The sequence below is a fragment of the Streptomyces sp. NBRC 109706 genome (genome assembly GCF_000974485.1).
Taxonomy (GTDB): Bacteria; Actinomycetota; Actinomycetes; order Streptomycetales; family Streptomycetaceae; genus Streptomyces.
Genome location: NZ_BBOM01000005.1, coordinates 57,672 through 114,774, shown reverse-complemented (window position 1 = coordinate 114,774; position 57,103 = coordinate 57,672). Strand labels below are relative to the sequence as shown.

47 protein-coding genes (2 of these 47 only partly in view) are annotated in these 57,103 nt (G+C 73.0%); 25 read left to right on the top strand and 22 right to left on the bottom strand.

The features are described 5' to 3' along the window. Positions 1-166, bottom strand: the 5' end (the start) of a protein-coding gene (locus tag AOM46_RS05495; protein WP_062206613.1) for a hypothetical protein. It extends 425 nt beyond the left edge of the window; only the first 166 of its 591 coding nucleotides appear in the window; its start codon is at positions 164-166; the stop codon falls past the left edge of the window. A 102-nt stretch (positions 167-268) separates the two neighbouring features. On the opposite strand from AOM46_RS05495, the gene AOM46_RS05490 reads away from it, so the two are divergent. Continuing rightward, positions 269-760: a MarR family winged helix-turn-helix transcriptional regulator gene (locus tag AOM46_RS05490; RefSeq protein ID WP_062206611.1), complete on the top strand. Its 492-nt coding sequence runs from the start codon at positions 269-271 to the stop codon at positions 758-760. Between the two features lie 90 nt (positions 761-850). On the opposite strand, the gene AOM46_RS05485 is transcribed toward AOM46_RS05490, so the two are convergent. After that, on the bottom strand, positions 851-1,504 hold the full coding sequence (locus AOM46_RS05485) for a response regulator transcription factor (protein ID WP_062206609.1): 654 nt from the start codon (positions 1,502-1,504) through the stop codon (positions 851-853). Beyond that, the gene (locus tag AOM46_RS05480) at positions 1,495-2,607 is read right to left on the bottom strand and encodes a sensor histidine kinase (RefSeq protein ID WP_062206607.1); all 1,113 of its coding nucleotides are present in this window, start codon (positions 2,605-2,607) and stop codon (positions 1,495-1,497) included. Before AOM46_RS05480 ends, AOM46_RS05485 begins: the two co-directional genes overlap by 10 nt. 194 nt (positions 2,608-2,801) lie before the next feature. On the opposite strand from AOM46_RS05480, the gene AOM46_RS05475 reads away from it, so the two are divergent. Next, a complete protein-coding gene (locus tag AOM46_RS05475; RefSeq protein WP_062206606.1) occupies positions 2,802-3,416 on the top strand; it encodes a DedA family protein in 615 nt (204 codons plus the stop codon). A 106-nt stretch (positions 3,417-3,522) separates the two neighbouring features. Here the strand turns inward: AOM46_RS05475 and AOM46_RS05470 are convergent, their stop codons facing one another. Further along, positions 3,523-4,527 carry an arabinan endo-1,5-alpha-L-arabinosidase gene (locus AOM46_RS05470; protein ID WP_370592644.1) on the bottom strand — a complete coding sequence of 335 codons (1,005 nt, stop codon included), beginning with the start codon at positions 4,525-4,527 and terminating at the stop codon, positions 3,523-3,525. 180 nt (positions 4,528-4,707) lie between these two features. Between AOM46_RS05470 and AOM46_RS05465 the strand changes: the two genes are divergently transcribed. The 3 genes from AOM46_RS05465 to AOM46_RS05455 all read left to right on the top strand — a co-directional run bounded on the left by AOM46_RS05465 (position 4,708) and on the right by AOM46_RS05455 (position 10,061). Beyond that, positions 4,708-5,340, top strand: a complete 633-nt coding sequence (locus AOM46_RS05465) for a pyridoxamine 5'-phosphate oxidase family protein (RefSeq protein WP_062206603.1) — start codon at positions 4,708-4,710, stop codon at positions 5,338-5,340. 1,451 nt (positions 5,341-6,791) lie between these two features. Continuing rightward, a complete protein-coding gene (locus tag AOM46_RS05460) occupies positions 6,792-7,574 on the top strand; it encodes an HAD family phosphatase (protein ID WP_078856509.1) in 783 nt (260 codons plus the stop codon). Positions 7,575-7,580: 6 nt separating this feature from the next. Beyond that, positions 7,581-10,061, top strand: coding sequence for a glycoside hydrolase family 65 protein (locus tag AOM46_RS05455; protein WP_078856508.1), 2,481 nt, complete (start codon positions 7,581-7,583; stop codon positions 10,059-10,061). 19 nt (positions 10,062-10,080) lie between these two features. On the opposite strand, the gene AOM46_RS05450 is transcribed toward AOM46_RS05455, so the two are convergent. The 4 genes from AOM46_RS05450 to AOM46_RS05435 form a co-directional block, all read right to left on the bottom strand. Then, a complete protein-coding gene (locus tag AOM46_RS05450) occupies positions 10,081-10,980 on the bottom strand; it encodes a universal stress protein (RefSeq protein WP_062206597.1) in 900 nt (299 codons plus the stop codon). Between the two features lie 111 nt (positions 10,981-11,091). Then, positions 11,092-11,478: a nitrite reductase (NAD(P)H) small subunit gene (locus AOM46_RS05445; protein WP_062206595.1), complete on the bottom strand. Its 387-nt coding sequence runs from the start codon at positions 11,476-11,478 to the stop codon at positions 11,092-11,094. Then, positions 11,475-14,090 carry a nitrite reductase large subunit NirB gene (gene nirB, locus AOM46_RS05440; RefSeq protein ID WP_062206592.1) on the bottom strand — a complete coding sequence of 872 codons (2,616 nt, stop codon included), beginning with the start codon at positions 14,088-14,090 and terminating at the stop codon, positions 11,475-11,477. The genes AOM46_RS05445 and nirB overlap by 4 nt, the downstream gene beginning before the upstream one ends. Before the next feature lie 3 nt (positions 14,091-14,093). Beyond that, positions 14,094-15,347, bottom strand: a complete 1,254-nt coding sequence (locus AOM46_RS05435; RefSeq protein ID WP_062206590.1) for an NAD(P)/FAD-dependent oxidoreductase — start codon at positions 15,345-15,347, stop codon at positions 14,094-14,096. A gap of 331 nt (positions 15,348-15,678) precedes the next feature. On the opposite strand from AOM46_RS05435, the gene AOM46_RS05430 reads away from it, so the two are divergent. Beyond that, positions 15,679-16,224, top strand: coding sequence for a GNAT family N-acetyltransferase (locus tag AOM46_RS05430; protein ID WP_370592643.1), 546 nt, complete (start codon positions 15,679-15,681; stop codon positions 16,222-16,224). Positions 16,225-16,243: 19 nt separating this feature from the next. Here the strand turns inward: AOM46_RS05430 and AOM46_RS05425 are convergent, their stop codons facing one another. Beyond that, positions 16,244-17,092: an NmrA family NAD(P)-binding protein gene (locus AOM46_RS05425; protein ID WP_062206586.1), complete on the bottom strand. Its 849-nt coding sequence runs from the start codon at positions 17,090-17,092 to the stop codon at positions 16,244-16,246. Positions 17,093-17,173: 81 nt separating this feature from the next. Between AOM46_RS05425 and AOM46_RS05420 the strand changes: the two genes are divergently transcribed. Continuing rightward, positions 17,174-18,130: an AraC family transcriptional regulator gene (locus tag AOM46_RS05420; RefSeq protein WP_062206584.1), complete on the top strand. Its 957-nt coding sequence runs from the start codon at positions 17,174-17,176 to the stop codon at positions 18,128-18,130. After that, a complete protein-coding gene (locus AOM46_RS05415; RefSeq protein ID WP_062206582.1) occupies positions 18,127-18,621 on the top strand; it encodes a GNAT family N-acetyltransferase in 495 nt (164 codons plus the stop codon). The genes AOM46_RS05420 and AOM46_RS05415 overlap by 4 nt, the downstream gene beginning before the upstream one ends. A 13-nt stretch (positions 18,622-18,634) precedes the next feature. Here AOM46_RS05415 and AOM46_RS05410 read toward each other — a convergent pair whose 3' ends face one another. The 4 genes from AOM46_RS05410 to AOM46_RS05395 all read right to left on the bottom strand — a co-directional run bounded on the left by AOM46_RS05410 (position 18,635) and on the right by AOM46_RS05395 (position 24,335). After that, a complete protein-coding gene (locus tag AOM46_RS05410) occupies positions 18,635-20,098 on the bottom strand; it encodes a diacylglycerol kinase family protein (protein ID WP_062206580.1) in 1,464 nt (487 codons plus the stop codon). A gap of 156 nt (positions 20,099-20,254) precedes the next feature. After that, positions 20,255-21,643 carry a hypothetical protein gene (locus tag AOM46_RS05405; RefSeq protein WP_062206579.1) on the bottom strand — a complete coding sequence of 463 codons (1,389 nt, stop codon included), beginning with the start codon at positions 21,641-21,643 and terminating at the stop codon, positions 20,255-20,257. Between the two features lie 154 nt (positions 21,644-21,797). Next, positions 21,798-22,151 (bottom strand): hypothetical protein, encoded by a 354-nt coding sequence (locus AOM46_RS05400; RefSeq protein ID WP_062206577.1) that lies wholly within the window; start codon positions 22,149-22,151, stop codon positions 21,798-21,800. 54 nt (positions 22,152-22,205) lie between these two features. Next, positions 22,206-24,335 (bottom strand): molybdopterin oxidoreductase family protein, encoded by a 2,130-nt coding sequence (locus AOM46_RS05395; RefSeq protein WP_062208512.1) that lies wholly within the window; start codon positions 24,333-24,335, stop codon positions 22,206-22,208. Positions 24,336-24,496: 161 nt separating this feature from the next. Here AOM46_RS05395 and AOM46_RS05390 point away from each other — a divergent pair, with 161 nt between their 5' ends. The 5 genes from AOM46_RS05390 to AOM46_RS05370 all read left to right on the top strand — a co-directional run bounded on the left by AOM46_RS05390 (position 24,497) and on the right by AOM46_RS05370 (position 30,927). Beyond that, complete coding sequence (locus AOM46_RS05390) at positions 24,497-25,228, top strand: sirohydrochlorin chelatase (protein WP_062206575.1); 732 nt, start codon at positions 24,497-24,499, stop codon at positions 25,226-25,228. Positions 25,229-25,708: 480 nt separating this feature from the next. Then, positions 25,709-27,016 carry a deoxyguanosinetriphosphate triphosphohydrolase gene (locus AOM46_RS05385; RefSeq protein WP_062206573.1) on the top strand — a complete coding sequence of 436 codons (1,308 nt, stop codon included), beginning with the start codon at positions 25,709-25,711 and terminating at the stop codon, positions 27,014-27,016. A gap of 126 nt (positions 27,017-27,142) precedes the next feature. Further along, positions 27,143-28,441, top strand: a complete 1,299-nt coding sequence (locus AOM46_RS05380) for an NAD(P)/FAD-dependent oxidoreductase (RefSeq protein ID WP_234313647.1) — start codon at positions 27,143-27,145, stop codon at positions 28,439-28,441. 74 nt (positions 28,442-28,515) lie between these two features. Further along, the gene (locus AOM46_RS05375) at positions 28,516-29,490 is read left to right on the top strand and encodes a hypothetical protein (protein WP_062206569.1); all 975 of its coding nucleotides are present in this window, start codon (positions 28,516-28,518) and stop codon (positions 29,488-29,490) included. Positions 29,491-29,562: 72 nt separating this feature from the next. Then, a complete protein-coding gene (locus tag AOM46_RS05370; RefSeq protein WP_078856507.1) occupies positions 29,563-30,927 on the top strand; it encodes a CoA transferase in 1,365 nt (454 codons plus the stop codon). A 6-nt stretch (positions 30,928-30,933) separates the two neighbouring features. Here the strand turns inward: AOM46_RS05370 and AOM46_RS05365 are convergent, their stop codons facing one another. Continuing rightward, complete coding sequence (locus AOM46_RS05365; RefSeq protein WP_062206567.1) at positions 30,934-32,676, bottom strand: pyruvate dehydrogenase; 1,743 nt, start codon at positions 32,674-32,676, stop codon at positions 30,934-30,936. Positions 32,677-32,819: 143 nt separating this feature from the next. On the opposite strand from AOM46_RS05365, the gene dnaG reads away from it, so the two are divergent. After that, positions 32,820-34,736, top strand: coding sequence for a DNA primase (gene dnaG / locus AOM46_RS05360; protein ID WP_062206565.1), 1,917 nt, complete (start codon positions 32,820-32,822; stop codon positions 34,734-34,736). Between the two features lie 158 nt (positions 34,737-34,894). Further along, positions 34,895-35,911: an RNA polymerase sigma factor gene (locus AOM46_RS05355; protein ID WP_234313646.1), complete on the top strand. Its 1,017-nt coding sequence runs from the start codon at positions 34,895-34,897 to the stop codon at positions 35,909-35,911. Between the two features lie 639 nt (positions 35,912-36,550). Here the strand turns inward: AOM46_RS05355 and AOM46_RS05350 are convergent. Next, complete coding sequence (locus AOM46_RS05350) at positions 36,551-37,975, bottom strand: FGGY-family carbohydrate kinase (RefSeq protein WP_062206562.1); 1,425 nt, start codon at positions 37,973-37,975, stop codon at positions 36,551-36,553. 115 nt (positions 37,976-38,090) lie between these two features. Between AOM46_RS05350 and AOM46_RS05345 the strand changes: the two genes are divergently transcribed. Continuing rightward, complete coding sequence (locus tag AOM46_RS05345; RefSeq protein WP_062208507.1) at positions 38,091-38,888, top strand: SRPBCC domain-containing protein; 798 nt, start codon at positions 38,091-38,093, stop codon at positions 38,886-38,888. A gap of 48 nt (positions 38,889-38,936) precedes the next feature. Here AOM46_RS05345 and AOM46_RS05340 read toward each other — a convergent pair whose 3' ends face one another. Both AOM46_RS05340 and AOM46_RS05335 read right to left on the bottom strand, forming a co-directional pair. Continuing rightward, positions 38,937-40,154 carry a cation:proton antiporter gene (locus AOM46_RS05340; RefSeq protein ID WP_062206560.1) on the bottom strand — a complete coding sequence of 406 codons (1,218 nt, stop codon included), beginning with the start codon at positions 40,152-40,154 and terminating at the stop codon, positions 38,937-38,939. Between the two features lie 143 nt (positions 40,155-40,297). Continuing rightward, positions 40,298-40,777: a cation:proton antiporter regulatory subunit gene (locus tag AOM46_RS05335; RefSeq protein WP_062206558.1), complete on the bottom strand. Its 480-nt coding sequence runs from the start codon at positions 40,775-40,777 to the stop codon at positions 40,298-40,300. Positions 40,778-40,963: 186 nt separating this feature from the next. Here AOM46_RS05335 and AOM46_RS05330 point away from each other — a divergent pair, with 186 nt between their 5' ends. Next, entirely contained in the window at positions 40,964-41,593 is a 630-nt protein-coding gene (locus AOM46_RS05330) for a transcriptional regulator (protein ID WP_234313704.1), read from the top strand. Next, the gene (locus tag AOM46_RS05325; RefSeq protein ID WP_062206556.1) at positions 41,590-42,933 is read left to right on the top strand and encodes an MFS transporter; all 1,344 of its coding nucleotides are present in this window, start codon (positions 41,590-41,592) and stop codon (positions 42,931-42,933) included. Before AOM46_RS05330 ends, AOM46_RS05325 begins: the two co-directional genes overlap by 4 nt. On the opposite strand, the gene AOM46_RS05320 is transcribed toward AOM46_RS05325, so the two are convergent. Beyond that, positions 42,861-43,523 (bottom strand): class I SAM-dependent methyltransferase, encoded by a 663-nt coding sequence (locus tag AOM46_RS05320; RefSeq protein ID WP_062206555.1) that lies wholly within the window; start codon positions 43,521-43,523, stop codon positions 42,861-42,863. The two genes, AOM46_RS05325 and AOM46_RS05320, sit on opposite strands and share 73 nt — an antisense overlap. 192 nt (positions 43,524-43,715) lie before the next feature. Between AOM46_RS05320 and AOM46_RS05315 the strand changes: the two genes are divergently transcribed. Together AOM46_RS05315 and AOM46_RS05310 are read left to right on the top strand one after the other, a co-directional pair. Further along, positions 43,716-44,921 (top strand): sensor histidine kinase, encoded by a 1,206-nt coding sequence (locus AOM46_RS05315; RefSeq protein ID WP_062206553.1) that lies wholly within the window; start codon positions 43,716-43,718, stop codon positions 44,919-44,921. Between the two features lie 36 nt (positions 44,922-44,957). Continuing rightward, positions 44,958-45,605 carry a response regulator transcription factor gene (locus tag AOM46_RS05310; RefSeq protein ID WP_062206551.1) on the top strand — a complete coding sequence of 216 codons (648 nt, stop codon included), beginning with the start codon at positions 44,958-44,960 and terminating at the stop codon, positions 45,603-45,605. A 15-nt stretch (positions 45,606-45,620) separates the two neighbouring features. On the opposite strand, the gene AOM46_RS05305 is transcribed toward AOM46_RS05310, so the two are convergent. Next, on the bottom strand, positions 45,621-46,622 hold the full coding sequence (locus AOM46_RS05305; RefSeq protein WP_062206549.1) for a LuxR family transcriptional regulator: 1,002 nt from the start codon (positions 46,620-46,622) through the stop codon (positions 45,621-45,623). 208 nt (positions 46,623-46,830) lie between these two features. Between AOM46_RS05305 and AOM46_RS05300 the strand changes: the two genes are divergently transcribed. Then, on the top strand, positions 46,831-50,604 hold the full coding sequence (locus AOM46_RS05300) for a S8 family serine peptidase (protein ID WP_234313645.1): 3,774 nt from the start codon (positions 46,831-46,833) through the stop codon (positions 50,602-50,604). A gap of 30 nt (positions 50,605-50,634) precedes the next feature. On the opposite strand, the gene AOM46_RS05295 is transcribed toward AOM46_RS05300, so the two are convergent. Further along, the gene (locus AOM46_RS05295) at positions 50,635-51,429 is read right to left on the bottom strand and encodes a phytanoyl-CoA dioxygenase family protein (protein WP_062206547.1); all 795 of its coding nucleotides are present in this window, start codon (positions 51,427-51,429) and stop codon (positions 50,635-50,637) included. 176 nt (positions 51,430-51,605) lie between these two features. Here AOM46_RS05295 and AOM46_RS05290 point away from each other — a divergent pair, with 176 nt between their 5' ends. After that, positions 51,606-52,250 (top strand): LysE family translocator, encoded by a 645-nt coding sequence (locus tag AOM46_RS05290; RefSeq protein WP_062206545.1) that lies wholly within the window; start codon positions 51,606-51,608, stop codon positions 52,248-52,250. Positions 52,251-52,307: 57 nt separating this feature from the next. On the opposite strand, the gene AOM46_RS05285 is transcribed toward AOM46_RS05290, so the two are convergent. After that, a complete protein-coding gene (locus tag AOM46_RS05285; RefSeq protein WP_062206543.1) occupies positions 52,308-53,078 on the bottom strand; it encodes a FadR/GntR family transcriptional regulator in 771 nt (256 codons plus the stop codon). Between the two features lie 498 nt (positions 53,079-53,576). Between AOM46_RS05285 and dgoD the strand changes: the two genes are divergently transcribed. From dgoD to AOM46_RS05270, 3 genes are all read left to right on the top strand, one after another. Then, complete coding sequence (gene dgoD / locus AOM46_RS05280; protein WP_062206541.1) at positions 53,577-54,722, top strand: galactonate dehydratase; 1,146 nt, start codon at positions 53,577-53,579, stop codon at positions 54,720-54,722. A 79-nt stretch (positions 54,723-54,801) separates the two neighbouring features. Continuing rightward, entirely contained in the window at positions 54,802-55,434 is a 633-nt protein-coding gene (locus AOM46_RS05275) for a bifunctional 4-hydroxy-2-oxoglutarate aldolase/2-dehydro-3-deoxy-phosphogluconate aldolase (protein ID WP_062206539.1), read from the top strand. Further along, entirely contained in the window at positions 55,431-56,399 is a 969-nt protein-coding gene (locus AOM46_RS05270; protein WP_062206537.1) for a sugar kinase, read from the top strand. Before AOM46_RS05275 ends, AOM46_RS05270 begins: the two co-directional genes overlap by 4 nt. A gap of 67 nt (positions 56,400-56,466) precedes the next feature. Here AOM46_RS05270 and AOM46_RS05265 read toward each other — a convergent pair whose 3' ends face one another. Then, positions 56,467-57,103 carry the 3' portion of a TetR/AcrR family transcriptional regulator gene (locus tag AOM46_RS05265; protein WP_078856505.1) on the bottom strand. 32 nt of this gene lie beyond the right edge of the window, so 637 of the gene's 669 nt are visible here — the last part of the coding sequence; the start codon falls outside the window, past its right edge; the stop codon is at positions 56,467-56,469.

The following is a 57,103-nucleotide window of genomic DNA, read 5'->3' as shown; positions in this document are numbered from 1 at the left end:
AGATCGCCATCGTCGTCTCCGACGACACCCGGCTGCGCATCTGGGGCAGCAACTGCACAGCCAGGACGGGGAGGTTGACGAGCAGGCTCGCGGCATAGACCCGGCCGACGACGGTCCCCGGCACCGGGTCGACGGCGCCGGGCGGGCGTTGTTCTGTTGTGGTCATGCGAGCAATTGAAGCAAGGTGTTTCACCAAAGTGAAGGGATATTTTTCACTTGCGTGAACAGTTGTGGCCTGGCCTCCGCGCGGGAACGTAGCCTCCTCTCCGTGGAAGAACGACGAGCAACGCCGCCGGACGGGGCCGCGTTAGGGCAACAGCTGAGCCTGTGGGTGGTGCTGTACCACGAGACGGTCGCCGCCCGACTGGGCCTCAACGCCACCGAGAACAAGGTGCTCGGCCTCATCGGCCGCGAGCCCGGCGTCAGCCCGACCCGGCTCGCCGAGGAGACCAGGCTGAGCCATGCCGCCATCACCAAGATCACCCAGCGCCTCGTCCAACTCGGCTATGTCGCACGGGAACGCGACGCCACCGACGGGCGCCGGGTCTCCCTCACCTCGACCGCCAGGCACCGCGAGGCCATGTCGGGACTGATGACCCCGCTGCTGGACGGCATGGCCAAGGTCACCGGCGAACTCACCGAAGCCGAACTCGGAACGGTCGCCCGCTGGCTCTCCGGCACCATCGCCGCGCTGCGCGACGCCACCACCGCCCTCGCCGAGGCCGACCCCGACGACGCGCTCGACGGCGCCGGAGACTGAACCCCGCCTCCGTCCTCCCGGCGAGGCCGCCACGCGTCCCGGGGGTCGCCGGTTCAGGCCCCCGGGTATCCCTCGGGTATCCCTCGGATATCAGACGCCCAGGTAGCGGAGCACGGCCAGGACCCGGCGGCTGTGGCCTTCGGCGGACGTCAGATCGAGCTTGGTGAAGATGGCGTTGACATGCTTCTCGACGGCGCTGCGGGAGACATGCAGCCGGGTGGCGATCGCCGCGTTGGTATGGCCCTGCGCCATCTCGCCCAGCACAGCGCGCTCGCGCGGGGTGAGGCGGTCCAGATGGTGCGCGGCCTGGCCCCGGGTGAGGAGCTGGCGGACCACCTCGGGGTCGAAGGCGGTGCGCCCGGTGGCGACCCGGTCCAGGGCGTCCAGGAACTCCTCGATCTCCACGACCCGGTCCTTGAGCAGATAGCCGACGCCCTCGGGCGCGCCGTCGGCGCCCGTCAACAGCTCGGTGGCGTACCGGCGTTCGACATACTGGGAGAGGACGAGCACCCCGACCGAGGGCCAGCGGCGACGGATCTCCAGGGCGGCGCGCAGCCCCTCGTCCCGGTGGTCGGGCGGCATCCGCACATCGATCACCGCCACATCGGGCGGCTCGGCGGCCACCGCGGCGAGAAGCGCTTCGGCGTCGCCGACGGCGGCCGCGATCCGGTGGCCCTCGTCGGTCAGCAGCCGGGCCAGTCCCTCGCGGAGCAGGGTCGAGTCGTCGGCCAGGATCAGGCGCATGGCAGCTCCGCGGCGATCACGGTGGGCCCGCCGGTCGGGCTGTCCACCTCGAAGTGGCCGTCCAGCGCGGCGACCCGGCGGGCCAGCCCCAGCAGTCCGCCGCCGGCGGGATCGGCGCCGCCCCGGCCGTCGTCCGTCACCCGTATCGCCATCCCACCGGCGTCGTCCCCGCGTTCGGACACCGCGATGGTGACCCGCTCGGCGCCGGAGTGCTTGACGGCGTTGGTCACCGCCTCGCAGACCACGAAGTAGGCGACGGTGCCCACCGCGCTGCTGGGGGCCTCGCGCAGCCGGTAGCTGAGCCGGACGGGCAGCGGGGAACGTTCGGCGACGGTCTCCAGAGCGGCATGCAGTCCGGCCTCGTCGAGCACGGTGGGGTAGACCCGCCAGGCCACTTCCCGCAGCTCTGTCAGAGCCTGGGCGGCCTCCTGCCGTGCCTGGTTGAGCAGTTCATCGGCACGGTGCGGATAACGCTGGGCCCGGCTGATGGACATGCCGAGGGCGACCAGCCGCTGCTGGACACCGTCGTGCAGATCGCGCTCGATGCGGCGGCGCTCCTCGGAGATGGCCTCCACCACCCCGGCGCGGCTGTCGGACAGTTCGGCGATGCGCCGGCGCAGCGTCTCCTCCTCGCTGGGGCCGAGATAGCGGCGGGCCAGCCGCACCTCGAAACCGGCCAGCCCCGAGACGCCCTGCACCGTGAGGAACAGCAGAAACGCGCCGCCGATGCCGGACGGAACGGTGGCGACCGGGGAGAACACCACCCAGCCCCAGACGAGCAGCGAGCCGTAGAGAACGCTGACCAGCAGCGAGGCCAGCACCAGCGCGCTCAGCGCGGCCAGCCCGACCCGGGAGGTGAGATAGGGCAGCGTTCGCCCGGGCGGACAGCGGTCGGCGACCTCCATGTTCAGAAAACGTGCCAGCCGCCGGCTGTCCAGGGCCACCAACCGGGCTGAGACTTGCCTCACCCGGCGAGGCGCGCCGGGCACCAGGGCCCGGGCCGGCCAGCCGACCAGCGCCAGGGGCAGCGCGCACAGCCCGGTGCCGATGCCGAGGATGAGGCCGACGAGCACCCGCAGGCGTCGGCGCAGCTGTTGTCGCACGAGAGGGGACGCTAGACGAGACGGCGCCGGGACGGTACTGCGGAAAACCGCAGGATGCGCTCGGGGGTGGACCGCGTGGCGCCGGGAGGCCGCGGACTTGTAGCGTCTCAGGTGTGATCGTATCCTCCGCATCTCACCAACTCGCCGCTACGGCCGAGGACCCGGGCGGCATCGCCGGGTGGGCCACCGACCTGATGGAGGCGATGGGAGCGCCCGGCGCTGGCCTGGCCATCGCCCTGGAAAACCTCTTTCCCCCGCTGCCCAGCGAGGTGATCCTGCCGCTGGCCGGGTTCACCGCCAGCCGGGGGGAGATGGAGCTGTGGGCGGCGCTGCTGTGGACCACGGTCGGTTCCGTGGTGGGCGCGGTGGCTCTCTACTGGGTCGGCGCACTGCTGGGCCGGGACCGGCTGTTCGCCATCGCGGCAAAGCTTCCCCTGGTGAAGATCTCGGATATCGAGAAGACCGAAGCCTGGTTCGCCAAGCATGGCAACAAGGCGGTCTTCTTCGGTCGAATGATCCCCATCTTCCGAAGTCTGATCTCCGTACCCGCCGGTGTGGAGAAGATGCCGCTGCGCACGTTCCTGCTGCTGACCACGCTGGGCAGCGCCATCTGGAACACGATCTTCGTGCTGGCCGGCTACCACCTCGGGGAGAACTGGGAGGAGGTCACCGACTTCGTCAGCGTCTACTCCAAGGGCGTCCTGGTGATCGTGGTGGTGGTGCTGATCGGCTTCCTGATCTTCCGGGCGACCAGGCCGGGCGGTGGCAAGCGGCGGGCCTCGTCGGGGCGCGGCTCGGACAACGGCTGAGCGAGGGTCGCGGGCCTGAGGGCTCGGGGGCTCGGGGCCTGGGGGGCCGGAATGCGTGGCGCCCCAGGCCCGTTCCGCCGGTGCCCGTTCCCGTGCCCGTTCCCGCTCAGTAGGCGACCGGCCAGCCGCTGCTCCAGTCCAGCAGGTTGACCCCCAGCTTGGGCGCCCCGTTCGCCTCGCCGTCGTAGTAGTGGTAGACGAGCAGATCGCCGTCCACATCGTTCAGCACGCTCTGGCCGCCGGGGCCGATCCATCGGCCGTGGCTCTCCAGAACGGGGGTGCCGCCGTTGTCGCGCAGGTCCACGCCGTTCCGGTCGAGGAACGGTCCGGTGGGGGCGGTGGCCCGGCCGACCCGGATGCGGTAGGTGCTGTCGGTGCCGGCACAGCAGGTGCCATAGGAGTTGAACAGGTAGTAGTACCCGTTGCGCTTGATCAGGGTCGGCCCCTCGATACCGCCGCCGGCGGAGGCCAGGTCATAGCGCTGCGCATGGTCCGGATGCTGTTTCCCGGTCGCCGGGTCGATCTCGATCAGTTTGATACCGGTCCACCAGGAGCCAAAGGCGAGCCACCAACGACCGTCATCGTCCACCAGCAGACTCGGGTCGATCGCGTTGTAGTCGGAACCGGAAGTGGTGCGATGCACCTCGCCCTGGTCGTCCCAACTGCCGGGCAGCCCGGTCGGACTGGTGGCCAGGCCGATGGCCGAGGTGTTCCGGCCGAAGTTGGAGATCGCGTAGTAGAGGTAGTACTGGCCGTTGTGGAACGAGACATCCGGCGCCCACGGGTTCTGGTCCGGCGAGATCTCCGCCCACCAGGACTCGGGCGCGGTGAACGCCGACCCCGCGTCGGTGAACGCGATCCGGTCCGTTGAGATCCGCGCCTCCAACAGATCGTTGGAGCCGTAGACCACATAGCCCTGATCGGTTCTGATCATCGACGGATCGTGAATGCCGATATCGCCGGTGACCAGCCCCGGCGCCGGATAGGCGACGGCGGTGGGCTGCCAGAGCAGCCAGCTGAGCGCGAAGGCCAACAGCGTGGCCAGCCCGGCCCGCCACAGGGCACGCCGGGACCGCCGTGGCGTGGCACGGCTCGACAAGCGGAGACGCACGGAACTCTCCTCGCCTAGAGAGATGTTGGGTGTTCTTGGAACGAGGTGGTTTCTCTGTGCGGAACAGTTGCCATGTGCGGGATGTGGGCGATGTGATCTGTGTCACAGTCTCGGGTGGGGGGGGCGGGGCTGGGCGGAGATCAACGAGCGCGGGGCGGGCCGAGCGGAGACGCTGGGAGGGTGGAGAACCATCGCACCGACGTGGGCCGCAGGGTGGCGCTGCGGCGGGAACAGCTGGGCCTCGACCGGGCCACCGTCGCCGAACGTGCCGGCGTCGCCCCCGAGTACCTGCGCTATCTGGAGGAGCGGCCGGCCTCGCCCTCCCACGCCTCGCTCACCCGAGTGGCGCGCGCCCTCGACACCACCGTCGCCGAGCTGAGCGGCGCCCCCCGACCGACCGGCGGCGCACCGCCCGAGGTGAGCCACAAGGACGGGCTGCGGGCGCTGGACGAGGCCACCTGCTGGGACCTGCTCGCCGGCCACAGCGTCGGCCGCGTGGCCGTCGCCACCCCCGGCGGTCCGGCGATCGTGCCGGTCACCTACGCGCTGGACGACCACACGGTGATCTACCGCACCGCGCCCAAGGCGTCCCCCTCCTTCCTGCCCGAGGCCGAAGAACTGGCCTTCGAGGTCGACCACCTGGACGAGGCGCAACGGCTCGGCTGGAGCGTGCTGGTGGTGGGCCACGCCCGGCGGGTGACCGAACCGGCCGAGATCGCGGCCCTCCCCGAGCCGTGGGCCGGCGGCCAGCGCGACGTGTGGATCCGGCTGGAGCCCGAACGGGTTACGGGGCGTCGGGTGACGCTGACCTGACGGTGCCGGGGGCCCGGCTGCCCTGACGCGGTTTTCCCCCGCCCGCCCGCCCCCTTTCTGCCTGCCGGCGGGGCGCTGCCCCCGCTCCGCGGGGGTTCTTTTATCCCCGCCCGCCCGCCCCTTTTTGCCTGCGGCGAGGTGCTGCCGCCGCTCCGCGCGGTTTTTTCCCCACCCGCCCGCCCCTTTTTGCCTGCGGCGAGGTGCTGCCGGCGCTGCGCGCGTCGTTCGCCCGTTTCGTCTACCGGCGAGGTGCCGCTGGCGCTGTGCGCGGCGTTGTGTTTCCCGTCCGCTCCATTCGCGTGCGGCGGGGTGCTGTCGGCGCTCCGCGCGGGGTTTCCCCGTCCGCCCGTCCCTTTTTGCCTGCGGCGCGGTGTCGCTGGCGCTGTGCGCGTCGTTCGCCCGTTTCGTCTACCGGCGGGGTGCCGCTGGCGCTGTGCGCGGCGTTGTGTTTCCCGTCCGCTCCATTCGCGTGCGGCGGGGTGCTGTCGGCGCTCCGCGCGGGGTTTCCCCGTCCGCCCGTCCCTTTTTGCCTGCGGCGAGGTGCCGCTGGCGCTGTGCGCGGCGTTGTGTTTCCCGTCCGCTCCTTTTGCCTGCGGCCGGGTGCGGTCGGCGCTGTGCCCGGGGGCTTCCCCGCGCTCGTCTTCTTGCTTGCCGGCGGGGTGCGGCTGGCGCTCCGCGCCGGGTTCTCCCGCCCGTCCGCCCTTTTTGCCTGCGGTGGGGTGCTGTCGGCGCTCCGCGTTGGGTTTCCCCGCCCACCCGCCCCTTCTTGCCTGCGGCGCGGTGTCGCCGGCGCTGTGCGCGGCGTTGCGTTTTCCGTCCGCGCCCCTTTCTGCCTGCCGGCGGGGTGCTGCGGGCGCTGCGCGCGGGTTTTGTTATCCCCGCCCGCCTTTTTTGCCTGGGGCCATGGCTTCGGTATTTCCAAGCCTGCGACCCGGCCCGGTAGGCCGCGGCAGCTCGCCCGCCGGGGCCGGGGGCGACACCTCGTCGCAGGCAAGGGGCGCACGGGCAGGAAACCCCGACGAGGGGGTGGGCGGGCGGGACAAAAACGCGCGCGGAGCGCTCACCGCACCCCGCCGCAGGCGAGAAGAGTGAAGAGTGGGCGGGGAACGCAGCGCCGGCAACACCGCGCCGGTAGGCAAAAGGGCGGGTGGTGGGGAAACCCCGGCGTGGAGCGCCGGCAGCACCTCGCCGCAGGCAGAAAGGGGCGGGCGGGCGGGGGCAAAAGAAGCCGCGCGCAGCGCCGGCAGCACCCCGCCGGCAGGCAGAAAGGGGCGGGTGGGCGGGGGCAAAAGAAGCCGCGCGCAGCGCTCACAGCAACCTTGTCGGGAGGCAAAAGGAGAGGGCGGGCAGGCGGGGAGACCCCGGCGTGGAGCGTCGGTGCGGTGCCGGTCGGTGGCTTGACGCAGCCGGGGTGCCGGCACCGTTTGCGGGGGAGGGGTGCGGGGGTTCCCATGGAGGGAGGGCCGCGGGGGTCTCGTGGTCGTCAAGGGAGGCGGTGGTGGTCGGTGAGTGTGCCGGATCTGTGGGCGTGCGATGCGGTGGTTTTCGACACCGACGGGGTGATCACCGACTCGGCCTCGGTGCATGCCTCCTCCTGGAAGGAGGCGTTCGACGAGGTGCCCGGTGTCGATCCGCCGTTCGACGAGCGGGAGGACTACCGGCGGCATGTGGACGGCAAGTCCCGCCTCGACGGTGCGGCCGCGTTTCTGGCCGCTCGGGGGATCGAGCTGCCGGTCGGTGATGTGGAGGACATGCCGGGCGTCGAGAGCGTCTGTCAGGTCGCGGCCCGTAAGGAGGAGGCGTTTATGCGCCGGCTCCACGAGCGGGGTGTGGAGGTGTTCGCCGGTACCGTCCGGCTGTTGAACAAGCTGCACGAGGCGGGGGTGCCGTGTGCCGCCGTCTCCTCGTCGCGGCATGCCAGGGATCTGCTGGCCAGGGCCGGGGTGCGGTCGTTGCTGGGGACGGTGGTGGACGGCAATGACATGGCCCGGCTCGATCTGCCGGGGAAGCCCGATCCGGCGCTCTTCCTGGAGGGGGTGCGCCGGCTGGGCTGTGAGCCGGCGGGGGCCGCCGTGGTGGAGGACGCGCTGGCCGGGGTCGAGGCCGGGCACCGGGGCGGGTTCGGGCTGGTGGTCGGGGTGAACCGGTCGGCGACGGACGAGGGTGCCGACGATCTGTCGGAGCACGGTGCCGATGTGGTCGTGGGGGATCTCGGCGAACTCGTGCGGAGGTGACGCCCGATGAGGTGGCGTAGGCGGGCGAACGCGGCCGATCCGGTGGACACCTGGGACGAGTGGGCGGTCCGGACCAGGCAACTCGACGGGTGGGAGTGGGAGTACGAGGGGTACGACCCGCGTGCGGAGCGGCTGCGCGAGGCGCTGTGCACGTTGAGCAACGGTTACTTCGCCACCCGGGGTGCGGCGCCCGAGGTCAGTGCCGGTCCCGCCCACTATCCGGGGACCTATGCCGCCGGCCTCTACAACCGGCTGACCTCGTCGCTCGCGGGGCGGCGGCTGCCGCACGAGGAGATCGTCAACCTGCCGAACTGGCTGCCGCTGCGGTTCCGTATCCACCCGGACGAGGGGCCGGTCGGCGAGTGGTTCAATCCCGACCAGCATCCCGAGGGGCTGTTGCGGTACCGGCAGGTGCTGGATCTCAAGCGCGGGGTGCTGACCCGCCAGGTGCGGTACCGGGATCCGCTCGGTCGTCATCTGGGCATCACCCAGTCCCGTCTGGTGAGCATGGCCGCTCCCCATCTGGCGGCGCTGCGCACGGAGTTCAGCGCGGAGGACTGGTCGGGTGGCATCGAGGTCGAGTCGGCGATCGACGGTCTGGTCGGCAATACGGGGGTGGCCCGCTACCGGGATCTGGCCAGTCACCATCTGACCCGGATGGGTACCGGCGGCGAGGACGGGGGCGCGGTGTGGTTGCGGTGCCGCACGGGCACGTCGGATGTGCGGATCGTGCTGGCGGCCCGGCTGCGGACCTGGCCCGAGCAGCCGCCGGAGTCGGTGCACACCAGGCTGGCCGACTACCAGGTCGGTCAGCGGGTGACGTTGCCGTTGACGCCGGGGAGCCCGGTGGCCGTGGAGAAGGTGGTGGCGCTGTACACGTCGAAGGACCGGGCGATCTCGGGGCCGCTGCCGGCCGCGTTGGACGCGGTGCGTACCGCCCCTGACTTCGACGGGTTGTTGGCCGAACACGCGGCGGCCTGGGCGCGGTTGTGGCGGCGCGCCGATCTGGAGGTGCCGGGGGAGCCGGGCCATGTGCTGCGGGTGCACATGTTCCATGTGCTGCAGACGCTGTCCCCGCACAGCGCGGATCTCGATGTGGGGGTGCCGGCGCGTGGGCTGCACGGGGAGGCGTACCGGGGGCATGTCTTCTGGGACGAGCTGTTTGTCCTGCCCTATCTGAATCTGCACTTTCCCGAGCTGTCCCGGGCGTTGATGGGCTATCGCCACCGGCGGCTGCCCGCCGCGCTGCGGGCCGCCGTCGAGGCCGGTCGGGAGGGCGCGATGTATCCGTGGCAGTCGGGGAGCGACGGTCGGGAGGAGACGCCTGAGGTGCATCTCAACCCGCGTTCGGGCCGTTGGCTGCCGGACAACTCGCGGTTGCAGCACCATGTGGGTTCGGCCGTCGCCTACAACGTGTGGCGCTATGGACAGGCCACCGGGGACACCGAGTTCACCCATACCAAGGGTGCCGAGATGCTGACCCAGATCGCGCGTTTCTGGGCGGCGCTCGCCGAGTTCGACCAGGCCGAGGGGCGTTACCGCATCCGGGGCGTGGTGGGCCCCGACGAGTACCACGAGGGCTATCCGGACGCGGAGCGCGCCGGCCTCGACGACAACGCGTACACCAATGTGATGGCCTCCTGGACGCTGGCCAGGGCCGCCGAGCTGGCCCGTACCCTGCCGGCCTCGCGGCGCCGTGAGTTGGCCGACGCCGTCGGCCTGGTGGACGGGGAGCCCGAGCGTTGGGACGAGGTGTCCCGACGGCTGCGGGTGCCGTTCCACCAGGGGGTGATCAGCCAGTTCGACGGCTATGGCGAGCTGGCCGAGCTGGACTGGGAGGGGTATCGGAGCCGCTATGGCGATATCCGTCGGCTGGATCGGCTGCTGGAGTCCGAGGGTGACTCCGTCAACCGCTACCAGGCGTCCAAGCAGGCCGATGTGCTGATGCTGGGCTATCTGCTGCCGCCGGGCGAACTCACCGAGCAGTTCGCCAGGATGGGGTACGAGCTGACGGAGGAGCAGTGGCGGTGCACCGTCGACTACTACCTGCGGCGCACCAGCCATGGTTCGACGTTGAGCGGTGTGGTGCACGCCTGGGTGTTGGCGCAGGCGCGGCACGCGGATGCCTGGGAGCATGTGAAGGAGGCGCTGGCCAGCGATGTCGCCGATGTGCAGGGCGGCACCACGGCCGAGGGCATCCATCTGGGCGCGATGGCCGGCACCCTGGACCTGGTGCAGCGCGGGCTCACCGGGCTCGGTTCCCGGGAGGGCGCGCTCTGGCTCGATCCGTCGCCGCTGCCCCAACTCCAGGAGTTCGGCTTCTCGTTGCGGCATCGTGGGGTGGGGCTGCGGCTGCGGATGAAGCCGGGGCAGCTGTGGATCGGGGTGCCGCCCTGGGAGGAGGGCTCGGTGCGGGTGGTGCTGGCCGACCGGACGGTGGAGATCGCGCCGGGCGAGGACACGCTGCTGGCGCTGCCCGAGGAGTGAGGGCCCGCCAGGGGCGGGCTCAGTCCTCGTGCGGGACCACGGCCACCGGCGGCCTGGCGTGGTGGATCGCGGCATGGGTGACGGGCCCGGCGCGCATGCTCAGCAGCGGACGGCGGACCCGGCGGCCCGTGACCACCAGGGCGGCCTGGCCGGCGGCTGCGTCCAGCAGCACCTCGGAGGCGTTGCCGTAGCGCAGATGCTCGATCACGGGGACGCCCGGATAGCGCTGTCGCCAGGGCGCCAGCACGGTGACCAGCTCCTCGGCGTGGCGGCTCTCCAGGTCGAGATGGCGATCGCGCTCCTCGCCCTCCAGGTTCTCCGGCGGGTTGGCGCCGAACAGCGAGGGCGCCGCGCCCCAGGCCCGTACCGCGCGTACGGCGGCGCCGCGTGCCGAAGCGGTGGTGAACGCGAACTCCAGGAGGGTGGCCGCCGGTTGGCCCAGGTCCTTGAGCCCGACCACGATCTCGTCGCCCTCGCCGCCGTTCCCCGGCACCTGGTCGGCCGGCTCCGCGTCCGAGGTGGTCCGCACCAGGACGACGGGGCGGGTGCTGTGGGTGATCACCGGCAGGCCGACCGAGCCCAGCAGAAAGCCGAGCAGCGGGCCGTGGCCCCGGGTGCCCAGCACCAACAGCTCGGCGTCCGCGGCCTGTTCGACCAGCCCGGCGGTGGCCATCTCCGGCAGCAGCGCGGTGCTGACGGTGAGCCCCGGGTGGCGGTCGGCGACCTCGCGCTCGTGGTCCTCCAGCAGCTGCCGGGAGGCCGGTTCGTCCGGCACCGGCGGCGCGTACAGCGGCTCGTTGATCCAGGCGTGCACCAGGCGCAGGGGCAGTCCGCGACGCGCCGCCTCGCGGGCCCCCCACTCCGCGGCGGCGCGGCTCTGCGGGGAGCCGTCCACGCCGACGATGACAGGGCGAGTCATGGGCCATCCCTCTGTTCCGGCAGCAGTGACCTACGCACCCACTGTTGCGCGGTTTGTCCCGAGGGGCGAGCCGGGTGGGGCGCACGGGGCACCCAGCCGGGGGTCGGCGGGTCAGCGCAGCCGGACGGGGTAGGTCGGCAGCGCCCTGGCGGGGTCGTCGGGGGCGTCAAGGCAGCTGCCGTCGGTCAGGTCGAAACGCTGCTTGAGCAGCGGCGAGGCGACGAACGGGCGGCCGTCGTTGCCGGTTGAGCCCAGCAGCCCACGGGACAGCACGAAGGCGCCGGTGAACGGGTCGCGGTTGTCGACGGCGTGGACGTCGCCGCGTCGGTCGAGGAAGACGGCGGCCTGTCGGCCGTCGGGGAGCAGTACGGCCACGCCCCGGCCCGGGGTCAGCGCGGCCAGGGCGCAGACCGGCAGCCAGCGGCCCTCCACGGCGATCTCGACCGCGGTTCCGGTGGCGGTGTCGGTGGGGCGGGGCGACAGGGTGGTGACGGTCATCGGGGGGTGCTTCCTTCCAGGGTGCGGACCGGGAGCGTGGGCCCGGCCAGAACGGTCAGATCGGGCTTGTGCTGCTCGCGCTCCTGGACGAAGCGCACCGAGGGGTCCGGCGTGCCCGGTGCGTTCACGAAGGAGACAAAGCGCGCCAGCTTCTCCGGGTCGCTCAACGTCTGGGCCCACTCGTCGCGGTAGTTGGCCACATGGGTGGCCATCTGGGCCTCCAACTCGTCGCAGATGCCCAGCGTGTCGTCCACCACCACATCCCGCACATGGTCGAGTCCGCCGCCGATGCGCTCCAGCCATACCGAGGTCCGTTCCAGCCGGTCGGCGGTGCGGATGTAGAACATCAGGAAGCGGTCGATCAGCCGGACGAGTTCGGCGTCCGAGAGGTCCTGGGCCAGCAGGTCGGCGTGGCGCGGCGTGGCGCCGCCGTTGCCGCCGACATAGAGGTTCCAGCCGCCGGCCGTGGCGATCACCCCGAAGTCCTTGCCCATCGCCTCGGCGCACTCCCTGGCGCATCCCGAGACGGCGGACTTCAGCTTGTGCGGGGCGCGCAGCCCCCGGTAGCGCAGCTCCAGATCGATCGCCATCCGCACGCTGTCCTGCACCCCGTACCGGCACCAGGTGGAGCCCACACAGCTCTTCACGGTGCGCAGCGCCTTGCCGTAGGCATGCCCGGACTCGAAGCCGGCCTCCACCAACCGTGCCCAGATCGCCGGCAGTTGGTCGACGCTCGCGCCGAACATGTCGATCCGCTGGCCACCGGTGATCTTGGTGTAGAGGTTGAAGTCCCGTGCCACCTCGCCGATCACGATCAGCTTCTCCGGGGAGATCTCGCCCCCCGGCACCCGCGGCACGATCGAGTAGGACCCGTTGCGTTGCAGATTGGCCAGGAAATGGTCGTTGGTGTCCTGGAGCGCGGCCTGTTCGCCGGCCAGCACATGGCCGTCGGCGCCGATGCTGGGCGCCAGCGACGCCAGGATCGAGCCGACCGTCGGCTTGCAGACCTCGCAACCGTCCCCGCCGCGAGCCGCCGGGCGCCCGTGTCCGTCCAGCAGCGCCTGGTAGGAGGTGATCCGCAGGCTGGCCACGATCTCGAACAGCTCCTGGCGGGTGTGGGCGAAGCAGCCGCAGAGGCCACGGTCGACGCTGACCCCGTTCGCCTCCAGCTCGGCGTCCACAAGATGCCCCAGCACCTTGACGCAACTCCCGCAGCCGGTACCGGCCTTGGTGCAGGACTTCACCGCCGCGACCGAGCCACAGCCCTGTTCCGTGACGGCCGCCCGGACGGCGCCCTTGGTGACGTTGTGGCAGTTGCAGACCACCGCCGCGTCCGGCAGCGAGGCCGGGCCCAGCGCGGCGGCGGGCGCCAGACCGGCCGGCAGCACCAGCTGCTCGGGCGCGGCCGGCGGCACGCTGCCGGTCAACGGGCGCAGCAGACCGTAGGAGTCGGCGTCGCCGACCAGCACCCCGCCCAGCAGCGTCCCGTCCCGGCCCACCACCAGCTTCTTGTAGACGCCGGCCCTGGAGTCCGCGTAGACCACGTCGAGGCATCCGTCGGCGCGGCCGTGCGCGTCGCCGAAGCTGGCCACGTCGACGCCCAGCAGCTTCAGCTTGGTCGAGGTGTCGGCACCGGTGAACGTCGCGCCGCCGTCCCGGCCCGCCACCGCGTCGGCGGCGGTCGCGGCCATCTCGTAGCCGGGCGCGACCAGCCCGTAGACCATCCCGTCGCTGGCCAGCGCGCACTCGCCGATGGCGAACACCCGGGGGTCGGAGGTGCGGCAGCGGTCGTCGACGGCGATGCCGCCGCGCTGGCCGATCGTCAGCCCGGCCTCCCTGGCCAGCTGGTCGCGCGGGCGGACCCCGGCGGAGAACACCACCAGATCCGTGGCCACCGACGAGCCGTCGGAGAGCGCCATCGCCTCGACGGCCCCCGAACCGTCGACGGTGATCTCCTGCGCACCCACCCCGGTGTGCACGGTGAGGCCCATTTCCTCAACGGTGCGGCGGAGCGCGCTGCCGCCGCCCTCGTCCACCTGGATGGCCATCAACCGGGAGTTGAACTCCACCACATGGGTGTCCAGGTCAAGGCCGCGCAGCGCGCCCGCCGCCTCAAGTCCGAGCAGCCCGCCGCCCACCACCACCCCGGTCCGCGCCGACCGCGCGGCCGCGCTGATCGCCTCCAGATCCTCGATGGTGCGGTAGACGAAGCAACCGTCCGCGTCCGCGCCCGGCACCGGCGGGACAAACGGGTAGGAACCGGTGGCCAGCACCAGGGTGTCGTACCCGACCACCCGCCCGGAGCGGGTGGTCACCGTGCGTGCCGCCCGGTCGATCGACTCCGCCGGATCGCCCAGGCACAGCTCGATGCCGTGCCGCGCCATGAAGCCGTCGGGCGTCAGGGACAGCTCCTCGGCGCTGGTCCCGCTGAACCAGGAGGTCAGATGCACCCGGTCGTAGGCCGGCCGCACCTCCTCGGCGAGCACCACCACCGCGGCCCGCTCGGTGACCCCACGGTCGACCAACTCCTCAAGGAAACGCTGGCCGACCATCCCGTGGCCGACCACCACGATGGTCTCGCCCGGCTGCGCCTGGCTCGCGGTGTGGGACATGGGTCACAACCCTCCGTCGTGGGTGAGCAGATGGAGCAGTGGGGTGTCGGGCAGCGGCTCGTCGCCCTCCCAGGCGCGGGCCAGCGTGCCGACGCTCGCCAGATCGCCGACGAGGATCCCGCCGAGCAGCCGGTCGCCACGGACCACGAGCTTGCGGTAGGCGCCCCTGGTGGCGTCCGTGAGCCGCACCTCGTCGTCGCCCGGCTCCGCCGAGGTGACGCCGAAGGCGGCCAGATCCAGCGGCCCGCCGGTGGCGGCCGGCAGCGTCAGCCTGGTCAGCGCCCTGGTGCCCGAATAGCGCGCCGAACCGCCGGTGAGCACCGACGCCAGGACATCGGCCTGGTCCTGCGCCGGCCCGGCGAGTCCGTAGAGCAGCCCCGCGTGTTCCGCGCAGTCGCCCATCGCGTACACGGCGGGATCGCTGGTGGCCAGCCGGTCGTCGACGGCGATCCCGCCGCGCGCGCCCAGCGTCAGGCCGGCGTCCCCGGCCAGGCCGACCCGGGGCCGCACCCCGCAGGCCAGCACCACCAGATCGGCGTCCAACGGGAAACCGTCGGCCAGCTCCACGGCCCGCACCCGGCGACGCGCGCCGTCCTGTTCGGTGCGCAGCGCCCGCACCCGGCACTCGGTGTGGATCTCCACGCCCCTGGCGGTCAGATGCTCGGCGAGCAACGCGGCGGCCGAGGCGTCGAGTTGCCGCTCCATCAGCGACCCGCCCTGCTGCGCCAGCACCACCCTGGCGCCCCTGGCCGCCAGCGCCCTGGCGGCCGAGACCCCCAGCAGCCCGCCGCCGACGACCACGGCCGGACCGCCGTCGGTGACCTCGTCGGCCAGCGCGACGGCGTCGTCCAGGGTCCTGAACGCGTGTACCCCGTCGGGGAGTTCGCCGCCGCCCGGCGGCGTCAGTCCGCGCAGCGGCGGCAGCACCGGATTGCCGCCGGTGGCCAACACCAGGGCGTCATAGGGAAGTCGCGTACCGTCGTCGCAGTGCGCCAGGCGCCGTTCGCGGTCGATGCGGGACACCCGGGTGCCGCCGCGCCAGTCGACCTCGGGGCCCACGGCGGGCAGCTCGATCACCTCGGCCGGGTAGTGCCCGGCGAGCACCTCGGCCAGCAGCACCCGGTTGTACGCCGGATGCCGCTCCTCGGCGACCACCGTCACCCGGGGGGCGTCAGGACCATGCGCGCCCAGGGCGCGGGCGAGCCGCGCGCCGGCCATGCCGCCGCCGACGATCACGACCCGGGATCTCGACCTCATGGCACGAGCGTGCGCGGCGGCTGTTTCCCGACCGCATCACGTCCGTTTCCCGGGCGCAACGCTGCGCTCCCCGGGCCGCCGGGGGCGCTGTGAGCAGGCGAACGAGGTGGTGAGATCGGGGCGCGGCCACCCGTTCCCCCGCGTGCCCGGGCGCGAAGGCGCTCTTCACCCGGGTCGAAGGATGATCCACCATTTGACCACCGGGCACCACCGACCCCACCCGCACCGTCGGAGCGGGACCCAACACGGCGCCGCCACCGCGCCGGCACCGGCCGCCGGGCGCACGCCCCGCCCCCGGCGACCTGCCGCGCGGTCGGTGGCGGCTGCGAGGATGGCACACATGACCGAGCTGCGTACCGCGCACACCGCTGACCTGGACATCGTCACGCTGACCGCCGCGAGAACCCTCCTCGACACGGTCTTCGGCGGCGATATGACCGACCAGGACTGGGAGCACGCGCTCGGCGGCATCCACGCCCTGCTCTGGGAGGACGGCGAGCTGATCGGGCACGCCTCGGTGGTGCAGCGGCGGGTGCTGCACGGCGGCCGGGCCCTGCGCACCGGCTATGTGGAGGGCGTGGTGGTCCGCGCCGACCGCCGCCGCAGGGGCCATGGCGCGGCGCTGATGGCCGCGTTGGAACGGGTGATCAGGGGCGGCTTCGAGCTGGGCGCCCTCTCCGCCACGGAGGAGGCCCTGGGCTTCTACGCCGACCGGGGCTGGCGCCGCTGGCAGGGGCTCACCTGGGCGCTCACCCCGCTGGGCATCGCCCGCACCGAGGAGGACGACGACGGCGTGTTCGTCCTCCCGCTGCCCGAGGTCCCCATCGACCTCACCGCCGAGCTGGTCTGCGACTGGCGCGACGGCGACGTCTGGTGATCGCTCGGGCGGCGTTCCGCTACGCCGGCGCCCAGACGCCGGTGGCGGCGGCCCGGGCGGCGTAGGCCGTGAAGTCCCGGGCGGGGCGGCCCAGCAGGGTGGGAACATCGTCGGTGACCGGGGTGTTCCGGCCGTCGAAGATCTCGGTGAAGAGATGGAGCAGCAGATCCGCCTCCGCGGCAGGGAGGCCCTGGGCGACCAGCGCCGCCCGGTAGTCGTCGGCGCCCACCGGGTGGAAGGCGACGGGCCGGCCGACGGCCTTCGACAGGACCTCGGCGGTCTCCGTCATGGTCAACGCCCGGGGCCCGGTCAGCTCGTGGACGCGACCCGCGTGCCCGGGGCGGGTGAGGGCGGCGACCGCCACCTCCGCCAGATCGTCGAGGTCCACGAACGGCTCGGCGGTCGACGCCGGCACCGGCAGCGTGAACGAGCCGGCGCGCACCTCGTCCGCCAGGAACTCCTCGCTGAAGTTCTGGCTGAACCAACTGCCGCGCAGCACCGTCCACTCCAGCCCCGAGCCGGTGACCGCACGCTCCGAATCGGCGGCCCAGGGCATGCCGCGCCCGGAGAGCAGCACCAGACGTTCCACGCCCTGTTCGCGGGCCAGCCGGGCGAAGGCCGCGAGATCGTCCGCCGCGCCCGGCGCGGCGACATCGGTCGGATAGCCGAGATAGACGGCCCTGATGCCGTCGAGGACGGGCGTCCAGCCGCCCGGCCGGCGCCAGTCGAACGGCGGCGCGCCGGAGCGGGAACCGATCCGGGCGCCGGGCAGCAGGGCGGCGACGCGGCGTCCGCTCTTCCCGGTGCCGCCCACGACCAGGATCTCGTGCGGGGCCGGGGCCGGGGACTGGGTGTTGTTCGTTGTCATACGCCCAGTCCAACAGCGGTGCGCCCGCGCGGACATGGCTCATCGGCTCGCCGCCATAAGCGAGCGTCTAGGCTGTCCGCCATGGACCCGCTGACCAGCCTGTTGGAGGGCCCCAGAGCCAGGGGCGCCTTTCTGCTGCGCGCCCTGATGAGCCCGCCATGGTCCCTGAGGGTGCGGGACGAGGCGCCGCTGACCGTGGTGTGTGTGGTGCGCGGCACCGTCTGGGTGGCCCTGGAGGGGGGCGAGCCACGGCAGTTGACCGCCGGCGGGGTGGCGGTGCTGCTCGGCCCCACGCCCTATGTGGTGGCGGACGATCCGTCGACCGAGCCCCAGGCGGAGATCAGGCCCGGCGGCTGCTGCATCGGCCCGGACGGCACCGATCTGTGCGCGCGGCTCACCCTGGGCACCCGCACCTGGGGCACCGACGAGGACGGCCCCCACGAACTGCTGATCGGCACCTACCCGATGGCCAGCGGGGTCTCCGGCGGGCTGCTCAAGGCGCTGCCCCCGATGCTGACCCTGGGCGAACGCGACTGGGACTGCGCCCTGCTGCCGCTGCTCAGCAAGGAGATCGCCAGGGAGGCGGCGGCGCAGGACGTGGTGCTCGCCCGCGTCCTGGACCTGCTGCTGATCTCGGCGCTGCGCGCCTGGTTCGAACGGCCGCACGGCGAGCCGCCCGGCTGGTACCGGGCCCATGTCGACCCGGTGGTCGGCCCGGCGCTCCGGCTGCTGCACGAACACCCCGCGCACCCCTGGACGGTGGCCTCGGTGGCGGCGAAGGTCGGCGTCTCCAGGGCCGCCCTGGCGCGGCGCTTCACCGAGCTGGTCGGCCGACCGCCGATGTCCTATCTCACCGACCGCCGCCTCGACCTGGCGGCCGAGCTGCTGGCCGACCCCGGCCTCACCGTCGAGGGCGTCGCCCGACGCGCGGGCTACGGCAGCGCGTTCGCGCTGAGCACCGCGTTCAAACGGGAACGCGGCGTCACCCCCAGCGACCACCGCTCCCTGGTGGCCAGCGGACACGGAGGGCCCCGATGACCCACGAGCCGTCGATCCGCGACGCCGGGCCGGGGGACGCGCCGTTCCTCACCGACATGCTGCTGGAGGCGATGAACTGGACGGGCGAGGCGCGGTTCTCCCGCGAACAGGCCCTCGCCGACCCGAAGATCGCCCACTATGTGACGGGCTGGCCGGGCCCCGGCGACTTCGGCGTGATCGCCGAGGACGGCTCGACGGGGGCCCCGGTCGGCGCGGCCTGGGCCCGCCCGCTGCCGGCCACCGACCCCGGCTACGGCCATGTGGCGCCGGATGTACCGGAGTTGACGCTGGGCGTGCTGCCCGCCTTCCGCCGCCGGGGCGTCGGCGGCGCGCTGCTGGACGCGCTGCTGGCGCGGGCCGGCCGGGAGGGCGTGGCCCGGCTCAGCCTGAGCGTGGAGGACGGCAACGCGGCCGTCTCCCTCTACCGCTCGCGCGGCTTTGTCACGGTGGGGCGGGAGGGCGACTCGGACACCATGCTGGTGACGCTCTGAGGCGTGTTCCCCGTCAGCGCCTGCGGTAGACGGTGAGCGGGCGGGGGTGCTTGTCGACGAGCAGATCGTCGGGGGCCGGGCCCGCCTCCCCGTCGTAGGCCAGCGCGTTGTCCTCGCCGAGGCCCGAGAGACGCAGCCGGGGCAGCCGGGCGGCGGCGTAGACGCCGGAGTTGCCCAGGGTGCCGGTCAGCGCCGCCAGCACCACCCGGGTGCGGGCCAGCCGCCGGTCGGCACGCACCGTGCGCACATCCAGCAGCCCGTCGTCGAGCTGGGTGCGGTGCGCGGGCGCGAAACCCTCGGGGGAGTAGAGGCCGTTGCCGGCGAACAGCAACCACAGCCGCTGGGGGCGTCCGTTGATCTCCACCTCGATCGGCCGCCCGGTGCGCAGCACCCGCGCCAACGACACCACGGCGGACGGCCATTTGCCGATCCTGCCCTCCAACGCCTCCCGGGCGCGGACCAGTTCGGGGTAGAGGCCGATGCTGAAGGTGTTGACGAAATGGGTCGTGGGGCCCGTCGCCCGCCCCACCGGGCGGACCCTGGCGAGGTCGACCGCGATGGCCCGGCCCTCCGCCACGGCCTCGACCGTGTTCTCGAAGCTGTCTATCCCGGTGTCCAACGCGAAGTGGTTGAGCGTGCCGCCGGGGAAGACGGCCAGCGGCACCCGCCGGGCGACGGCCCTGGCCGCCGCCGCGTTGACGCTGCCGTCGCCGCCGCAGATCCCCAGCGCACCGCCGCGTTCGGCCGCCAGCGCGGCCGCCTCGTCCAGCAGCTCCAACAGGTCGCCGTCCTCGGTGCGTTCCCGCACCTCGGCCTCCGGCAGCAGCTCGCGCAGCCGCGCCGCGTCCGAACCGCCCTGCCCGGCGCTCTCGTTGACCACGACCACCAGGCCCGCGCCCCCGGGCAGCGCGGGTGCCGCCGCCGAGTGGTGCCGCAGGCCGGTGTCGGCGGGGCGGCGCGGCCACCAGCGGTGGGTGATCAGCGCGGCGCCCACGCCCAGCGCGCAGCCGACCAGCACATCGGCCGGATAGTGCACTCCGACATAGACCCGGGAGGCGGCCACTGCGGCGGCGACCGGCGCCACGGTCGCGCCGATCCGGCCGGACTCCAGGGCGACCCCGGTGGCGAACGCGGCGGCCGAGGCGGCATGGCCCGAGGGGAACGAACTGCTGCGCGGCGGGCTCGCCAGCCGGCGCGCCAGCGGCACCCCGTCGATCAGCGGACGCTCCCGACGGGCCGCGTACTTGACGAAGACGTTGCTGGTCAGCGACGCCAGCGCGAGCGCCGCGACACCGCGGGCCGCCGCCCGCCGGCCGGGACGGCCGCCGAGCGCGGCGATCGCGCCGGCCGACGCCAACCAGAGCCGGCTGTGGTTGGCCGCCCGGCTCAGCCGGGGCAACACCGCCTGGACGCCCGGTGGTTCGGCCGCCGCCACCCGCGCGAAGATCTGTCGGTCCAACCGCCCCAGGGCACTCATCCGCAGCCACGCTCCTTCCGCCGGCAGGCGTCACTGCGAGCGAACGTACCCGAACCCGCCCGATCGACTCCGTAACCGAACGATCGGGGCGCTGACGAGGACCGACGCGCCCCGGTCGAACACGATCAGCCGACGTCGGCCGCTGCCGGCCCCGGGTCAGTCGTGTTCGTTCTCCGGGGGCGGGCCCACCAGATCGAGCTCCCGGCGCCGATTGTGACCATGGTTCGCCGAGAGCAGCGACGACCCCAGCAGCAGCGAAGCGCCTATCCCGCCGAACCACCGGGGGAGCGTGAGATCCGGCACGGAACGGAGCGGCGGCACCCGGTCCTCCGGATCGTGGAACACCTCGATCCAGGTGCCGACCGGGATGTCGCGACAGCCCGAGAGCCGCTGCGAGAGCGTGTCGTCCGCCCCCTGGGGGCGCAGCCCGCAGGTGACCCCGCCACGCGGTGGATTGCGCTGATCCACCACCTCGGCCGTGATCCACTCGCCCCGATCCCGGAGGGCCAGCTCCCGATACCCCTGCCAGGCCATGATGACCAGCGCCACCCCGCCCAACACGATCAGCACGCCATAGACCCCGTGGGTGCCGTAGTGCACCAACTCCAGGAGCAGCGCCACCAGACAGCCGATGGTGAGCAGCAGCAGCGGCCATATCGCCAGATCGCCGTAGCGCGGCGGCAGCACGGCCGTCGTCGCTGCCAACGCACCGGCGAGCAGGCAGCCCAGACAGGTCAGCGCCAACACCTTCGCGCGGGAGAGCGTCGGAATCCACCGGCTCAGCCGCCGGCTGAGCCGGTGCACAGCGATGGGCTCGCGCTGCGTCTTGGACGAGGAGTAGAGCTGCGCCATCCGGCCCCGATAGCTGTGCGGGGGGTAGGGGGAGGGCTGCACAGGTATGCCCGCCGGCCCCGGCCCCCGGCCCGACGGCCCGGCGACCGCGCCATCCGGGGCGCGGCGCGACCGATGCCGCAGCGCACGCACCAGGCCCAACACCCCGGCGACCAGGCAGAGCGCACTCCAGGACGCCAGCCCGGCCGTCACATAGCCGTCGTCCGTATCCGGGCCGGTGAACACCATGTTCCGCACGGCGGTCATCCCGCAGACCAGCCCGAGCAGCACCGAGGCCACCGAGACCAGCGCCCACAGCACCCGGCGCCCCGGCAGCTTCGGCGCCGCCCCCGGGGTCTCCCGCAGCCGCGCGGTCAGCCAGGCGTCGGCGGCATGGCTCCGGCGCACCAGCACCGTCGCCCTGGCCGTCAGCACGGCCAGCAGCGGAATGCCGATGAGCAGCGACATCAACGCGTGCTCGTCGTCGCCCGCCGCGTTCGCGTCCAGCGCGTTCAACAGGAACGCGGCGTCCAGGCACATCAGCCCGACCAGCACCACATAGCCGAGCAGTCGCAGCGGCGACAGCAGGCCGCCCAGCCGCTCCTCCACCGCCGCCCGCACCTCCGGGGGCGGCCCGGCGACCACGCCCGCCGGGAGCGGCGGCGGCCAAGGGGGAAGCGAACTCGTCTCCGCGTGCTGTTCCGGCTCGTTCATCAAGTCCCTGGCCCCCCGGCTTGTCGCTCGCGGTCACCCTATAGCGCCCCTCTGACAAACGGCACACAGGGTGAAGTCGCCCCGCACACAGGGCAGAAGGGACCCACGGGTTTTTCCGGGGGAGCAGCGCCTCAGGCGCTACCCGGAGTCACCGTCAGCGCCGAGTGTCGTATACGACCACCGGCTCGGGGTTGGCCGTCACGGAGGTGAGCAGCACCACCGCGTCGCTCACCGCCGTCAGATCGTGCCGCTCCTGCGGAACCCGCGCCAGCTGACCGGCGCGCAGCGCCAGCTGATCCGCGCCCCAGCGGATCACCACCTCGCCGCGCAACACCTGGACGCTCGCCGCCGGCGGCGCCTCGTGCTCCTCGAGACGCGCCCCGCCGGCCAGCGCGATCACGCTCTGCCGCAACGGGCCGTCCCGCAGGAAGAGATGCGCGCTGCGCCCGTGATCGGCCTGCAGGGCCTGGGCCAGATGCTCGTCCGCGAGCCGGGTGAGGTCGTCCATGCCCTCCATGCTGCCCGCCGGCCGGCGCCCCGCAACCCGACGCCGGGCCGCCCGTCAGGACCCCCCGGCCAGCTCCACCCGCACCGCGCACACCTTGAACTCCGGCATCCGCGACGTCGGATCCAACGCCGGATTGGTCAACGAGTTGGCCCGCCCCTCACCCGGCCAGTGGAACGGCATGAACACCGTGTCGGGCCGGATGTCCGTGCTGATCCGGGCCGGTGCCACCGCCCGCCCGCGCCGCGACACCACCGCCAACGCGTCCCCCTCCGCCGCCCCGAGACGCCCCGCCAGCCGGGGGTGCAGCTGCACGAAGGGCCCGGGCGCCGCCGCGTTCAACTCCGCGACCCGCCGGGTCTGCGCACCCGACTGGTACTGCGCCAGCACCCGCCCCGTGGTCAACAGCACCGGATACTCCTCGTCCGGCTCCTCGGCCGAGGGACGGTGGCTGACCGGCGCGAACCTGGCCCGACCGTCCTCGGTCGCGAACCGGTCCAGGAACAGCCGGGGCGTCCCCGGATGCGGCGGACCGCCCTCCTCCTCGGGACACGGCCAGAAAACGCCATCCTCCGCCTCGATCCGCGCATAGGTGATCCCCGAATAGTCCGCCTTGCCACCGGCCGAGGCACGCCGCAGCTCGTCGAAGACCTCCGCCGGATCGCTGGGAAACCCCTTCTCCCACCCCAGCCTGGCCGCCAGCGCGTGCAACACCTCCAGATCGCTGCGGCACCCGGGCGGCGGATCCACCGCCCGGCGCCGCAACAGCACCCGCCCCTCCAGATTGGTCAGGGTGCCCGTCTCCTCGGCCCACTGCGTCACCGGCAACACCACATCCGCCAGCCGCGCGCTCTCCGAGAGCACCACATCGCAGACCACCAGGAAGTCCAGCGCCCGCATCCGCTCCTCGACATGCGCCGCCCGAGGAGCCGAGACCACCGGATTGGACGCCAACAACATCAGCGCCCGCACCCCGTCCTCGGTGTCCCGCCCCAACGCGTCCAACAGCTCGTAGGCGCTGCGCCCGGGACCCGGCAGCGACTCCGGCGCCACCCCCCACACCCCCGCCACATGCTCCCGCGCCGCCGGATCGGCCAGCATCCGGTAGCCCGGCAGCTGATCCGCCTTCTGCCCGTGCTCCCGGCCCCCCTGCCCGTTCCCCTGCCCGGTCAGACAGCCGTAGCCGGAGAACGGGCGCCCCGCCCGGCCCGTCGCCAGGCAGAGATTGATCCAGGCACCCACCGTGTCCGTGCCCTTCGCCTGCTGCTCGGGACCGCGCGCCGTCAACACCATCGCCGCCTCCGGCGCGCAGAACATCTCCACGGCCGCCCTGAGTTGGGGAACGGACACCCCCGTGATCCGCTCCACCCACTCCGGCCAGTGCGCCATCGCGGCGGCCCGCGCCGCCGGCCACCCCGAGGTGCGCTCGGCGACAAACGCCTCGTCCACCCGGCCCTCGGCCACCACCAGATGCAGCAGCCCAAGCGCCAACGCCAGATCTGTGCCGGGACGCGGCGCCAGATGGAGATCCGCCTGCTCGGCCGTCCGCGTGCGACGCGGATCGACCACGATCAACGTGCCGCCGTTCTCCCGCAGCTCCGTGAAGTACCGCAGCGCCGGCGGCATCGTCTCCGCCAGGTTGGAACCCACCAGCAGCACACAGCCGGTGCGCGGCACATCGGCCAACGGGAACGGCAGCCCCCGGTCGACGCCGAACGCCCTGGTGCCGGCGGCCGCCGCCGACGACATGCAGAACCTGCCGTTGTAGTCGATCTGCGAACTGCCCAGCACCAGCCGGGTGAACTTGCCCAACGCGTACGCCTTCTCGTTGGTCAGCCCACCGCCCCCGAACACCCCCACCGCATCCGCGCCATGGCGCGCCCGCACCCCGGCGAGCCCCGCCGCCACCCGGTCCAGCGCCGACTCCCAGGACGCCGGCACCAGCTCGCCCGTCGCCTCGTCCCGCACCAGCGGCTCCGTCAGCCGCACCGCCGACGACAACACCTCGGGCGCCGTCCTGCCCTTCCCGCAGAGCGCGCCCTGGTTCACCGGGAACTCCGTGCGCTCCCGCACCTCCACCCCGACCACCGAACCGCCCGCCGCGCCTTCCTTCGGCGCCAGCCGCATCCCGCACTGGAGCGCGCAGTACGGGCAGTGCGTATCGGTGATATCCGTGGCATCGGTCATGGTGCCCATCGTGCGACGCGCGTGTTTCGTCCCCGCGCGCCGCGCGTTACCCGGCGGGGGCGCACCGCTCAGCCCGCCGACCGCGGGAACGTGAGCAACCGCACGAACGGCTGTGACACCTCGGCAACACGTATGCAACGCGGCGGCCCGAAGCTGGGCCCATGACCGACCGTAGCCTGCCCACCCTGGTCGCCGTGGCCCACGGGTCCCCCGACCCGCGCGCCGAGCCGTCCGTCCGCGCGCTGCTGCGACTGGTCCGCGCCCTCCGCCCCGGCGTCCGCGTCGAACTCGGCCATCTGGACATCGACCGGCCCCTGCTCGACGACACGCTCGCCCGGCTCGCCGGCAGCGCCGTTCTGGTGCCGCTGCTCTTCAGCCGCGGTCACCACGTCAAACACGACATACCCACCGCCGTCGCGGCCGTCTCCCACCGGCTGCGCGCCACCGTCGCCGGCTGCCTCGGGCCGCACCCGCTGCTCGCCGAGGCCCTGCACAGCCGGCTCGTCGAGGCCGGCTACCGGCCGGGCACCGCCGTCGTCCTGGCCGCCGCCGGATCCCGCGACCCCGAGTCGGCCGCCGGCACCGCCTACACGGCGGCCATGCTCGCCACCCGCCTCGGCGGCGTGCCCGTCCTCCCCGCCTACGCCTCCGCCGCCGGCCCCACCGTCCCCGAGGCCATCGCGGCGCTGCGCGCACAGGGCCACCGGGAGATCGCCCTCGCCTCCTGCTTCACCGCCCCGGGACGCTTCGCCACCCGCTGCGCCGAACAGGCCCCCGGCGTGGCCGCGGCCCCCCTCGGCAACCACCCGGCCCTGGCCCGCCTCCTGCTGCACCGCTACGACCAAGCGCGGAGCGCTCTGGCCGCGCCGGCCCTGGCCACCACGGCAAGCTGACCCCGGCCGGTCCTTTTCTCCCCCACCCACCCCGCCTTCTTGCCTGCGGCGCGCCGGGCGCTCCGCGCCCGCTGTTTTCCCCGCCCGCCCGCCCCCTTTGCCTGCGGCGGGGTGCTGCCGGCGCCCACCCGGCGCTCCGCGCCCGGTCTTCTCCCCACCCACCCACCCACCCTTTTGCCTGCGGCGGGGTGCTGCCGGCCGAGTCCTGCCGGCGCTGCCGGGCCGGGGTTCTCCCCGCCTGCCGGCTCCTTGCCCGTGGCGGAGTGCTGTGTGTGCGGACGGTTCGGGCGTTGCGCACCTGCTGGCTTCTTTGCCTGCGGCGCGGTGGCGGCAGCACCCCGCCGCAGGCAAAAAACGGGGGTGGGCGGGCGGGGGAAAAACCCTGGCGCGGAGCGCCGGCGGCACCGGCAGCTCCCCGCCGGCAGGCGAGAGGGGCGGGTGGGTGGGGGAAACAACTTCGCGGCGGCTACCGTCGGAGACATGAGTGGATATGCCCCGGAGGCCGCCGAAAGGTTCGACGTGGAGCCGGACAAGCGGCCAGGTCGCACCGCGTTCCAGCGGGATCGGGCGCGCGTGCAGCACTCCTCCGCGTTGCGTCGGCTCGCCGGCAAGACGCAGGTGGTCACGTTGGACGAGAGCGCCGTTCGGCCCGACTGGGACGCCGCGCCGAGGACCCGGTTGACGCATTCGTTGGAGTGCGCGCAGATCGGCCGCGATCTGGGCGCCGCGTTCGGCTGTGATCCGGACATCGTGGAGGCCGCGTGTCTGGCGCACGATCTGGGGCATCCGCCGTTCGGTCACAACGGTGAGCGGGTGCTGGACGAGGTGGCCGCCGGATGTGGCGGGTTCGAGGGCAACGCGCAGTCGTTGCGCCTGTTGACCAGGCTGGAGCCCAAGCATCTGACCGGCGCGGACGGCGGCCACGACGGCGACCTGGACGGCGACCGGGACGGCGCCGGACCACGGTTCTTCGGGTTGAACCTGACCAGGGCGACCCTGGACGCGGCCACCAAGTACCCGTGGCCGCGCGGCGGGAACGAGGCCGATCCGGGGTCGCCGAAGTACGGCGTGTACGACGACGATCTGCCGGTCTTCCGTTGGCTGCGGGCCTCGGCGCCGGAGGGGCGGCGCTGTTTCGAGGCGCAGGTGATGGACTGGGCGGACGATGTGGCCTACTCGGTGCATGACGTCGAGGACGGTCTGCACGCCGGGCATCTGGCGCCGAAGGCGCTGTTGGCGGGGCCCGAGCGGGAGGCCGTCTTCGAGGTGGCGGCGCGGCGCTACGCCCCGGCGGGGACGTCGCGGGACGCGCTGGTCGAGGCGTTGGACCGGCTGTTGGCGCAGGAGTGGTGGCCGCATGACTACGACGGCGGCGCGTTGGCGCAGGCCCGGCTGAAGGGGGCGACCAGCCAGCTGATCGGCCGGTTCTGTCTGGCGGCCGAGGGGGCGACCAGGGAGCGGTACGGTCCCGGCCGGCTGCGGCGGTACGCCGCGGATGTGGTGGTGCCGCTGGGCACCCGCCTGGAGTGCGCGGTGCTGAAGGCGGTGGCCGATGTGCATGTGATGCAGCGTCCGGAGCAGGAGCGGGCGCGCGGTGAACAGCGTGCGCTGCTGGCCGAGTTGAGCGCCGCGCTGGTGCGGTGTGCTCCCGAAGGTCTCGATCCGCAGTACCGGGCGTTGTTCGCCGGTGCGCGAGGGGACGGGGAGCGGCTGCGGGTGATCGTCGACCAGATAGCGGCGTTGACCGACGGCGCCGCGCGGGCCCGGCACGCGCGGCTCACCGGCTGACGTCCCGTCGGTCGGGGCGCTCCTGGCGGGTCCCGGCGGTTACCGCCCTCTTCCGGTGCCGCGTCGGGTGGGGCAGGCTCCCTTGGCGTGATGGGTGGATTCGACGCCGGTCAGGGAGGCAGGTTCGTGGACGGGACACATCGAACGTTTGTCATCATCGGCGGTGGGCTCGCGGGTGCCAAGGCGGCGGAGACGCTGCGCGCCGAGGGCTTCACCGGGCGGGTCATACTGATCGGCGACGAGCACGAACAGCCGTATGAGCGGCCGCCGTTGTCCAAGGGGTATCTGGCCGGCCGGGCCGGGCGTGACAGCGTCTTCGTCCATCCGGCCGGCTGGTATGCGCGTAACCGCGTCGAGCTGCATCTGGGGCAGCCGGCCGTGGCGATCGACCGGGAGCGGCGCGAGGTGCGGCTCGGCGACGGCACCCGGCTGCCGTATGACGCGCTGCTGTTGACGACGGGCGCCGAGCCGCGTCGTCTCGGGGTGCCCGGCACCGAGCTGGCCGGCGTGCACCATCTGCGGCGGCTCTCCCACGCGGACCATCTGCGGGGCGTGCTGACCAGCGGCGGTCGGGACGAGGATCCGCTGGTGATCGCCGGCGCCGGCTGGATCGGCCTTGAGGTGGCGGCGGCGGCCAGGGAGTTGGGCGTGCCGGTGACGGTGGTGGAGCCGGCACCAGGGCCGCTGCACCGGGTGTTGGGCCCCGAGGTCGGCGCGGTGCTGACGGGGCTGCATGTCGAGCACGGCGTGCGGTTTCTGTTCGGCGACCGGCTGGCCGCCGTCGAGGGGCGGGACGGCATCGTGTCGGCGGTGCGCACGGAAGCGGGCGAGCGGCTGCCGGCCCGCGCCGTGCTGGCGGCGATCGGCGCCGCGCCGCGCACCGCGCTGGCCGCGTCGGCCGGCCTTGAGCTGGCGGACGAGGGGGTGGGCGGGATCGCGGTCGACGCCTCGCTGCGCACCAGCGATCCGTGGATCTTCGCCGCCGGGGACGTGGCCGCGCAGGAGCTGGGCGCCGGTCGGGACCGGCGGCGGGTGGAGCACTGGGCCAACGCGCTGCACGCGGGACCGGCGGCGGCGCGCGCCATGCTGGGCCGCGAGGTGGTCTTCGACCGGGTGCCGTACTTCTTCTCCGACCAGTACGACATGGGCCTGGAGTACTCGGGCTGGGCGCCGGCCGGCGACTACGACCGGGTGGTGTGGCGCGGGGACGTGGAGCGGCGGGCGTTTGTCGCGTTCTGGCTGCGCGAGAACCGGGTGCTGGCCGGGCTGAACATGAACGTCTGGGAGGTGACGGACGCCATCCAGCGGCTGGTGCGCTCGGGCCGGCCGGTGGATCCGGTGGCGCTGGCGGATCCGGCGGTGCCGCTCACCTCCCTGCTCGACGACCTGCCGGCCGAGGAGGCGCGATCGGCGTCGGGGGGCTAGAAAGGCCCTATGGCGGGCCGTGACGAGCAGCGGCCCCGGCGTCGTCTGGGCGCGTGGGCGGAGGTGCGGCAAGGGTGCGGACGGAGATTCCCTCGGAGCGGACCCTGACCTCGCTGGTCGAGGCCGCCACGGCGGCGCCCTCGCTGCACAACGCGCAGCCCTGGCGGTTCCACTATCTGGTCGACAGCGGGATCCTCCAGTTGCGCGCGGCGATGGACCGGGTGCTGCCGCACTCCGATCCGGACGGCCGCGCGTTGCACATGGGCTGTGGCGCGGCGCTGCTCAACCTGCGCGCCGCGGCGGCCGCCGCCGGCTGGTGCCCGGACCACGCGGTGCTGCCCGATCCGTACGATCCGCGGCTGCTGGCGACGGTCCGGCTGTCCCGGCCGTCGGACGGCGACGATCCGCAAAGGGCGGCGGAGCTGGCGGCGCTGGCGGAGCAGATCGGCCGCCGGCACACCGACCGCGAGCCCTATACGGAGGAACGGGTGCCGGATCCGGTGCGCGGCGAGCTGCGCCGGGCGGCCGAACGGGAGGGTGGGCAGCTGCTGTTCGCCTCGTCCTGGCATGCCACGGCGGTGCTCGATCTGGTGCGGGACGCGGAGGGCAGGGATTTCGCCGATCCGGGCCGGGTGGCCGAGCTGGCCGCCTGGACGGATGTCGACGATCCCCGCGAGCCGGCCGAGGGGCCGGCGCACCGGCCGGTGCGGGTGCGGGACTTCGCCGGCCGGCAGGCGCCGGTCGAGGCGCCGCCCGGCGGGGCCGAAGGACCGCCGCCGCAGCTGGCGCTGCTGTCCACGGCGGAGGACCGGCCGGCGGACTGGGTGCGCGCCGGTCAGGCGCTGGAACGCACCCTGCTGGTGGGCACGGCGCACGGGCTGTCGGCCGCCGTCAGTTCGGCCTCGCCCGGCTGGACGGAGCTGGGTTGGATCGCCCGCGATCCGCTGCTCCCGGCGGGCCGCCCGCATGTGGTGCTGCGTCTCGGCTATGGCGCCGCCGCCCAGGCGACCCCCAGGCTGCCCGTCCATCAGGTGCTGGACATCCGGTAAACCGGGAGGCATGGCGGGCAGCTGCCACCCCCGCGCTGTTCCGGCCGACCGGGCGGATGCGAACCTGGCCGGATGCACACCATGGTTGACCGCGCGACCGCCGACGCCTGGGCCGCCATCGGCGGGCCACCGGAACTCCTGGAACGGATCTCCTTCGAGGGCTCGGCCGGCGTGCTGCCGGCCCGGCTTCCGGTGCGGGAGCTGGCCAGGGCCACGGTCGGCGTCTGCTCGCTCGCCGCCGCCGAACTGCTGGCGCGACGCGGGGGCGGCGCGGTGCCGGCGGTGCGGGTGCGGGAGGCCGCGGTGGCGACGGCGTTTGTCAGCGAGCGGCATCTGCGCGTCGACGGCCGGGTGCCGACGTCGTTCGCCCCGCTGTCCGGTTTCTGGCGGGCGGCGGACGGCTGGGTGCGGACGCATGCCAACTATCCACATCACCGTGCCCGGTTGCTGAACGCGCTGGGCATCCAGGACAGCGGGGACGAGCCCGCGCTGGTGGAGCGGCTGCGGGGTGAGCTGGCGAGCCGGCGGGCGGCGGAGGTGCGCGAGGCGGTCTATGCCGAGGGCGGCCTCGCCGTGGCGGTGGCGCCCGGGCCACGCCCGGCCGATCTCCCGCTGGTCGAGTCCTCGCCCGCCGGATCGGGCGCGGCGCCCGCGCGCCGGGACGGAGGACCGCCGGCCGCCGGGCTGCGGGTGCTGGATCTGACCCGGGTGATCGCCGGCCCGGTCGCCACCCGGAGCCTCGCGCTGCTCGGCGCCGATGTGCTGCGCGTCGACTCGCCCCGGCTGCGGGAGGACGAGGACGCGCACGCCGACACCGGGATGGGCAAACGTTCCACGCTGCTCGACCTGGGGACCCGGGCCGACCTGCGGCGCTTCGAGGAGCTGCTGGCGTCGGCCGATGTGCTGGTCACCGGCTACCGTCCCGGCGTGCTGGACCGCCATGGCCTGGCCCCCGAGGCGCTGTCGGAACGTCACCTGGGGCTGGTCGTCGCCCAGCTCAACGCCTGGGGCTGGACCGGCCCCTGGGCCGGGCGCCGGGGCTTCGACAGCCTGGTGCAGGCGGCCAGCGGTATCGCCGCGGTCGAGGCCGCGCCGGACGGAACGCCGGGGGTGCTGCCGGCGCAGGCGCTGGACCACGGCACCGGCTATCTGCTGGCCGCCGCCGTGCTGCGCGCGCTGACCGAACGCCAGGCGGACGGCGCCGGACGCCGGCTGCGGCTCTCGCTCGCCGGCACCGCGTCCTGGCTGCTGCGCGGTATCGCCCCGCAGCCGTTGGACGGTGCCCCCTACGCCGTCGAGCCCTGGCTGACCAGGACCGCATCGCCGCATGGCGTTCTGGACCATGCCAGGACGCCGCTCGACTATGCCGGCGCGCCCAGCGACTGGGCCCGCCCCTCGGGCCGTTGGGGCGCGGACGAGCCCCGCTGGCTCCGCTGACGACGCTTATGGCCGGGGCACGTTCCGCAGGTTGGAGCGGGCGAGTTGGGCCATCCGGCCGACCCCGCCGTCCAGCACCATCCGGCCGGCGGAGAGCGCGAAGCCGGTCACCATCTCGGCCTTGATCTTCGGCGGGATGGAGAGCGCGTTGGGGTCGGTCACCACGTCCACCAGCGCCGGGCCCCGGTGTCGCAGCGCGTCGCGCAGGGCGTGCCGCAGCTCCTTGGGCTTCTCCACGCGGCTGGCCCGCACCCCGACGGCCTCGGCCATCGCGGCGAAGTCCGGGTTGCGGTAGCTGGTGCCGTACGCGGGCAGGCCGCCGACCATCATCTCCAGCTCGACCATGCCCAGCGCGGAGTTGTTGAAGAGCACCACCTTCACCGGCAGGTCGTACTGGACCAGGGTGAGGAAGTCGCCCATCAGCATGGTGAACCCGCCGTCCCCCGACATGGACACCACCTGACGCTTCCGGTCCAGGAACTGGGCACCGATGGCCTGCGGCAGCGCGTTGGCCATCGAACCGTGCCGGAACGAGCCGATCACCCGGCGCTTGCCGTTGGGCGTGAGGTAACGGGCGGCCCACACGTTGCACATCCCGGTGTCCACGGTGAACACCGCGTCCTCGGCGGCCTCCTCGTCCAGCACCGAGGCGACATACTCCGGATGGATCGGGACGTGCTTCTCCACCTTGCGGGTGTAGGCGTGCACCACGCCCTCCAGCGCGTCCACATGCTTCTTCAACATCCGGTCCAGGAAGCGCCGGTTCTTCTTCTCCTGGACCCGTGGCGTCAGACAGCGCAGCGTCTCCCCGACATCGCCCCACACCCCCAGGTCAAGCTTGGAGCGCCGCCCCAGATGCTCGGGGCGGACATCGACCTGAACGATCCGCACATCGTCCGGCAGAAACGCGTTGTAGGGGAAGTCGGTGCCCAGCAGCATCAGCAGATCGCACTCGTGGGTGGCCTCATAGGCGGCGCCATAGCCCAGCAGCCCGCTCATCCCCACGTCGAACGGGTTGTCGTACTGGATGAACTCCTTGCCGCGCAGCGCGTGGCCCACCGGGGACTTGACCCGCTGGGCGAAGTCCATCACCTCCCGATGCGAGCCGGCGACGCCCCCGCCGCAGAACAGCGTGATCCGCCGGGCCTGGTCCACCAGCTCCACCAGCTGGTCGATCTGCTCGTCGGACGGACGCACGGTGGGCCGGCTGGTGACCAGCGCGTGCTCCTCCGCCTGCTCGGGCACCTGCTGGTCGGCGACGTCCCCCGGCAGCGCCACCACGCTCACCCCGCCCCGGCCGATCGCGTGCTGGATGGCGGTCTGGAGGACCCTGGGCATCTGTTCCCGGTTGGAGATCAGCTCGCAGTAGTGGCTGCACTCAAGGAACAGCCGGTCCGGATGGGTCTCCTGGAAGTAGCTGGTGCCGATCTCCGCGCTGGGGATATGGGACGCCAGCGCCAGCACCGGGGCCATGGAGCGGTGCGCGTCGAAGAGCCCGTTGATCAGATGGAGGTTGCCGGGACCGCAGGATCCCGCGCAGGCGGCCAGCGTGCCGGTGAGCTGCGCCTCGGCGCCGGCGGCGAACGCGGCCGTCTCCTCGTGCCGCACCTGCACCCAGTCGATGCCCTTGGCGCGGCGCACCGCGTCCACCACCGGGTTGAGGCTGTCGCCGACCACCCCGTAGAGCCGTTTCACGCCCGACCGCAGCAGGATCTCCACAAACTGCTGCGCCACCGTCTGCTTGGCCATGGCCACCAACCACCTCTCGGACGTCCCTGCCGACAACTGGGCAATTTATCCCGGAACGTCACAAACAAGGCTCAATGTCGCGGCCTGCCGGGCGGCTGACGGGGGCCCGTCGGAGTGTCGGTGGTGCGCCGTAGACTGCGGTCGTGGCGGGCAGGATCAACGATGACGACGTGAAGACGGTGCGGGACGCGGTCCCGATCGACGCCGTGGTCTCGGAGTATCTGCAGCTGCGCCCGGGCGGCGGGGGCAACCTCAAGGGCCTCTGCCCCTTCCACGACGAGAAGTCCCCCTCCTTCCATGTCAGCCCGAGCAAGGGCCTCTTCCACTGCTTCGGCTGCCAGGAGGGCGGGGACACCCTCGCCTTCGTGATGAAGATGGAGCATCTCTCCTTCTCCGAGGCGGTGGAGCGGCTGGCCGCCCAGGCCGGCGTCACGCTCCGCTATGAGCAGGGCGGATACAGTCCGGGCCGGCAGCAGGGCGAGCGCACCCGGCTGATCGAGGCGCACCGCGCCGCCGCCCGGTTCTACGCCGAGCGTCTCGCCTCGCCCGAGGCCGAGATCGGCCGCGCCTTTCTCGCCGAGCGTGGCTTCGACCAGGCCGCCGCCGAGCACTTCGGCGTGGGCTACGCCCCCGTCGGCTGGGACCATCTGGTCCGCTATCTGCGCGGCGCCGGCTTCACCGACCGGGAGCTGCTGCTCGCCGGCCTCGCCCAGGACGGCAGGCGCGGCCCGATCGACCGCTTCCGTGGCCGGCTGATCTGGCCCATCAGGGACATCACGGGGGAGGTGGTCGGCTTCGGCGCCCGCAAGCTCCGCGACGACGACAACGGCCCCAAGTACCTCAACACCCCGGAAACCCCGATCTACAAGAAGTCCCAGGTCCTCTACGGCATCGATCTGGCCAAACGGGACATCGCCAACAGCAACCGCGCCGTGGTCGTCGAGGGCTACACCGACGTCATGGCCTGCCATCTCGCCGGCATCACCACCGCCATCGCCACCTGCGGTACCGCCTTCGGCGGCGAGCATGTCAAGATCCTGCGCCGGCTGCTCCTGGACAGCTCCACCGCGCACAGCGCCGGCGAGGTGGTGTTCACCTTCGACGGGGACGCCGCCGGTCAGAAGGCCGCGCTGCGCGCCTTCGAGGACGACCAGAAGTTCGCCGCGCACACCTTTGTCGCCGTCTCGCCCGGCGGCATGGACCCCTGCGAGCTGCGGATCGCCCAGGGCGACCAGGCGGTCAAGGAACTGATCGAATCCCGCACCCCGCTGTTCGAGTTCGCCATCCAGTCGATCGTCGCCAGCCACAACATGGACACCGCCGAGGGCAGATCGGCCGCGCTCGAACATGCGGCGCCCATCGTCGCCCAGATCAAGGACGCCGCGATCCAACACGAGTACGCGGTCCGGCTCGCCGGGCTGGTCGGCATCCAGGACACCGGCTTCGTGGTCCGCCGGATCGGCCAGCTGGCCCGCTGGAACCGGGGCCGCGCGCAGCAACGCCCCACCGCCCGCCCGTCCGCGCCGGCCGCCGAGCCCGCGCGTTCCGCCGCCCCCGGCCCCGCGTTGAACCTCCGCAACCCGGCGCATGCCGGGGAGCGCGAACTGCTCAAGCTCGCGCTCCAGTTCCCCGAGCTGGTCGCCCCCGCCTTCGACGCCTACGGCGAGGACGAGTTCACCGCCCCGCCGTACGCCCTGGTGCGCCGCGCCGTCCTGGACGCCGGCGGCGTCGTCTCGGCCGACGACGACTATCTGGCCCGGGTCCGCGAGGCCGCCCCCGACGACGCGCTGCGGGTGCTGATCAACGAGCTGTCCGTCGAGCCGCTTCAGGTGTCCCGCCGCAAACAACGCGAGGTCGACGGCTATGCGGGGCTGCGCCTTGTCGAGGTGCGGCTGGCCGCCGTCAACCGCCGGATCCAGCAGCTGGAGTCCGACGCGCGCCGCGCCGAGGCCCAGTCGGGCAACACCAGGGCCGCCGAGGTGCGCCAGGAGCTGTGGACGCTGGAGCAGTACCGCACGGCCCTCAGGGAACGCGGCGTCGAGGCGCTCTACTCCGCCTGAACACCGGCCTTTTGGGCCATCTCGCCGGGCCTGGGCGATCCGCGCGCCAAGCCGGGGAAAATAGTGGTCGCACGCATCTCGTGGCCGGACTCAGGTGTACCTCACACTGGGGAGCGGTGCCGCTCCGCTCCCGCCGCGACCCCCTGGAGGTCGTCCACGTGCAGTCCCCCACACTCAAGCGTGCGGCGCCGGCCGCCTTCCCCCCGGACGAGGCGGACCCGCCCCCGCCGGCCGCGTCCGTCACGCGGGCCGAGAGCCAGGGCGGTGCGGCCAGCGACCTGTTCCGCCAGTACCTGCGGGAGATCGGCCGGATACCGCTGCTCACCGCCGCCGACGAGGTCGAACTCGCCCGGCGCATCGAGGCGGGACTCTTCGCCGAGGAACGTCTGGGCACGGCCACCGATCTGGACGAGCGGTTCGCCCTCGACCTGGACCGCCTGGTGGTCCGCGGCCGGCTGGCCAAACGGCGCCTGATCGAGGCCAACCTGCGGTTGGTCGTCTCGGTCGCCAAGCGCTATATCGGCCGGGGCCTGACCATGCTGGACCTGGTCCAGGAAGGCAATCTCGGCCTGATCAGGGCCGTCGAGAAGTTCGACTACACCCGCGGCTTCAAGTTCTCCACCTACGCCACCTGGTGGATCCGGCAGGCCATGTCCCGCGCCATCGCCGACCAGGCCCGCACCATCCGGGTGCCGGTCCATGTCGTCGAACAGATCAACCGCGTGGTGCGCGTCCAACGCCGGGTCCTCCAGGAACGCGGCTACGAACCCAAACCGGAGGAGGTCGGCGCCCTGCTGGGCCTGACCCCGGCCCGGGTCAGCGAGATCCTGCGCCTGGCCCAGGACCCGGTCTCCCTCCAGACCCCGATCGGCGACGAGGACGATGTCGCGCTGGGCGACCTGATCGAGGACGTCGACATCCCGTCCCCGGCGGAATCCGCCGCCTTCATGCTGCTCCGCGAGCAGTTGGAGGCCGTCCTCTCCACCCTGGGCGACCGCGAACGCCGCGTCGTCGAACTCCGCTACGGCCTGCTGGACGGCCGCCCGCGCACCCTGGAGGAGATCGGCGGCCTCTTCGGCGTCACCAGGGAACGCATCCGCCAGATCGAACACAAGACCCTCGGCAAACTCCGCGACCACACCTACGCCGAACAACTCCGCGGCTACCTCGAATAACCCGAGCCGAGCCCGAGCCGAGCCCGAGCCGAGCCCGAGCCGAGCCCGAGCCCGGGCAGGGCCACGCCGCCGCCCGGTGTCGGTCAACGGCACCGTTCCCGCCGTCTGGGCTTGCGGCCGAGCGTTGGAGAGTGGCCGGCCCGGGGCCGGTTCGCCAGTGGCGCGGGGGTGGCGGCAGGGCCTGCCGGCGGGCGGTCGTGCTTCAGTCCGGGCTGGAACGTTCGCTTTGACGGCTGGCAGGGCCTGCGGTTCGCCCCGGCGGTGTGGGGTGTTTCTACGGTTGGTGGTCGGCGGGCGGTCGTGCCTCTGTCCGGGCTGGAACGTTCGCTTTGACGGCTGGCAGGGCCTGCGGTTCGCCCCGGCGGTGTGGGGTGTTTCTACGGTTGGTGGTCGGCGGGCGGTCGTGCTTCAGTCCGGGCTGGAACGTTCGCCCTGACGGCCGGCAGAGCCGGCGGTGCGGGGCGTTCCTACCGTCAGTGGGCGCGCCCCCGTTCCGGCCGGAACGTTCGCCCCTGACGGCCGGTCCGGGCCGCCGCCTGCGCCGTGGCCGAGTGCCGTGGCCGTCGGCCGTGGTCTCGCCTCGCCGCCGGAGGCACCGGCCGGAGGCACCGGCCGTGGGCGGCTGTTCGGCCGGGCCGGCTAGGCCATCGCCTCGGGGTGGGTTTCGTCGCGTACCGCGATGAACTGTTGGCGTACGGCGGAGCCGACCGCGCTCTCCTCCTCGTCGGGTTCGAAGATCTCGCCCTTGGCCTCCGGCCAGGCCGGCGGCTCGTCGGCGGTGAGGTGGCCCTCCGTCACGCCCTGGGCCCACGCGGCCTGGCGGGCCGCGCCGAGCGCCGTGTAGTCGGCGGGTTCAGGGACGACCACGCGGGCACCGAGCAGCGCGGGCGCCAACGTCTTGACGGCCGGAAGGGACGCGGTCTGGCCCAGCAGGAAGACGCGTTCGATGACCACGCCCCGTCGGCGCAGCACCTCCGCCGCGTCGGCGAGGCCGCAGAGCATGCCTTCGAAGGCGGCCCTGGCCAGGTGCTCCGGCTTCATGCTCTCCCGCCGCAGGCCGGCCAGCGTGCCGGCGGTGTGCGGGAGGTCGGGGGTGCGTTCGCCCGCGAGGTAGGGGAGGAGGACGAGGCCATGGGCGCCCGGGGTGGAGGTGAGGGCGAGTCCGGAGAGTTCGGTGAGGTCCCGGCCGAGCAGTTCGGCGGCGCCGCGCAGCACCCGGGTCGCGTTGAGCGTGCGGACCACGGGCAGATGGTGGCCGGTGGCGTCGGCGTAGCCGGTGATGGTGCCGGAGGGGTCGGTCAGCGCCTCGTGGTGGACGGCGCAGACGGATCCCGAGGCGCCGAGGGAGACCACGGCGTCGCCCTTGCCGACGCCGAGGCCGAACGCGGCGGACATGGTCTCGCCGGTGCCGGCGGAGATCAGCAGGCCCTCGGGGGTGCGGCCGGCGGCCTCGGCGGGGCCGAGGAGTTCGGGCAGGCTGACGGGGTGGCCGATGGCGAGTTCGGCCAGCTCGTGGCGCCAGTTGCCGGAGACGGCCGACCAGTAGCCGGTGCCGGAGGCGCCGCCCCGGTCGGTGGTCCAGCGGTTGGGGCGGCCCAGCAGCTGCCAGACGAGCCAGTCCTGCGGCTGGAGCACCGTGGTGGTGCGCCGGGCGGCGTCCGGGTCCTCCCTGGCCAGCCAGCGGAGTTGGGCCACCGGATGGGTGGGCTGCGGGACGGAGCCGACGGCCTCGGCCCAGGCGGCCTTGCCGCCGAGCGCGTCGATCAGGCTGAACGCGGCGGACCGCGCCCGGTCGTCGGCGCCGGCCAACGCGGGCCGCACCGGGGCGCCGTCGGCGTCCAGGGGGACGACGCTGTGCGGTTGGGCGGAGACGCCGATCGCCGCGACGTCCTCCAGCATGCCGTCGGCGGCGGCTTCGCCGAGGGACAGCAGCCAGGACTCGGGCGCGGCCTCGCCGGTCGGATGCTCCGCGTGGCCGTGACGCAGGATCTCCCCGGTCGTGGCGTCACAGACGACGATGCGGGTGTAGGCGGACGAGCTGTCGAGGCCGGCGACGATTCCCATGTTTCCGAATCATGCCTCATCCCTTCGGGCTAACGACGCGGGTTCCTCCCACAGCGCGACGCCGGCTGGACAGGCAACTGATTGGTTGCCTATGGTCGGGGTCAGGATGGAGGCCATGGACGAGGTGTTCAAGGCGCTCGCCGACCACAGCCGCCGGCGGTTGCTCGATCGGCTGCGGGCCCGCGACGGCCAGACCCTGCGGGAGCTGGGCGCGGGGTTGGGGATGACGAGGCAGGCGGTGGCCAAGCATCTGGCGGTGCTGGAGGCGGCGCTGTTGGTCACCACGGTGCGGCGTGGGCGGGAGAAGTTGCACTACCTCAACGCGGTCCCCATCGACGACATCGCCGAACGCTGGATCGGCCGCTACCGGCGCCCGGGGCTCCGGGCGTTGGCCGAGCTGCGCGACACCCTGGAGAACGAGATGGCCCACCCCGCCTTTGTCTATGTGACCGTCATCCGCACCACACCCGAACGGCTGTGGCAGGCGTTGACCGAACCCGACTTCATCCGGCGCTATTTCGAGGACACAGGACCCGAGTCCGACTGGGGCCCGGGCTCGCCGGTGCGCTGGCGGATGGATCCCGCGCAGCCCTACGAGGACTGGGGACAGCGGGTGTTGGCGGCCGAGCCCGGCCGGTTGCTGAGCTACACCTGGCACGGATACCGGCCGGAGATGGCCGAGATGTTCGGCTGGAGCGAGGAACGCCTCGCGGAGCTGCGGCAGGAGCCGATCTCGCGGGTCACCTTCGAGATCGAGCCGCTGGGCGAGGCCACCAAGCTGACCGTGACGCACGACGGGTTCGGGCCCGTCAGCGAGATGCGCGATTCGGTCAGCCAGGGCTGGCCGGTGATCGTCTCCAACCTCAAGACGCTGTTGGAGACGGGGGAGACGCTGGCGCTCGCCGAGGGCTGACGGCGGTCGGCCGGGCCGTGCTGCCGGCCCGGCCGTGCCGTGGGAGGGTCAGGAACCGGCCTCGGTAGCCGGGCGTGCCTCGTGCACCAGCGCCACCTCGGCCTGCCGCGCCGCGCGCCGCTCCATCAGGTTGCGGGCCACCGGCTCGGTCCAACGGGCGGCCAGCGGGCCCACGATGACCAGGATCAGCACATAGGCGGTGGCCACCGGCGCGACCCTGGGCTCGGTGGCCGTGGCCAGACCCGCGATCACGATGGAGAACTCGCCCCGCGCCACCAGCGCACCGCCGGCCCGCAGCCTGCCGCGCGGCCCGATGCCCGCACGGCGGGCCGCGTACCAGCCTGTCGCGATCTTGGTGAGTGCGGTCACCACGGCGAGGACCAGCGCCGGCACCAGCACCGGCGGTATGTCGCTGGGTGTGGTGGAGAGCCCGAAGAACACGAAGAACACCGCGGCGAAGAGGTCCCGCAGCGGCATGAAGAGCCGGCGGGTGGTGTGTGCCACCTCGCCGGAGAGGGCGATGCCGACCAGGAAGGCGCCCACCGCGGCCGACACCTGGAGGCGCTGTGCGATGCCGGCGACCAGCAGCGTCAGCCCGAGCACGACCAGCAGCAGCATCTCCGCGTTGTCCGATGAGACCGCCTTGCTGATCCAGCGGCCGTGCCGCAGCGCGACATAGAGCGCGACGCTGGCGGTGCCGAGGGCGATGGCCAGGGTGACGCTGCCGCTGGCCAGTCCGACGCCGGCCAACACCGTGGAGAGCACCGGGAGATAGACCGCCATGGTCAGGTCCTCGATCACCAGGATGCCCAGGATCACCGGGGTCTCCCGGTTGCCCAGCCGGTTGAGGTCGGTGAGCACCTTGGCGATCACCCCGGACGAGGAGATATAGGTGACGCCGGCCAGTGTCAGCGCCCCCACCGGGCCCCAGCCCAGCAGGAAGCCGACCAGCGCCCCCGGGGTCGCGTTCAGGACGAGGTCGACGATCCCGGACGGGTACTGCGTCTTGAGGCTGTCCACCAGCTCGGGCGCGGTGTACTCCAGGCCCAGCATCAGCAGCAGGAGGATGACGCCGATCTCGGCGCCCACCTCGATAAAGCCCTCGGTGGTGTCCAACGGGAGCAGTCCGCCGCTGCCGAAGGCGAGGCCTGCCAACAGATAGAGCGGGATGGGGGAGAGACCGAGCCGGCCGGCGAGTCGCCCCACCAGGCCGAGGCCCAGGACGACGGCCCCCAGTTCGATCAGCATGGTTGTGGTGTCGTGCAAGAGTCACCGCACCTTTCAGTTCGCCCTGCCGCGCTGGGCGCCGCATGTGTCGTCGGTGGTCGGTTCCGGCGCGTGGTCGCCCGCGCGGTGGGCGGGTTCGGCACCGGGCGCGGCGCGGAGGCGGGCCGTCGTCGGCCCGACGGTCACGCGCCGGCGATGATGTCGGAGAGGTCGTCCACGCCCTCGCGGGTGCCGACGACCAGCAGCGTGTCGCCCGCCTCCAGCCGGAAGTCCGGGCTGGGCGAGGGGTGGGTGCTGGTCCTGCGCAGCACGGCGACGATGGAGGCCCCGGTGCGGGTGCGGGCCCTGGTGTCGCCCAACGGGCGTCCCCGGTAGGGGGAGTCGGGGCCGATGGGGATGCGCTCGGTCACCAGATCCAGGCCGAGTTCCCCGCCGGGCAGGGCGTGGTCGGCGTGGTCGGGCGCGATGATCGAGGCCAGTCGGGCGGCCTCCTGCGCGTCCAGCGGGACGGTGCCCTGGCAGGCGTCGGGGTCGTCCGACGAGTAGAAGCCGATGAAACGGCGCCCGTCGTCATGGGCCACCACCGAGATATGGCGGCCGTCCCGGGTGGCGAGGTCGTACTGGGTACCGACGCCCGGCAGTGGCGTGCGCCGCGTCACCATGAACGTGCCCTCCGCAGGCGGGAATTCGTGCTGAGCATAAGAACAAAGAGATCCCCAGGACGTTGTCTGAGTCAACAAAAAACCTGGCAAAGCGGACCCTGGAAGAGGTAAAGGTGGACGTCAGAAAGATTGCCAACAACTCTTTGCAAAGAAGTGTTGGCAATCTAGGCTGGTCCTGTGACCGATCTGGACGGCGATTCCCCCGTCTTGCCCTTTGATGCCGAACTGCCCGCGAACTACGTTCAGTTGGATGCGAAGGGGCTGCGTGCCCTGGCCCATCCGGTGCGGGTGCGGGTGGTGGGGCTGCTCCGCATGCACGGCCCGTCCACCGCCACCCGTTTGGCGCAGCGCCTGGGGCTCACCTCCGGCGCCACCAGCTACCATCTGCGCCAACTCGCCGCCGCTGGCTTCGTCGAGGAGGACACCGAACGAGGCAACGGACGGGAGCGCTGGTGGCGTTCGGTGCACCAGGCCACCGCGTTCCGCTACCGCGACCTCGCGAGCCGCGAGTCGGACGCCGCGCTCGGCTATCTGCGGTCGGTCATCGCCGCGCACACCCTGCTCGCCCAGCGGGCGCTCGACGAGTTGGACACCATGCCCGAACGGTGGCGCGAGATCGTGGAGTACAGCGATGCCCTGCTGCGCCTCACGCCCGACGAGGCCAAGTCGCTGCGCCGCGAGATCTCCGAGGTGGTCAGCCGGTACCGCAGATTCGAGCTGGCCGACAAGGAGGCCCCGGAAGACGCCAAGCGCGTCTCTCTCGTCCTGCATGTGCTCCCCGGTCTTGACGGGCCCGAGCCGGAGGAGCCGTCGTGACCGGCCCCGTCGAGGCGTCCCGGAGCCGTCGACTCCGGCCGCTGGTCGGGTTGTTGGCCGGCTACGGCATCGCCATTCTGGGCAGCAGGATCGCGGCCATCGCGCTGCCCTGGTTCGTCCTGGTGTCCACCGGCAGCGCCGCGCAGACCGGGCTGGTCGCGTTCTGCGAGATGGCGCCCTACGTACTGGTCAAGGCGCTCAGCGGGCCGGTCGTCGACCGGCTCGGGCCCCGGCTGGTCTCCTGGACGACCGACCTGGTCAGCGCCTTGGCCATCGGCCTGGTCCCGCTGTTGGAGGCCGCCGACGCGCTGCCCTTCCCGATGCTGCTGGTGCTGGTCGCCCTCGTCGGCACCGCCAGGGGCCCCGGCGATCTGGCGAAGCAGGTGATGATCCCCGAGGCCGCCGAACGGTCCGTGGTGCCGCTGGAACGGGCCACCGGAGTCTCCGGCGCGATGGAGCGGCTGGCCGGCACGGCCGGCGCGCTGGCCGGCGGCGGACTGGTCGCGCTGATCGGCCCGCTCGCCGGGCTCGGCCTCAACGCGGTCTGCTTCGTGCTCGGTTCGGTGATCATCGGCCTGACGCTGCCGGGAGGCATGGGCCGCCCGGTGCCCAGGGAGCCGACGCCGGACGGTGCCGAGCCGGGCTACTGGCGCCGGTTGGCCGTGGGCTTCCGCCATCTGCGCCGCACCCCGCTGCTGTTGACCATCGCCGGCACGGTCACCCTCACCAACCTGCTGGACGCCGCCCTGATCTCCGTGCTGCTGCCGGTCTGGGCCGACAAGACCGGGTTCGGGCCCTCCGCGATCGGCCTGCTTGGCGCCTCCATGGGCGCGACGGCCATCCTCGGCAGCGTGATCGCGGCCACCTTCGCACCCCGACTGCCCCGACGCGCCGCGCTGGTGGCCGGCCTGGCGATATGCGGCATCCCCCGCTACGGCGCCCTGGCCTGGGCGCTCACCGGTCAACTGCCGCTCTGGGCCCTCGCCGTGGTCTTCGCGGTGTGCGGTCTCGGGGCCGGCTTCCTCAACCCGATCATCAGCGCGCTCTCCTTCGAGCTGGTGCCGCGCCCGCTGCTGGGCCGGGTCACCGCCCTGTTCGGCTCGCTGGCCTGGGCCGGCATCCCGCTCGGCGGGATGCTCGGCGGGCTCGCGGTCGCCGGCCTCGGCGTCGGACCCGTGCTGATCATCTGCGGAGTGCTCTACCTGCTGTCGGCGCCGATCATCGGGATCCGCCCCGAATGGCGCGAGATGGACCGCGAACGCCCCCGTCAACGCGGGGCGGCCACCGGCGGCGACGGCTCGACGACCGACACCGAGGAGCGCGGCCGCCTGGCCACATAGACCAGCGCCGGCGGCACGTTCCGCCATACCGTCCTGGTCACCAGCAGCTCCTCGAACGCCGCGCGCAGCTCGGCCCGTTGCCGGCGGGCCGGCGGCGTCCAGGCCGTCCAGGGATAGCTGAACTGGGTCAGCACCCCGCCGGGCGCCAGCACCTGGGCCAGCACCCGGGCCAGCGGACGGGGCCCGTCGAAGTACACCGTCCACGGCAGTCCGCTGACGATCGCGTCCACCGCGCCGACGCCGCGCTCGGCCAGCAGCTCGGGCAGCCGGTCGGCGCTCCCCGTGATGACCTCGACGTCCGGATGGCGCGGCCGCAGGTCGGCCGCGAGGCGTTCGTTCACCTCCACCGCGAGCTGCCGCCCCCGACCGCCCAGACTGGCGCTGATCGTGCCGGTGAACGCCCCGGTGCCCGGGCCGAGTTCGACCACGACGGGGCTCCCGTTCGCCGGCAGCCCGGCCACCATGCGCGCGCCCAGCGTCCGTGAACTCGGCAGCAGCGAGGCGGTGCGGAGCGGGCTGCGCAGAAACTCCCGCGCGAAGAGCACGCGGGACGAGCGGCGGGTGTCGGTGGCGGTCGCGGTGAGGTGCATGGCGTTCTTTTCCTGATCGGGCGGGGCCGGAAGGGGTCGGAAGGGGGTGGGTCGGGTCGGGCAGTTGCCAGTCTGTGCCCTGACGCGCGCGCCGGGCATCGGCGCGCCGGCCGGATCCACCGACCGTCGGGAGGAGACCGGGTCGTCCGCGCGCAGGAGTCGGGCCGGCCGGCGGCGGGCTACCTTCGGAGGATGCGGATGAACTGGCTGACGCACGCGGCGAGCCACCGGACCGGACCGGTACGGTTGCTGCCGCTGCTGATCGGCCCCGGCTATCTGCTCTTCGTACAGCCCGACCAACCCACCTTCGCCGACTGGGCGTTCACCCTGGCCGCCGGCCTCGCCTTCCTGCCGGGCGGGGTCTGGCCACTGCCGGTGCTGGCCGTCGAATCGCTGCTCGTGGTGCTCGCGCACCCGTGGGCGGACGCCACGCCGGTCGCCGCCAAGGTGACGGCCACCGTCGCGCTGGTCGAACTCGCCGCCCGCCGCCCGCCGAAGCTGGCGCTGCCCGGGGCGCTGCCGCTGGTGTGCGCCTATGTCCTGGTGCAGGCGGGCCACGAGAACCACACCGATCCGGTGGCCATCGCCTACCGGCTGGTGGTGCTGGTCGCCGCGCCGCTGCTGCTCGGCTGCTGGCTGCGCTCGGCCAACCAGCATCTGGCCCAGGCCCAGGCGCGCGCCCGCGAGGCCGAGGAACGCCGCGAACTCGCGGCGCTCGGCGCCCGGCTCGCGGAACGCACCGAGCTGGCCCGCGAGTTGCACGATCTGGTCGCGCACCATGTGGCCTCCATGGCGCTGCGCGTCGGGGTGGCCAGGGAGGTGCTGCCCGATCTGCGCCCCGAGGTGCGCACCGTGCTGGACGATGTGCACGCCTCCGCCAGCACGGCGCTGGCCGATCTACGGCGGCTGGTCGGGGTGCTGCGCGATCCGGCCTCGGTGACCGACCCGACGCGATCACTGCTGGTGGAGCCGGCCGAACTCCCCGCCGCCGTCGCCGGCGTGGCGGACCGCTGCGGCCGCGGCGGCCTGGTGCTGCGGACCCAGGTCGACCCCGGCATCGCGGGCCTGGACGCGCTGCGCGGACTGGCCGTGCTGCGCGTCGTCCAGGAGGGCCTGACCAATGTCGCCAAACACGCGGGGGCCGGCACCCACGCCCGGATCTCGGTGACCTACGACGCGGGGGCGGCGCGGGTCGAGATCCACGACCTGGGCGACGGGACGCCGGCCGCCGATCCGCCGCCGCTGCCGTCCGGCTATGGTCTGGAAGGGCTGCGGGAGCGCGTCGCGCTCCTCGGCGGCACGGTCACCGCGGGCCCCGAGGGAGACGGCTGGCTGCTGCGCGCCTCCCTGCCCGCCCCCGCCCCGATGGTGGGAGCGACCGAACGCGAGACGTGCTGAGACGCGCGGCCCGGCCGACGGAGAAGGGAAGCGGCCATGATCCACACGCTGTTGGTGGACGATCAGCAACTGGTGCGCGCCGGACTGCGGATGCTCTGCGAGTCCACCGAGGACATCACCGTCGTGGGCGAGGCGGCCAACGGCGCCGATGCCGTGCGACTGGCCGCCGAGGCCACGCCCGATGTCGTGTTGATGGACCTCAGAATGCCCGGACTTGACGGCGCCGGCGCCACCCGACGCATCCTCGCCGAGCGCCCCGCCACCCGGGTGGTGGTGCTGACCACCTTCGACGACGACGATCATCTCTACCCGGCGCTGGACGCCGGCGTCTGCGGCTTCCTCGCCAAGGACGCCGCCCCCAACGAACTGCTCGACGCCGTCCGCCAGGCGGCGGCCGGCGGCAGCCCGTTCAGCGCCCGGGTGCTGGCCCGGGTGGTCGCCCAGGCCACCACCGCGTGGCGCGCCGAACGCCCGCCGGCGCGGCCGCCGGCGCTGACCGAGCGGGAGCGCCAGGTGCTGGCCTGCGTGGGCGCCGGGTTGAGCAACGCGGAGATCGCCGCCCGGATGCATGTCGGGCTCACCACGGTGAAGACCCATATCGGCAGCCTGATGCGGAAGACCGCCAGCCCCACCCGGGTCCGGCTGGCGATCTTCGCCATCCGCCACGGCCTGGCCGGCACCTGATCGGATGGAGGGCGATCAGATCAGGCCCTTGCGGGCGGCCAGCCAGGCCAGTTGCATCCGCGTCGCGGCCCCGGTCACCACCATCAGGCCCTGCACCCGCCGCTGCACCGTCCGCTGGCTCAGCCGCAGCTGGCTCGCTATGGCCTTGTCCGTCACGCCGGCGACCAGCAGCGACAGCAGATGCCGGTCGCTGGCCGAGAGACGTTCGCCCGCGCCGTCGTCCGTGGTGCCGCGGAGCGCGCCCGAGGCGTCGACCCGCAGCGGGACACCGTGCTCCCAGGAACGTTCGAAGAGCGCCAGCAGCGCCTCCAGGAGGCTGCTGCCCCTGACCACCGCGGCCGTCGGCTGCTCCGGGCTGCCCTGGGGGCCGCCGGGTACCAGCGGGCAGATCGCCAACTCCCGGTCGGCGATGGCCATCCGCAGCGGCAGCGACGGCACCGAACGCGCCTCCTCGCCCGCCCGCACCCCGGCGACCAGGCTGTCCACCGCGCCGGCACCGTCGAAGTACGCCCGTTCGTAGAGCACCCGATAGCGCACCCCGCGCGCCAGCGCCTCGAACTCCGTGGTGTTGCTTTCCGAGGACATCGCCACGTACTGCGCCTTGCAGAACCACAGCATCTCGTGGCGTGCGTCGCTCTGCACCCGGTGAATGCGCCGGCGCAGCGCCTCGGCGCCCGTCACGACCTCGATCAACTGGTCGGGGTCGTGCCGGCGCAGCGTGTCGCGGTAGGTGTCCAGCAGATCGGTGACGGCGGCCCGCGCCCGGTCCAACGCGACGGACTTGCGCTGGAGTTCGGGCAGCAGCGCGACATCGGGCGGACTGGCGGCATAGCTGCCCGCCGGATGCTCGACCCGGTGCGCCAACCCCCGGCGCTCCAGCCGGCCCAACACCTCGGCCGCCTCCTCGACCGGACGCCCGGAGCGCCCGGCGACCTCCTCGGCGGTGGCCGACCACACCGTCACCAACAAGCGGTAGACAGCCTCCTCGTCCACCGAGAGTCCCGCCGCGTCCAGCATTCGTGCCTCCCACCCGGCGGAGTTCGGCAACCGCGCGCCCCCGCCCGCCGTCGACGCCATCATCCCATGTGGCCCGAAATCACCCGCGCTGGCGCGGTACTGACATGTCGCCATCGCGACACTGAGATCGGATGACACGCCGCCCGGGCGGCCCGATTCTGGAGCGGGACGCGCGTACGAGCAGGGGGTCGCACGGAGAGAGGACGTCATGCTGATGAGATGGTCGATCCGCCGAACGGCGGCGATAGCCATGGGACTGCTGCTCGCGGCGGGCACGGTGGGGCCCGCGGCGGCCGAACCGGGCGATCCGGCGGGGCCGTTGTCGGGACCGGGAGCCGGCGGGGCCGAGCCGGTCCCCGAGGGGCATACGGTGCGGCTGGTCACCGGCGACACGGTGACCGTGTCGGACGTCGGCGGCGGCCGGCAGGTCGCCCGGATCGAGCCGGCAGCCGGCCGGGACGACATCGCCTTCCACACCATGGAGTTGGACGGCGAGCTGACCGTGCTCCCCGACGACGCCTGGCCGTTGGTCGCCGCCGGAACCCTGGACCAGCGGCTGTTCCAGGTCGGCTCGCTGATCGAGCAGGGCCTCGACACCACCGGCACCGACACCCTGCCGCTGCTGGTGGTGCGCCCCGAAGGCGTCGCCGCCTCGGCCGCCGCTGAACTGACCTCCCTGCATGAGGACTCGGCGCCCTCGTTCATCCTGGACAGCATCGACGCCCAGTCGGTGCACATCCCCCAGGACCGGCTGGCCGACTTCTGGGCCGAACTCGCCCCGCAGGACGAGCAGCCGGGCATCGCCGGGGCCCGTGCCCTGCCCCGGGTCCTGCTGGACGGCCGGGTCACCGCCGATCTGGACCGCAGCGTCGAGCAGATCAACACCGGCGCCGCCTGGGACGCGGGACTGCGCGGCGCCGGCGTGCGCGTCGCCGTACTGGACACCGGCGCGGACGCCGAACACCCCGACCTGGCCGGCCGGATCGCCGCCGCCGAGGACTTCTCCGGCAGCGGCGGCACCCATGACGCGCACGGCCACGGCACCCATGTCGCCGCCACCGTCGGCGGCTCGGGCGCCGCCTCGGACGGCGCCCGCCAGGGCGTGGCGCCCGAGGCCGAGCTGCTGGTCGGCAAGGTGCTGGGGGACAACGGAAGCGGCTCCGAGTCACAGGTGATCGCCGGCATGGAGTGGGCCGCCGAACAGGGCGCCGACATCGTCAACATGAGCCTGGGCGCGGACATCGTCAGCGACGGCACCGACTCGATGAGCCTGGCCCTCAACGCGCTCTCCGCCGAGACCGACACCCTCTTCGTTGTCTCCGCGGGCAACCGGGGCGAGCAGGGCGCCCGCACCGTCGGCTCGCCCGGCGTCGCCGACGCCGCCCTCACCGTGGGCGCCGTGGACCGGGACGAACTCCTCGCGCCGTTCTCCAGCAGGGGACCGCGCTTCGGCGACGGCGCCGTCAAACCCGATGTCACCGCGCCCGGCGTGGGCATCGTCGCGGCCCGGGCCGCCGGCACCACGATGGGCAGCCCGGTGGACGAGCGGCACACCGCCGCCTCCGGCACCTCCATGGCCAGCCCCCATGTGGCCGGCGCCGCCGCGCTGTTGGCCCAGGCGCATCCGGAGTGGAGCGCGCCCCGGCTGAAGGACGCGCTGATCTCCACCGCGCTGCCGGCCGAAGGGGTCGGGATCACCGAACAGGGCGCCGGCCGCATCGATCTGGCCACGGCCACCGGCGGCCTCACCGCCACCGGCACCGTCGCCCTCGGGCCGTTCACCACCGGCGAGGAGAACCAGGGCGAGCCCGTCACCGTCCAGCACACCAACACCACCGACGAGCCCGTCACCCTGGCCCTCGATCTGACGCTCGCCACCACGGGCGGCCGCGAACTCCCCGCCGAAGCGGTGGCGTTGAGCGCCGACACGGTGACGGTCGGGCCCGGCGGGACGACCTCCGTCAGCCTCACCCCCGACCCGGCGGAAGCCCCGCGCGGCCGCTACTACGGCAGCCTGACGGCGACCACCGAGGACGGCACGGGCACCGTCCGCACCACCGTCAGCCTCACCGTCAACGGGCCCACCCACACGCTCACGCCGACCGTGATCACGCCCGACGGCGAGATCAGCACCCGGCACTGGCCGATGATCTGGAGCCCCGAGGGCTTTGTCACCCCCGACACCAGCGGCCCGGCGACCGCCGAGGTCGAGGAGGGCAGCTACGCCTTCGTCCAGACCACTTCGTCCGGCCAGGACCCCGACGACGGGCTGCCCCAACTGCGCGCGGTATACCGGCCCGAGGTCCAGGTCACCCGGGACACCGAGGTCACGCTCGACCTGCGCGAGGTCACCCCGGTGGAGATCCGCACCCCACGACCGGCCGAGCAGCGCAACTGGTTCAGCTACCAGAGCTCTCGCGAGTACGAGGGACACCGCTGGACCCACTCGGTGACCTATCCCGTCGGGCAGGCGCATCTGCTGGTCTCGCCCACCGAGCCGGTCGAGGAGGGCAGCTTCGAGTTCGCCTCCCGCTGGCAGCTGCTCGCCCCGCTGCTCACCGCCGAGGTGCCCGGCACCCGGCTCGAACTGCGGCCCTACTATCTGCCGATGTCCTCGCTCTTCGAGGACCGCGACCGCCTCGACGTGGTCGACGCGGGGCCGGCCCGCGAGCCGGACTTCTCCCGGGTACGCGGCAAGCTGGCGCTCGTCCAGGGCGATCCGGGCGACTACCTCGCCTTCACCGAACGCGCGAAGGAGGCCGGAGCCCGCGGCGTCGTGATGGTCGCCGCCGAGGACCAGACCGCCTGGACGCGGTGGCGCCCCAACGGCACCACCAGAACCGCGGTGCCGCTGATCAGGATCAGCCACGAGGAGGGCGAGGCGCTGCGGGACCGCGCCGGCTCCCGCCGCACCGCCGTCACCTTCCGGAGCACGCCGGCGAGCCCCTACCTCTACGACGTGCTGCAGGTGTCCGCCGGGCATATCCCCGACCGGGTGGTGCACACCGTCCGCGAACACGAGGGGGCCCGCGTCCAGAGCCGGTACACCGACACCGGCGACCCCAACTGGGCCTCGGCGCAACGGATCAGCTGGCGGCCGCACCAGACGGTCGCCCTGCTCGACTCGCCGCGCGACGTCGCCACCGGCGCCGAGCGCACCGAGTACATCACCGGCGGCGACAGCATCTGGCAGCACTTTGTGCACTATGTGCTGCCCTGGCAGTACGACTTCCCGGTCACCGCCATCGCGCTCCGTGGCGAACAGCGCACCTACCGGGCCAGGGAACGGGAGACGGAGTCCTGGTTCGCCGGCCCCGTCCGGCCCGCCATCCCGGCCGGACACGCCCGGCCCAGCGTCCGCGTCGGCGACACCCTCGCCCTGCGGATCCCCGAGTTCACCGACGCCCAGGGGCACCACGGGCCGGCCATCGGGGGCGACCGGATCGCCGCGACCCTGCACCGCGACGGGGAGCTGATCGGCGAGGCCGACTCCGGCAGCGTCGACTTCGCGGTGCCGGCCGGGGCGGCCGACTACCGACTCGACCTCAGCACCGCCAGGGGCGGCGACGCCTGGACCTTCGCCACCGCGACCGAGACCAGCTGGCGGTTCCGCTCCGACACCGGCGCCCCGGAGGGCACGCCGCTGCCCCTGCTGCAACTCGACTACGACCTGGGCGTGGACACCGACAACGCCGTCGGGCGCGGACGGCAGCACACCGTCGACATCGCGGTCCGCCACCAGGACGGGTTGGCCGCGCCCCGCCGGGTCTCCCTCGATGTCGAGGCGTCCTGGGACGACGGCGAGACCTTTGTCGACGCCCAACGGATCAGGGAACGCCGCGACAACGCCTTCCAGGTCACCCTGAAGCGGCCGACCGACATCCGCTCGGACGCCCGCGTCACGCTGCGGGTCACCGCCACCGACGCGGCGGGCAACCAGGTCAGCCAGACCGTGGAACGCGCCTATCTGCACCGGAGGTAGACCTCCGCCGGGCACCGCCTCGGCCGGGCCTCAAGCGGCCTGGCCGAGGCCACGGCGGACGGCCTCCTCGACCGGGGAGTACGCCCCGTCGGCCCGCGCCAACTGCAGCGGCGCCACCGGCTCCAGCGGTGGCTGGGCGATGATCCGGGGCCGCTCGCCCCGATGTGGCTGCGCACCGTGGATCAGGAACGGATGACACAGGAACACATCTCCGGCCCGCCCCGTCGCCAGCGCGACGGGGCGGTCGGGCGCGTCCAGGCGGCCCGCCGCGTCCAACGCCCGGCACAGATCGAGAAAGCCGTGACCCTCCTCCCCGGCGTCGCGCAGGAACGGGGGTACGTCCAGATGCGAACCGACCTTGATCCGGGTCGGGGCGTCGTCCTCCCCGACATCGGTGAAGAGGAACAGCATCAGCAGCGCCCGGCCCCGCGAGCGCAGATTGATCCGGTACTCACCTCCGTCGTCGCCGAGGAAACCGGCGTCAAGATGCCAACCGTCGTCCCCCGGCTCCTCGGGGTGCGGGAACCTGATGGGGAAGGTGCCCAGGCCCAGCCGGGGCAACCAACGGCCCGCGCCGACCAGTTGGTCGAAGGCGCCCCTGAGCCGCTCGGTGTTGGCGGCCCGCCGGAACGGCTCGGCCGCCGAGCCGTCGATCCGGACCACGGGGCTGGCCCAGGTCGACGGATCCGCCGGATCGACCCCGGCCAACGGCCACAGCTCGGCCTGACCGGCCTCCGCCACCTCGCGGGGAAACGCGGCCTCCACCCGCACAAAGCCCCGCTCGACGAACCCCCGGACCTCTTGCTCGGTCAGCGTGCGCTCCATGCCGGACGATGCTGGAGCAGCCAACTCCCTTGCGGCAACCACTTTTCACCGACCCGGCGAGGCCCGAGGCCCCGGCCCGGCTCGGGGGGTGCCCGGGCGGCGTTTAAGTAATGCTTAAGCATCGGTGGTAGTGGATCTCGCTGGTGCTGCACGGTGGCATCGGGGATCCTGGTCCGATGATCACAGCAGGTGCGGTAGTCGGCGTCGCGGCGGTGGCCCTCGGGATGGTGTTGACCCCGGGCCCCAACATGATCTATCTGGTGTCGCGCAGCATCACCCAGGGGCGAACCGCCGGCCTGGTGTCGCTGAGCGGCGTGGCGCTCGGCTTTCTGACCTATCTGACGGCGGCGAACCTCGGCCTGTCCGTGGTCTTCACCGTCGTCCCCGGCCTGTATGTCGCGGTGAAGCTGGCCGGCGCCTGCTATCTGGCGTGGCTGGCCTGGAAGACGCTGCGCCCCGGCGGGGTTTCGGTCTTCTCCCGTCAGGACCTGCCGGCCGAGTCCTCGCGACGGCTCTTCACCATGGGGCTGATGACCTGCCTGCTCAACCCGAAGATCGCGCTGATGTACCTCTCCCTCATCCCCCAGTTCGTGGATCCCGAGGCGGGCAATGTCATGGCGCAGGGATTCCTCCTGGGCGGCGTCCAGGTGATCATCGGGGTGCTCGTGAACGGGCTGTTCGTGGTGGCGGCGGGGGCGATCGCGGTCTTCCTCGGACGGCGCCCCGGCTGGCTGCGAGCCCAGCGGTATGTCATGGGCACGGTGCTCGGTGGCCTCGCGGTGCACCTGGCCCTGGACAACTCCCGACCCGCGCGGGCCTGAACCCCGGTTCAGGCCCGCGCCGGCCTGAAACCCCGAGGCGCCCGTCGGGGCGCCGGCTCAGGGGCGTGGTCGGGGCGCGGGGGCCAGCGCGGCGCGCAGGTCGTCGCGCGCGTCCCTGATGCACTCCCGCATGGCCTCGGCCGCGCCGCCCGCGTCCCGTGCCCGCACCCGGGCGAGAACGGCGCGATGTGTCGTGAGGGCATCCTGGACTGACCGGCCGCGCAGCGCGTTGCCCTCCAGGCTGCGCTCGAAGCTCTGCCGCAGCGACTCCCGCAGCCCCTCCAGGAGAAAGACCAGCATGCGGTTGCCGCTGGCGAGCGCGAGGGACTCGTGAAAGGCCACATCGCACCGGTGGTACCGCGTGACCTGGGCCGGGGTCGACAGATCCGCCGCGGCCTCGGCCATGCCGTCCAGCGCGGACTGGGCGGCATGGAGGGCCGAACGCGACGCGTGCCGGGCGGCGAGCGTGACCGCCTGGATCTCCAGCGCCTCGCGCACGTCGAGAAACTCCAGCAGGGCGCCCGGGTCCCGCCGGATGGCGGCGCTGAAGTGCCCGGAGAGCACGGCGCTGTCGGGCTCCCGCACCCGGGGTCTGCGGCCTTTGCCCAGCGCGACCAGACCGCGCGCGGCCAGCACCTTGAGCGCCTCGCGCACGGTGAGCCGACTGACGCCGAGGGTGGTGGCCAACTCGCCCTCGGAGGGCAACGACATGCCCGGTTCGAGCTCGTCGAAGATCATCACCTCGATCCCGGACACGGCCGTCTCCAGCGTGGTCGGGGTGGTCGGGGTCGTCGGGGTGGTGCCGGGGGGCGTCGGGGCCTCGCTCACGGGCGCGAACCTATCAGTCAGCTTCCCCGCTCGCCCAGTGTCCGGTGCACTCTCCCGTTCGGAGTGCTCGGCCGTATCAAAGCCGTATTCGCCTATGAAGCGGGGCGGATGGACGTGGTGTCGGCGGGCCGTTGACGCCTCCCGCCTCCCTGCTTAGGCTCAACCTGTCATACACCTTTGGGGGGAGCTGAGGGCGCCGAGGGGTTGGAGGCGTTGCCCGACGGCTCCTGGCCCTGAGCCCGCCCGCAGTGTCCCCGCGGTGCCTGCCGCGTCCGCCGCGTTCTTCATGTCTTGCGATTTGACGAATCCGGTCAATCCATCCGGCCGGCAGTCCCACCCACCGGAAGGTTGAGCCAGGTCATGAGGCAACAGAACGAGGGCAAGGAGCGTCAACAGACCGGGTCACGCGCCTCGGCGGCCGGCGACGCTCGGGACCCCGGGGGCGTTTCGGGCGTCCTGACCAGGCATGGCACGCACAGCACCAAAGGGGCATCGCAGATGAGAATCACCCGGATCGAGACCTTCATGGTCCCGCCCCGTTGGCTCTTCTGTCGGGTGGAGACCGACATCGGCATCGTCGGGTGGGGTGAGCCCGTCGTGGAGGGGCGCGCCGAGGTGGTGCGCGCCGCCGTTGAGGTGCTGGCCGAATACCTCGTGGGCAAGGACCCCACGCGCATCGAGGACCACTGGCAGGTCCTCACCAAGGGCGGCTTCTACCGGGGCGGGCCGGTGCTCTCCAGCGCCGTGGCCGGCCTCGACCAGGCCCTCTGGGACATCATGGGCAAACGCCACGGCGTGCCCGTGCACCGGCTGCTCGGCGGGCCGGTGCGGGACCGGGCGCGCGTCTACGCCTGGGTCGGCGGAGACGATCCCACCGAACTCGCCGACCAGATCTCGGCGCAGGTGGAGGCCGGCTTCACCGCCGTCAAGATGAACGCGGCCGGCCGCGTCCGACCGCACGCCAGCGTCGCCGAGATCCGGGAGGTCGTCGCCCGGGTTGCCACCGCCAGGGAGGTGCTGGGCGACGACCGGGATATCGCGGTCGACTGCCATGGCCGCTTCACCGCCGCCAGCTCCCGCCGGCTGCTCGACGAACTCGCCCCGCTCCACCCGCTGTTCGTGGAGGAGCCCGTGCCGCCGGAGCAGAACCACATCCTGCGCGGGCTGGTCGAGGCCGGGCCCGTGCCGATCGCGACGGGCGAGCGGATCTACGATCGCGCCGGCTTCCTCCAGGTGCTCCAGGCCGGGGTGGCCGTGGTCCAACCCGACCTCTCGCACGCCGGCGGGATCTCCGAGGTGCGGCGCATCGCCTCGCTGGCCGAGACCTTCGGCGCGCATCTGGCCCCGCACTGTCCGCTCGGCCCGATCTCCCTGGCCGCCAGCCTCCAGGTGGTGTTCGCCACGCCGAACTTCCTGATCCAGGAGCAGAGTCTGGGCATCCACTACAACCGGGAGGCCGACCTGCTCTCCTACCTGGTGGACCGTGAACCCTTCCGCTTCGTCGACGGACATGCCCACCGCACCGAACTGCCCGGACTCGGCGTCGTCGTGGACGAGGCCGCCGTGCGCGCCGCCGATCTCGCGGGGCACGGCTGGCGCAACCCCGTCTGGCGGCATTCCGACGGCGGCTTCGCCGAATGGTGAGCGACCCAGCGACGGCCGGGCCGATCTGCGAGGCTTGGCCCGGCGACACCAACCCGTCACCCCGGAGGAAGGCCGAACGATGAACCTGCTGGAACTCCTGCGTGACCGGCGGCTGCTGGCCATCGTCAGGGGCACCGACCGCCACGCCGCCATCCGGACGGTGTGCGCCCTGGTGGCGGAGGGGGTCGATCTGGTGGAGGTCTCCCTCACCGGGCGGGACGCGCCGGAGGTGATCGCCGCGGCCCGGGCCGAGCTGGGGCCCGAAGCGCTCCTGGGCGCCGGCACCGTGATCACCGCCGAGGACGCGCGGACCGCACGGGAGGCGGGAGCGACCTTTGCCGTGACACCCGGGCTCGGCGCCGGGCTGGCGGAGGCGCGCCGGCTGGAACTGCCCACCCTCGCCGGGGCGTTGACCCCCAGCGAGATCATCGCCGCCCTCGCCGCCGGGGCCTCGGCCATCAAGATCTTCCCCGCCGACTCGATGGGCGGACCGCGCTATCTGAAGGCGCTGCGCGGCCCGTTCCCCGAAGTGCCGCTGGTGCCGGTGGGCGGCGTGGACGCGGAGGCGGCCGACGGCTATCTGGCGGGCGGTGCCACGGCGGTGGGGGTGGGCTCTCCGCTGGTGGGCGATGCCGCCGACGGAGGGGACCTGGACGCGCTGCGCGAACGGGCCAGAACCTATCTACGCGTCGCGAAGGGACGAGCGGCATGAGTGGGCGACCTGACGTGGTGGTCTGTGGCGAGGCGATGACCCTGCTGCTGGCCGAGCCGGGCGTGCCGCTGGAGCATGCCACCACCTTCCGGCGCTCGATCGCCGGCGCCGAGAGCAATGTCGCGGCGGGCCTGGCCAGGCTGGGGTACGCCAGCCGCTGGCTGGGCCGGGTGGGGGACGACCCCGCCGGCCGGGCCGTGCTGTCCAAACTGCGTTCCGATGGCATCGACACCTCCTATGCGGTCGTTGATCCCTCGGGCTATACCGGGATGTTGGTACGCGACAGCCACCCGTCGCGCGCCATTGACGTGCAGTACTACCGAGCGGGCTCCGCCGCCTCGCGGCTGGATCCGGACGAGCTGCCCCCCGCCGCGCTGGGCGGCGCCCGGCTGCTGCATCTGACCGGGATCACGCCCATGTTGTCGGACTCCGCGCGACGGGCCACGGAGCGACTGCTGGAGCTGGCCGACGAGCAGGGCGTGCCGGTCTCGCTCGACCCCAATGTGCGTTTCAAGATCGGCTCGGCGGACCGCTGGCGCGAGGTCGTCGCGCCGCTGCTGGAACGCGTCGATCTGGTCTTGGCTGGCGAGGACGAGCTGGAACTCCTGCTCCCCGGGCGGTCGTTGCGGACGGCCGTGGAAGGACTGCTCGCCGCCGGCGCCGGGACCGTGGTGGTCAAACACCGCGACAAGGCGGCCAGCTGCCACACCGCCGACGGGGTCTGGCGGCAGGACGCGTTCACCGTGCCCGTGGTGGACCCCGTCGGTGCCGGGGACGCCTTCGCCGTGGGCTTTCTCGACGGCCGGCTGAGCGAGCTGCCGCCCCAGCGGGCTCTCGCGCAGGGCGCCGCCGTGGCCGCCCTCGTGGTGCAGTGCGCCAACGACACCGACGGACTCCCCGACCGCGCCGGTCTTGACCGGGCGCTGCACTCCTTCGTCCACCAGGGCGAGTCCGTCAACCGCTGAAGGACCCGCCGCCCCACGGCGGTCAGCCGACGGAGCGGGCCGCGCCACGCGGTGATCCCCCGAGGGCTCATCCGTCGCCTCCGGGGGAGTCGGCCCGCTCGGCAGCGCCCTCGACCGCGCCCTCGGGGGTGTCCGGGGCCTTCAATCCCTGGAGCGCCGTCTCCACCACGACATCCACGAAATCCTCCGTGAGCGGCCCCTCGCGATGGAGCCAGCGGTTGCGCACCGGGCCCCAGAGCATCTCGACCGCCACATCGAGATCCAGCCCGGGGGAGAGCTGCCCCGCCTCCTGGGCACTGCGCAGCCGGCGCTGCTTCAGCTCCCTGACGGGCTTCTCCAGCCGCTCGTTGTAGTCCGCCGCCAGCGCCGGATCCACCAGGATCTCCACCGTCAGGGCGCGCATGGGCTCGCTGTAGCGGGGATCGTTCAACTCGCCGGCGGTGGCCCGGAGCACGGCCTTGAGATCGGCCTCCAGATCCCCGGTGTCCGGCAGTTCGCCACTCTCCTCGTCGCCGCCCTGGGAGAGGGCGAGCAACGCGTCGAAGAGGACCGCCCCCTTGGAGGGCCACCAGCGATAGATCGTCTGCTTGCCGGCCCCGGCCCGCGCCGCGATGCCCTCGATGCTCAGCCTCGCGTAGCCGACCTCGCTCACCAACTCCAGGGCGGCGTTGAGGATCGCCTGGCGGGTGGCCTCGCTGCGGCGT

Bases quoted from the DNA above. Each gene is read 5' to 3' on its own strand.
- AOM46_RS05335 (WP_062206558.1), bottom strand. From the start codon at position 40,777: ATGGTGACGCGGCGCACGCCACTGCCGGGCGTCGGTACCCAGTACGAC.
- dgoD (WP_062206541.1), top strand. From the start codon at position 53,577: ATGAGAATCACCCGGATCGAGACCTTCATGGTCCCGCCCCGTTGGCTC.
- AOM46_RS05385 (WP_062206573.1), top strand. From the start codon at position 25,709: ATGAGTGGATATGCCCCGGAGGCCGCCGAAAGGTTCGACGTGGAGCCG.
- AOM46_RS05405 (WP_062206579.1), bottom strand. From the start codon at position 21,643: ATGAACGAGCCGGAACAGCACGCGGAGACGAGTTCGCTTCCCCCTTGG.
- AOM46_RS05270 (WP_062206537.1), top strand. From the start codon at position 55,431: ATGAGTGGGCGACCTGACGTGGTGGTCTGTGGCGAGGCGATGACCCTG.
- AOM46_RS05290 (WP_062206545.1), top strand. From the start codon at position 51,606: ATGATCACAGCAGGTGCGGTAGTCGGCGTCGCGGCGGTGGCCCTCGGG.
- AOM46_RS05305 (WP_062206549.1), bottom strand. From the start codon at position 46,622: ATGCTGGACGCGGCGGGACTCTCGGTGGACGAGGAGGCTGTCTACCGC.
- AOM46_RS05400 (WP_062206577.1), bottom strand. From the start codon at position 22,151: ATGGACGACCTCACCCGGCTCGCGGACGAGCATCTGGCCCAGGCCCTG.
- AOM46_RS05320 (WP_062206555.1), bottom strand. From the start codon at position 43,523: ATGCACCTCACCGCGACCGCCACCGACACCCGCCGCTCGTCCCGCGTG.
- AOM46_RS05310 (WP_062206551.1), top strand. From the start codon at position 44,958: ATGATCCACACGCTGTTGGTGGACGATCAGCAACTGGTGCGCGCCGGA.
- AOM46_RS05420 (WP_062206584.1), top strand. From the start codon at position 17,174: ATGGACCCGCTGACCAGCCTGTTGGAGGGCCCCAGAGCCAGGGGCGCC.
- AOM46_RS05430 (WP_370592643.1), top strand. From the start codon at position 15,679: ATGGCACACATGACCGAGCTGCGTACCGCGCACACCGCTGACCTGGAC.
- AOM46_RS05460 (WP_078856509.1), top strand. From the start codon at position 6,792: ATGGAGGGAGGGCCGCGGGGGTCTCGTGGTCGTCAAGGGAGGCGGTGG.
- AOM46_RS05295 (WP_062206547.1), bottom strand. From the start codon at position 51,429: ATGGAGCGCACGCTGACCGAGCAAGAGGTCCGGGGGTTCGTCGAGCGG.
- AOM46_RS05475 (WP_062206606.1), top strand. From the start codon at position 2,802: ATGGAGGCGATGGGAGCGCCCGGCGCTGGCCTGGCCATCGCCCTGGAA.
- AOM46_RS05425 (WP_062206586.1), bottom strand. From the start codon at position 17,092: ATGACAACGAACAACACCCAGTCCCCGGCCCCGGCCCCGCACGAGATC.
- AOM46_RS05445 (WP_062206595.1), bottom strand. From the start codon at position 11,478: ATGACCGTCACCACCCTGTCGCCCCGCCCCACCGACACCGCCACCGGA.
- AOM46_RS05300 (WP_234313645.1), top strand. From the start codon at position 46,831: ATGCTGATGAGATGGTCGATCCGCCGAACGGCGGCGATAGCCATGGGA.
- AOM46_RS05370 (WP_078856507.1), top strand. From the start codon at position 29,563: ATGCACACCATGGTTGACCGCGCGACCGCCGACGCCTGGGCCGCCATC.
- nirB (WP_062206592.1), bottom strand. From the start codon at position 14,090: ATGTCCCACACCGCGAGCCAGGCGCAGCCGGGCGAGACCATCGTGGTG.
- AOM46_RS05365 (WP_062206567.1), bottom strand. From the start codon at position 32,676: ATGGCCAAGCAGACGGTGGCGCAGCAGTTTGTGGAGATCCTGCTGCGG.
- AOM46_RS05345 (WP_062208507.1), top strand. From the start codon at position 38,091: ATGGACGAGGTGTTCAAGGCGCTCGCCGACCACAGCCGCCGGCGGTTG.
- AOM46_RS05485 (WP_062206609.1), bottom strand. From the start codon at position 1,504: ATGCGCCTGATCCTGGCCGACGACTCGACCCTGCTCCGCGAGGGACTG.
- AOM46_RS05415 (WP_062206582.1), top strand. From the start codon at position 18,127: ATGACCCACGAGCCGTCGATCCGCGACGCCGGGCCGGGGGACGCGCCG.
- AOM46_RS05455 (WP_078856508.1), top strand. From the start codon at position 7,581: ATGAGGTGGCGTAGGCGGGCGAACGCGGCCGATCCGGTGGACACCTGG.
- AOM46_RS05395 (WP_062208512.1), bottom strand. From the start codon at position 24,335: ATGACCGATGCCACGGATATCACCGATACGCACTGCCCGTACTGCGCG.
- AOM46_RS05410 (WP_062206580.1), bottom strand. From the start codon at position 20,098: ATGAGTGCCCTGGGGCGGTTGGACCGACAGATCTTCGCGCGGGTGGCG.
- AOM46_RS05435 (WP_062206590.1), bottom strand. From the start codon at position 15,347: ATGAGGTCGAGATCCCGGGTCGTGATCGTCGGCGGCGGCATGGCCGGC.
- AOM46_RS05275 (WP_062206539.1), top strand. From the start codon at position 54,802: ATGAACCTGCTGGAACTCCTGCGTGACCGGCGGCTGCTGGCCATCGTC.
- AOM46_RS05450 (WP_062206597.1), bottom strand. From the start codon at position 10,980: ATGACTCGCCCTGTCATCGTCGGCGTGGACGGCTCCCCGCAGAGCCGC.
- AOM46_RS05315 (WP_062206553.1), top strand. From the start codon at position 43,716: ATGCGGATGAACTGGCTGACGCACGCGGCGAGCCACCGGACCGGACCG.
- AOM46_RS05390 (WP_062206575.1), top strand. From the start codon at position 24,497: ATGACCGACCGTAGCCTGCCCACCCTGGTCGCCGTGGCCCACGGGTCC.
- AOM46_RS05350 (WP_062206562.1), bottom strand. From the start codon at position 37,975: ATGGGAATCGTCGCCGGCCTCGACAGCTCGTCCGCCTACACCCGCATC.